Origin of the sequence: Acinetobacter sp. 1294596, from assembly GCF_000582925.1 — a bacterium.
Lineage (GTDB): Bacteria > Pseudomonadota > Gammaproteobacteria > Pseudomonadales > Moraxellaceae > Acinetobacter > Acinetobacter radioresistens.
Genome location: NZ_JFCC01000001.1, coordinates 1 through 57,671, shown reverse-complemented (window position 1 = coordinate 57,671; position 57,671 = coordinate 1). Strand labels below are relative to the sequence as shown.

At 43.3% G+C, this 57,671-nt stretch carries 52 protein-coding genes, 1 rRNA gene and 1 pseudogene; 30 read left to right on the top strand and 24 right to left on the bottom strand.

The window, feature by feature from the left end; all coding sequences use genetic code 11:
• Nucleotides 1–485: 485 nt before the first annotated feature.
• The 5 genes and pseudogenes from rsfS to J502_RS00260 form a co-directional block, all read right to left on the bottom strand.
• A complete protein-coding gene (rsfS, locus tag J502_RS00280; protein ID WP_005016239.1) occupies nt 486–887 on the bottom strand; it encodes a ribosome silencing factor in 402 nt (133 codons plus the stop codon).
• 89 nt (nt 888–976) lie between these two features.
• Nucleotides 977–1,765, bottom strand: coding sequence for a hydroxypyruvate isomerase family protein (locus J502_RS00275; RefSeq protein ID WP_005405815.1), 789 nt, complete (start codon nt 1,763–1,765; stop codon nt 977–979).
• Nucleotides 1,766–1,784: 19 nt separating this feature from the next.
• Nucleotides 1,785–2,651, bottom strand: a complete 867-nt coding sequence (locus tag J502_RS00270) for an NAD(P)-dependent oxidoreductase (protein WP_005405688.1) — start codon at nt 2,649–2,651, stop codon at nt 1,785–1,787.
• 15 nt (nt 2,652–2,666) lie between these two features.
• Nucleotides 2,667–3,454 (bottom strand): annotated as a pseudogene (locus tag J502_RS00265) (crotonase/enoyl-CoA hydratase family protein).
• A gap of 116 nt (nt 3,455–3,570) precedes the next feature.
• Nucleotides 3,571–6,375 carry a GacS-like sensor histidine kinase gene (locus J502_RS00260; RefSeq protein WP_034682679.1) on the bottom strand — a complete coding sequence of 935 codons (2,805 nt, stop codon included), beginning with the start codon at nt 6,373–6,375 and terminating at the stop codon, nt 3,571–3,573.
• Nucleotides 6,376–6,527: 152 nt separating this feature from the next.
• Here J502_RS00260 and cysM point away from each other — a divergent pair, with 152 nt between their 5' ends.
• From cysM to J502_RS00240, 4 genes are read left to right on the top strand one after another with little or no spacing between them, the layout of a single operon-like run.
• Nucleotides 6,528–7,454, top strand: a complete 927-nt coding sequence (gene cysM / locus J502_RS00255; protein ID WP_005016228.1) for a cysteine synthase CysM — start codon at nt 6,528–6,530, stop codon at nt 7,452–7,454.
• 17 nt (nt 7,455–7,471) lie between these two features.
• Nucleotides 7,472–8,290, top strand: coding sequence for a 3'-5' exonuclease (locus J502_RS00250; RefSeq protein ID WP_005016226.1), 819 nt, complete (start codon nt 7,472–7,474; stop codon nt 8,288–8,290).
• A 9-nt stretch (nt 8,291–8,299) separates the two neighbouring features.
• Complete coding sequence (rlmD, locus tag J502_RS00245; protein ID WP_005406011.1) at nt 8,300–9,691, top strand: 23S rRNA (uracil(1939)-C(5))-methyltransferase RlmD; 1,392 nt, start codon at nt 8,300–8,302, stop codon at nt 9,689–9,691.
• A 33-nt stretch (nt 9,692–9,724) separates the two neighbouring features.
• Nucleotides 9,725–12,031 carry a RelA/SpoT family protein gene (locus J502_RS00240; protein ID WP_034671800.1) on the top strand — a complete coding sequence of 769 codons (2,307 nt, stop codon included), beginning with the start codon at nt 9,725–9,727 and terminating at the stop codon, nt 12,029–12,031.
• Between the two features lie 79 nt (nt 12,032–12,110).
• Here the strand turns inward: J502_RS00240 and J502_RS00235 are convergent, their stop codons facing one another.
• Nucleotides 12,111–12,887 carry an SDR family oxidoreductase gene (locus J502_RS00235; protein ID WP_005405835.1) on the bottom strand — a complete coding sequence of 259 codons (777 nt, stop codon included), beginning with the start codon at nt 12,885–12,887 and terminating at the stop codon, nt 12,111–12,113.
• Between the two features lie 136 nt (nt 12,888–13,023).
• On the opposite strand from J502_RS00235, the gene mazG reads away from it, so the two are divergent.
• The 9 genes from mazG to yjgA all read left to right on the top strand — a co-directional run bounded on the left by mazG (nt 13,024) and on the right by yjgA (nt 19,675).
• Nucleotides 13,024–13,785 (top strand): nucleoside triphosphate pyrophosphohydrolase, encoded by a 762-nt coding sequence (gene mazG / locus J502_RS00230; protein ID WP_034682800.1) that lies wholly within the window; start codon nt 13,024–13,026, stop codon nt 13,783–13,785.
• Between the two features lie 16 nt (nt 13,786–13,801).
• Nucleotides 13,802–14,218 carry a ComEA family DNA-binding protein gene (locus J502_RS00225; protein WP_005405914.1) on the top strand — a complete coding sequence of 139 codons (417 nt, stop codon included), beginning with the start codon at nt 13,802–13,804 and terminating at the stop codon, nt 14,216–14,218.
• Nucleotides 14,219–14,353: 135 nt separating this feature from the next.
• Nucleotides 14,354–15,805: a polynucleotide adenylyltransferase PcnB gene (gene pcnB, locus J502_RS00220; protein ID WP_034682677.1), complete on the top strand. Its 1,452-nt coding sequence runs from the start codon at nt 14,354–14,356 to the stop codon at nt 15,803–15,805.
• The gene (gene folK / locus J502_RS00215) at nt 15,802–16,290 is read left to right on the top strand and encodes a 2-amino-4-hydroxy-6-hydroxymethyldihydropteridine diphosphokinase (RefSeq protein ID WP_005406001.1); all 489 of its coding nucleotides are present in this window, start codon (nt 15,802–15,804) and stop codon (nt 16,288–16,290) included. Before pcnB ends, folK begins: the two co-directional genes overlap by 4 nt.
• 37 nt (nt 16,291–16,327) lie before the next feature.
• Nucleotides 16,328–17,137 carry a 3-methyl-2-oxobutanoate hydroxymethyltransferase gene (panB, locus tag J502_RS00210; RefSeq protein WP_005405953.1) on the top strand — a complete coding sequence of 270 codons (810 nt, stop codon included), beginning with the start codon at nt 16,328–16,330 and terminating at the stop codon, nt 17,135–17,137.
• Between the two features lie 3 nt (nt 17,138–17,140).
• Complete coding sequence (gene panC / locus J502_RS00205; protein ID WP_005405744.1) at nt 17,141–17,986, top strand: pantoate--beta-alanine ligase; 846 nt, start codon at nt 17,141–17,143, stop codon at nt 17,984–17,986.
• A 32-nt stretch (nt 17,987–18,018) separates the two neighbouring features.
• Nucleotides 18,019–18,870, top strand: a complete 852-nt coding sequence (gene rapZ / locus J502_RS00200; protein ID WP_005016211.1) for an RNase adapter RapZ — start codon at nt 18,019–18,021, stop codon at nt 18,868–18,870.
• Nucleotides 18,867–19,136, top strand: a complete 270-nt coding sequence (locus J502_RS00195; RefSeq protein WP_005016209.1) for an HPr family phosphocarrier protein — start codon at nt 18,867–18,869, stop codon at nt 19,134–19,136. Before rapZ ends, J502_RS00195 begins: the two co-directional genes overlap by 4 nt.
• Before the next feature lie 2 nt (nt 19,137–19,138).
• Entirely contained in the window at nt 19,139–19,675 is a 537-nt protein-coding gene (gene yjgA, locus J502_RS00190; protein WP_005016207.1) for a ribosome biogenesis factor YjgA, read from the top strand.
• Nucleotides 19,676–19,731: 56 nt separating this feature from the next.
• On the opposite strand, the gene J502_RS00185 is transcribed toward yjgA, so the two are convergent.
• The 3 genes from J502_RS00185 to J502_RS00175 all read right to left on the bottom strand — a co-directional run bounded on the left by J502_RS00185 (nt 19,732) and on the right by J502_RS00175 (nt 22,245).
• Complete coding sequence (locus J502_RS00185; protein ID WP_005405770.1) at nt 19,732–19,983, bottom strand: DUF2789 domain-containing protein; 252 nt, start codon at nt 19,981–19,983, stop codon at nt 19,732–19,734.
• A gap of 119 nt (nt 19,984–20,102) precedes the next feature.
• On the bottom strand, nt 20,103–20,525 hold the full coding sequence (locus J502_RS00180) for a DUF1810 domain-containing protein (RefSeq protein ID WP_005405819.1): 423 nt from the start codon (nt 20,523–20,525) through the stop codon (nt 20,103–20,105).
• A gap of 76 nt (nt 20,526–20,601) precedes the next feature.
• On the bottom strand, nt 20,602–22,245 hold the full coding sequence (locus tag J502_RS00175) for an acyl-CoA synthetase (RefSeq protein ID WP_034682675.1): 1,644 nt from the start codon (nt 22,243–22,245) through the stop codon (nt 20,602–20,604).
• Between the two features lie 391 nt (nt 22,246–22,636).
• Between J502_RS00175 and thrS the strand changes: the two genes are divergently transcribed.
• Together thrS and infC are read left to right on the top strand one after the other, a co-directional pair.
• Nucleotides 22,637–24,559 (top strand): threonine--tRNA ligase, encoded by a 1,923-nt coding sequence (gene thrS / locus J502_RS00170; RefSeq protein ID WP_034682674.1) that lies wholly within the window; start codon nt 22,637–22,639, stop codon nt 24,557–24,559.
• A gap of 5 nt (nt 24,560–24,564) precedes the next feature.
• On the top strand, nt 24,565–25,116 hold the full coding sequence (gene infC, locus J502_RS00165; protein WP_080548202.1) for a translation initiation factor IF-3: 552 nt from the start codon (nt 24,565–24,567) through the stop codon (nt 25,114–25,116).
• Between the two features lie 66 nt (nt 25,117–25,182).
• On the opposite strand, the gene J502_RS00160 is transcribed toward infC, so the two are convergent.
• Nucleotides 25,183–25,659 (bottom strand): Hsp20 family protein, encoded by a 477-nt coding sequence (locus tag J502_RS00160; RefSeq protein WP_005405824.1) that lies wholly within the window; start codon nt 25,657–25,659, stop codon nt 25,183–25,185.
• Nucleotides 25,660–25,986: 327 nt separating this feature from the next.
• On the opposite strand from J502_RS00160, the gene J502_RS00150 reads away from it, so the two are divergent.
• The gene (locus J502_RS00150; protein WP_034682672.1) at nt 25,987–26,604 is read left to right on the top strand and encodes a glutathione S-transferase N-terminal domain-containing protein; all 618 of its coding nucleotides are present in this window, start codon (nt 25,987–25,989) and stop codon (nt 26,602–26,604) included.
• 71 nt (nt 26,605–26,675) lie between these two features.
• Nucleotides 26,676–27,098 (top strand): YqaA family protein, encoded by a 423-nt coding sequence (locus J502_RS00145; RefSeq protein WP_005023519.1) that lies wholly within the window; start codon nt 26,676–26,678, stop codon nt 27,096–27,098.
• A gap of 40 nt (nt 27,099–27,138) precedes the next feature.
• On the opposite strand, the gene J502_RS00140 is transcribed toward J502_RS00145, so the two are convergent.
• A complete protein-coding gene (locus J502_RS00140) occupies nt 27,139–27,867 on the bottom strand; it encodes a TonB family protein (protein WP_034682671.1) in 729 nt (242 codons plus the stop codon).
• 137 nt (nt 27,868–28,004) lie between these two features.
• Nucleotides 28,005–29,267 (bottom strand): MFS transporter, encoded by a 1,263-nt coding sequence (locus J502_RS00135; RefSeq protein WP_005405917.1) that lies wholly within the window; start codon nt 29,265–29,267, stop codon nt 28,005–28,007.
• 237 nt (nt 29,268–29,504) lie between these two features.
• Here J502_RS00135 and rpmI point away from each other — a divergent pair, with 237 nt between their 5' ends.
• The gene (gene rpmI, locus J502_RS00130) at nt 29,505–29,699 is read left to right on the top strand and encodes a 50S ribosomal protein L35 (protein ID WP_001096359.1); all 195 of its coding nucleotides are present in this window, start codon (nt 29,505–29,507) and stop codon (nt 29,697–29,699) included.
• An 11-nt stretch (nt 29,700–29,710) separates the two neighbouring features.
• The gene (rplT, locus tag J502_RS00125) at nt 29,711–30,070 is read left to right on the top strand and encodes a 50S ribosomal protein L20 (protein ID WP_005016178.1); all 360 of its coding nucleotides are present in this window, start codon (nt 29,711–29,713) and stop codon (nt 30,068–30,070) included.
• Nucleotides 30,071–30,448: 378 nt separating this feature from the next.
• Here rplT and J502_RS00115 read toward each other — a convergent pair whose 3' ends face one another.
• The gene (locus J502_RS00115) at nt 30,449–31,486 is read right to left on the bottom strand and encodes a hypothetical protein (protein WP_005406022.1); all 1,038 of its coding nucleotides are present in this window, start codon (nt 31,484–31,486) and stop codon (nt 30,449–30,451) included.
• A 156-nt stretch (nt 31,487–31,642) separates the two neighbouring features.
• On the opposite strand from J502_RS00115, the gene pheS reads away from it, so the two are divergent.
• The 3 genes from pheS to J502_RS00100 are packed head-to-tail and all read left to right on the top strand — an operon-like array spanning nt 31,643 to nt 35,332.
• Nucleotides 31,643–32,623, top strand: coding sequence for a phenylalanine--tRNA ligase subunit alpha (pheS, locus tag J502_RS00110; RefSeq protein ID WP_005016174.1), 981 nt, complete (start codon nt 31,643–31,645; stop codon nt 32,621–32,623).
• Nucleotides 32,624–32,657: 34 nt separating this feature from the next.
• Nucleotides 32,658–35,039 carry a phenylalanine--tRNA ligase subunit beta gene (pheT, locus tag J502_RS00105; RefSeq protein WP_005405735.1) on the top strand — a complete coding sequence of 794 codons (2,382 nt, stop codon included), beginning with the start codon at nt 32,658–32,660 and terminating at the stop codon, nt 35,037–35,039.
• Entirely contained in the window at nt 35,036–35,332 is a 297-nt protein-coding gene (locus tag J502_RS00100) for an integration host factor subunit alpha (protein WP_005016170.1), read from the top strand. Before pheT ends, J502_RS00100 begins: the two co-directional genes overlap by 4 nt.
• A gap of 201 nt (nt 35,333–35,533) precedes the next feature.
• On the opposite strand, the gene J502_RS00095 is transcribed toward J502_RS00100, so the two are convergent.
• The 3 genes from J502_RS00095 to trxA form a co-directional block, all read right to left on the bottom strand.
• Nucleotides 35,534–35,893, bottom strand: coding sequence for a hypothetical protein (locus tag J502_RS00095; protein WP_005016168.1), 360 nt, complete (start codon nt 35,891–35,893; stop codon nt 35,534–35,536).
• A gap of 428 nt (nt 35,894–36,321) precedes the next feature.
• Nucleotides 36,322–37,584, bottom strand: a complete 1,263-nt coding sequence (rho, locus tag J502_RS00090) for a transcription termination factor Rho (RefSeq protein ID WP_005016165.1) — start codon at nt 37,582–37,584, stop codon at nt 36,322–36,324.
• Between the two features lie 333 nt (nt 37,585–37,917).
• Entirely contained in the window at nt 37,918–38,244 is a 327-nt protein-coding gene (trxA, locus tag J502_RS00085) for a thioredoxin (RefSeq protein WP_005016162.1), read from the bottom strand.
• A 264-nt stretch (nt 38,245–38,508) separates the two neighbouring features.
• On the opposite strand from trxA, the gene ppx reads away from it, so the two are divergent.
• Genes ppx through J502_RS00060 form a run of 5 tightly spaced genes read left to right on the top strand, consistent with a single transcriptional unit; the run spans nt 38,509 to nt 43,633 of the window.
• Complete coding sequence (ppx, locus tag J502_RS00080; RefSeq protein WP_005405781.1) at nt 38,509–40,029, top strand: exopolyphosphatase; 1,521 nt, start codon at nt 38,509–38,511, stop codon at nt 40,027–40,029.
• A gap of 35 nt (nt 40,030–40,064) precedes the next feature.
• Entirely contained in the window at nt 40,065–40,889 is an 825-nt protein-coding gene (locus J502_RS00075; RefSeq protein WP_005016159.1) for an acetyl-CoA carboxylase carboxyltransferase subunit alpha, read from the top strand.
• A complete protein-coding gene (gene tilS, locus J502_RS00070) occupies nt 40,826–42,190 on the top strand; it encodes a tRNA lysidine(34) synthetase TilS (RefSeq protein WP_080587401.1) in 1,365 nt (454 codons plus the stop codon). Before J502_RS00075 ends, tilS begins: the two co-directional genes overlap by 64 nt.
• Nucleotides 42,191–42,206: 16 nt before the next feature.
• A complete protein-coding gene (gene proC / locus J502_RS00065; RefSeq protein WP_005405967.1) occupies nt 42,207–43,037 on the top strand; it encodes a pyrroline-5-carboxylate reductase in 831 nt (276 codons plus the stop codon).
• Nucleotides 43,038–43,063: 26 nt separating this feature from the next.
• A complete protein-coding gene (locus J502_RS00060) occupies nt 43,064–43,633 on the top strand; it encodes a YggT family protein (RefSeq protein ID WP_005016149.1) in 570 nt (189 codons plus the stop codon).
• 70 nt (nt 43,634–43,703) lie between these two features.
• Here J502_RS00060 and polA read toward each other — a convergent pair whose 3' ends face one another.
• Nucleotides 43,704–46,463 carry a DNA polymerase I gene (gene polA / locus J502_RS00055; RefSeq protein ID WP_005405990.1) on the bottom strand — a complete coding sequence of 920 codons (2,760 nt, stop codon included), beginning with the start codon at nt 46,461–46,463 and terminating at the stop codon, nt 43,704–43,706.
• A 153-nt stretch (nt 46,464–46,616) separates the two neighbouring features.
• Here polA and J502_RS00050 point away from each other — a divergent pair, with 153 nt between their 5' ends.
• Nucleotides 46,617–49,466, top strand: a complete 2,850-nt coding sequence (locus tag J502_RS00050; RefSeq protein ID WP_034682666.1) for a DUF2339 domain-containing protein — start codon at nt 46,617–46,619, stop codon at nt 49,464–49,466.
• Here J502_RS00050 and J502_RS00045 read toward each other — a convergent pair.
• Entirely contained in the window at nt 49,456–50,379 is a 924-nt protein-coding gene (locus tag J502_RS00045) for a mechanosensitive ion channel family protein (protein ID WP_005023542.1), read from the bottom strand. The genes J502_RS00050 and J502_RS00045 overlap by 11 nt on opposite strands.
• A 9-nt stretch (nt 50,380–50,388) precedes the next feature.
• Nucleotides 50,389–51,210, bottom strand: a complete 822-nt coding sequence (locus J502_RS00040) for a DUF432 domain-containing protein (protein WP_005016140.1) — start codon at nt 51,208–51,210, stop codon at nt 50,389–50,391.
• Nucleotides 51,211–51,313: 103 nt separating this feature from the next.
• Between J502_RS00040 and gspE the strand changes: the two genes are divergently transcribed.
• A complete protein-coding gene (gene gspE, locus J502_RS00035) occupies nt 51,314–52,801 on the top strand; it encodes a type II secretion system ATPase GspE (RefSeq protein ID WP_005016139.1) in 1,488 nt (495 codons plus the stop codon).
• Nucleotides 52,802–52,872: 71 nt separating this feature from the next.
• On the opposite strand, the gene J502_RS00030 is transcribed toward gspE, so the two are convergent.
• From J502_RS00030 to J502_RS00010, 5 genes are all read right to left on the bottom strand, one after another.
• Nucleotides 52,873–53,298 carry an organic hydroperoxide resistance protein gene (locus J502_RS00030; RefSeq protein WP_005016136.1) on the bottom strand — a complete coding sequence of 142 codons (426 nt, stop codon included), beginning with the start codon at nt 53,296–53,298 and terminating at the stop codon, nt 52,873–52,875.
• 97 nt (nt 53,299–53,395) lie between these two features.
• Nucleotides 53,396–54,220 (bottom strand): carbon-nitrogen hydrolase family protein, encoded by an 825-nt coding sequence (locus J502_RS00025; protein ID WP_034679533.1) that lies wholly within the window; start codon nt 54,218–54,220, stop codon nt 53,396–53,398.
• Between the two features lie 23 nt (nt 54,221–54,243).
• Complete coding sequence (gene gigB, locus J502_RS00020) at nt 54,244–54,774, bottom strand: anti-anti-sigma factor GigB (protein WP_005016131.1); 531 nt, start codon at nt 54,772–54,774, stop codon at nt 54,244–54,246.
• Nucleotides 54,775–54,887: 113 nt separating this feature from the next.
• Nucleotides 54,888–55,856: an RsbU family protein phosphatase GigA gene (gigA, locus tag J502_RS00015; protein WP_005016128.1), complete on the bottom strand. Its 969-nt coding sequence runs from the start codon at nt 55,854–55,856 to the stop codon at nt 54,888–54,890.
• A 124-nt stretch (nt 55,857–55,980) separates the two neighbouring features.
• Nucleotides 55,981–56,883: an MlaA family lipoprotein gene (locus J502_RS00010; protein WP_005016125.1), complete on the bottom strand. Its 903-nt coding sequence runs from the start codon at nt 56,881–56,883 to the stop codon at nt 55,981–55,983.
• 549 nt (nt 56,884–57,432) lie between these two features.
• Here J502_RS00010 and J502_RS00005 point away from each other — a divergent pair.
• A 16S ribosomal RNA gene (locus tag J502_RS00005) occupies nt 57,433–57,671 on the top strand; the annotation flags it as partial.

Here is a 57,671-nt window from a genome sequence, read left to right as displayed (position 1 = left end):
AAATTAAAGAAATCATTTATAACCCTTTCTATTATTTATATTGAATCTACTGTCTTATAGACTGGCAGGGTTAAGCCTGCAGGTTTAATTTAAATTGCTATTTCTTTTATAAAAAATATATTAAAGAAAATAATTGATCTGTTTTACGCCTTATATCTTCTATCTTTAATCCGTATACCTTACTTAATAGGAGTAGTAATGCATAGTATATTTGCTCGAAATAAATACTTTTAAAATGGTGGGCAATATGCTGCCTCACCTTTTCATATTGAATGCGGGAGAATAGGGAGTTTTAAATATTGCTATTCAGGAGGATTTAACCGGTTTGAAATTTTATGCATTATTCGACTTAAACTGGTCAAAAAAAACAGATCATATCCAAAAAATAAGTGGCATATCGGTTTTTTAACAGCTTTATATAATGAATTATTAAAAAGGTATTAAATATAAAAAAGCGACCGAAGAGGTCGCTTTTTCAGGGAGTTTTACGCTACAGATTCGGGTGCATTACGCCATAAGCTTTCTAGATCGTAGAACTTACGTGCAGTAGGTAGCATCACATGTACCACTACATATCCTAAATCAATCAGGATCCATTCTGCATCACGTTCGCCTTCAATACCTATAGGGCGGAAACCGGCTTTACGTGCTTCATCAGCAACATTATCAGCCAAAGCTTTTACATGACGTGTTGATGTACCACTTGCGATTACAATTGCATCAGCAACATTACTGATTGAACTGACATCAAGTTCAATAATATCTTTAGCTTTTACATCGGTTAAAGCATTGTGCACAACTTTTAAGCATTCCTGCACACTCTGGCTTTGAGAATTCATGGCGAGATCGTAAGAATTAGACACGCTGGGCGATGGTTCTAAATTCATAAAAAACATATTTTCCAGACTATTATTCAGTATCTAATATAGCGCTTTTATGAACAGATTTCAAATTATCGCGCGTAACATTTTATGTATTAAATCTGATCAGGAAAATATTTATTTTTCCAGTGAAAAGAAGCGTTTGAGTGAGCTCTTGGTTTATACTCTGCAGCAATAAATCCTGAATATTTACTTTGCTTTAACCAAGTGAAAATCTCTGAATAAGAAATCTGGGCCGTATCAGGCTCATGTCGTCCCGGGCAGTCAGCAAACTGAATATGTCCAATTGAAGCAATGTTTTCTTGCAAGGATGCCAACACATCTTCATCCATCATTGCCATATGGTAGCAATCATATTGCATTTTTAAGGCTGGATGGTTGACTGCTTCAAGCATTTCCTGAGCCTGTGCTATGTTTTGTACCAAGAAGCGTGGCATGTCTGTGCCATTGATCATCTCAAAAACTGGCTGAATTCCCTGCTCTGCTGCAAGGTGACAGGCCAGTTTCAAGTTGTGTGCCAAGGTGTTCAGACAAGGCAGTAAATCTGCATCTTCGGGCTGTTTACCGGCCAGTATATTTATACTGGGTACTCTAAGTGCTATGGCATAATCAATGGCCTGTTCAAGAGCACGATGAAAGGCAATTTCCTGCCCCGGGACTCCTGCTAGGCCATTACCGCCTTGCATCAGGTCGCCAGCCGGTACATTGATCAGACATAGACCCAATTTGTATTTGTGCAGCTGTCTGGCAATCTGTTCTATTTCGAGTTCATAAGGAAACTGGATTTCGACATGCTGGAAGCCATGCGCATGAGCAAGTGCAAAACGCTCAATGAGTGGCACTTCAGTAAAGATCATGGACAGATTAACTGCAAGCTTACACATGTTTTCATTCCTTGAACAATTAAGATTTGACCTGCTGAATCACGGTAGCCAGGTCTTTTTCCGCAAAACCATTTTGCTGGTGTGAAGTTAACTGTGTTAAGGCCTGCTTTGCTACAGGTATATCAAGTTTGAACTGTTCTGCCAGCTTAACTGCATTGCCCAGATCTTTTGATAAAGTCTGCACTTTCCATTGTACCGGTTCAAATACATGAGTAGCCATACGCGGAGCAAGAATCTGAAACGGTTTTGAGTCGGCAAAACCACCTGCAAGTGCAGGAGCTAATAGCCGGGTATCAACACCAGCCTGTTCTGCTAGCGCAACTGCTTCGGCAATTAATATACTGTTGGCCGCAACGATGAGCTGGTTGCAGATTTTGGTCGCCTGACCTGTGCCTGTTTCTCCCATACGAGTCACACGTTGTGACAAAACATTGTAGACTAAGGTGAGGTCCTGAATTTTTTCAGCATTTCCACCAGCGAAAATCACTAGTGTTCCCTGTTCGGCTCCTGCTGTACCCCCTGATACGGGAGAGTCAATCCAGTTGACATGTTGCCGTCGGGCTGCCTGTGCCAGTTCCAGGGTTTTATCTACTGATAGACTGGAAAAATCTACAATGGTCTGGCCGGGTTTTAAATAGGGCTGGATCTGGTTGAAAACTTGCTGGACAGCCTGATCATCTGCCAGACAAGTCAGAATAATTTTATAACGTCCCAGTTGCTCCAGATCTAATGCTTTTGCACCTGTGTCAAGCAGGGGGGCGCAAGCAGAAGCTGTCCGGTTCCAGACTGCGACCTGAAAGCCGGCATGAATCAGGCGTGCAGCCATGCGGCTTCCCATCAGTCCCATGCCTAAAAATGCTATTGGAGTGTCACGGTTAAAACTCATCAGTCTCGCTCTCTATTATTTGTATTGACGCGGCAGATATTCAATTTCAGGACGTTTATCTTTTTGACGGGCAAGACGTGTGTTTTTTGCTAGTAATAACTTGAATTGCCAGATTTTTTCTAGCCGTAATGACTGTTTTGGCTGATGTTGCATTGCTTCCAGAACCCGTTTTGCAGCCAGTAAAGCATCAGGTGAGCGTTGCAGCATTTCTTGTGCCAAAGCTTGAGCCCGTACTAGAGGCTGTTCATCCAAATGAGTTACTAAACCAATTTCTTTGGCATATTGAGCTTTGAAAATCCGTGCGGTCAGTGTTAATTCCTTAGCCAGATCTATACCCACCAGACCTTTTAAAGAACGTGACAGACCCATATCAGGAACTAGGCCCCAGCGACTTTCCATGATCGACATCTTTGTTTCAGGGTGGGCAATGCGAATATCGGCAGCCAGTGCAAGCTGCATTCCAGCACCAAAACAGAAACCTTCGAGGGCTGCAATTACCGGAACTGGCAGGTTTTGCCAGACAGAAAGGCTTTCTGGAAAAGGCTTTGACCGGGTTTGAGCAGCTCCCAAACAGCATAGGCCCGGTTTTTAGGATTATTGAGGTCACCCAGATCAATACCCGCGCTAAATACATTGGCCTCACCTGTTAGAATAACACAGCGGATGGAACGATCTTTTTCTATAGTTTTGGCTGTACTGACCAGTTCACGTAACAAAGCAAAACTCATTGCATTACGTTTCTCTGGCCGGTTCAGATAGACTATCGCTATCCCATTATTTTTTTCTATACGCAGTAGTGCCATTTTTCTAACTCTTATTTTCTCTCTTGAGGCTGAGCATACCATTGCATGACCTCAGATGCATGACAGCCGAGTCACGTAAATGAGCTGTGTCTTGCATTTAAGTCAATTTATTTGCTTTAAGAAGCATCCAGAATGTGCCGGGCAGCAGTCTCAACTTCATGAATGATTGCTGTTAGTTCATCAAAACGGTTTAAGGTTTCCTGAATAAAAGCTTCATCTGCCTTACGGCGTTCTTTGCGCAAGGTAGAGACAAACTGTTCAAAACTTCCGCTGGTCTCCTGTAACTTGGGCGTACCTACATAACGGGTGGCGCCATATAGACGGTGCAGTACATGTTCAAGCTGGGGAAAATCTTCCAGCTCAATCAATTGCTGCATTTCAGCCAGTTCAGCCGGAAAACTGTCCACCAATATCTTAAGCAGATCATGGGCCAGGTCTTCCTTGTTCGCTGCCAGTTGAAGGCTTTGTTGCCAGTCCAGAACTTCAGGGTCTAGAGCATCAAGTAAAATACCGCTTTCAATTGCGGGAGGCTGATTAAACTGATTATTGGTCCACTGCGTCAGGATATGAATCAGCTGATCAATTTGAATGGGTTTGGTGACATAGTCATCCATCCCTACTTTCAGCAGTTTATTTTTTTCATCGGCTAAAGCATGAGCAGTCAGGGCGATAATCGGTAGATGGACTTCTCCCTCTAGCGTTGACTCCAGTGAGCGGATAGCCCGGGTGGTGTCAATTCCCGACATTACCGGCATCTGGATATCCATAAAGATCAGGTCAAATAGTTTTTCTTTGCGCTCAATCTGATGATGCAGGATATCTAGTGCTTCCTGCCCACTGAGCGCTTTGGTGGTTGTAACGTTAAGCTCGCCTAGTAATGCCTCAAGTACAATCAGATTTGGTAAGTGATCATCGACAGCCAATATATGCAAGCCACGGCCATTAAAACTTTCAAGGCTATCCTGTTCAAATACTGGCTGGTTGCTGAGTAGCTGAATTAATGCGGTACGGCTAAGAGGCTGATACAGAGGACGTGCACGATATTCAGTAAGAATATTCGGCTCAAGCACCATCTGGTATCCATAAACAGCAAGATGTCCCGAATAGCGGCTACGAATTTCTTTTAGTAATGCTTCACTGTCACCACTATGGTCTACAATGAGCCAGGTATTCTCACTCTGGTCTTTTAGCTGGTTCAGGCGGCTGAACAGATCCAGAATTGACTGTGTCTCAGTATGTTTAACCTGATAATTTTCCAGATAATGACGCAATACGTTAGCAGTAGCTGGATGGGCCAAGAAGGATAAAACATGAATATGTTCGAAATTCGGATGTTGCTGTTCATGCTCATCTTCTACGCCAAACATGGCGGTAAACCAGAATGTTGAGCCCTTTTCTGTAGGTGCACGCTCCTGATTATCTTCAAATCCGATTTGTCCCTGCATCAGGTGTACTAACTGTTTAGAGATTGCAAGCCCTAGACCTGTTCCTCCAAACTGGCGTGTTACCGAAGTATCACCCTGTGAGAAAGACTCAAACAGTTTTTTGCGATCAGTACCGCTCAGACCAATGCCGCTATCCTGCACACTGAAATGTAAGAGACATTGTTCCATACCATCTTGTTCCATCCGCGCCCGGACAATAATCTCACCATCTGGGGTGAATTTGATTGCATTGGAAATCAAATTGGTCAGAATCTGCTTGAAGCGCAGTACATCACCTACAATATATTGCGGAACATCATCACCATAATAAAATGCCATATCGATCTGTTTTTGTGCGGCAAGGGGTGACAGCATATCCATTACATCAAAAATAGCTTCCTCAAGATCAAATGGTGCAGTTTCAAGCTCAAGCTTACCGGCATCAATTTTAGAAAAATCCAGTACATCGTTAATCAGGGCCAGCAGGTGAGCAGAAGATTTACGGATAGTCTGCAAATACAGGTTCTGCTCATTGCTAAGATTATCCTGCCTTAGCATCAAGTGAATAAAACCGTCAATACTGTTTAGCGGGGTACGTAATTCATGCGAGATATTGGCTAGAAATACTGACTTGGCCTGATTTGCAGAAATTGCCTGATCGCGTGCCTGGCGATAAGTAATATTCTGAACCTCTAAGGTGTCCAATGTCCGGCGCAGGTCATCTTCAGTCTGTTCGGTATGTTCTTTTAGCTCCAGAAAGCTAAAATGTAGGCGTTTCACTACATTGGCAATATCGCGCTGTAAGAGTCTCAGCTCGCCAGTACTATTAATAATAATGTGCTGGTCTAAAGTATCGACATTTAACCGCTGTAGCTGCATGCGGATCTCATACATCGGCGCAATCCAGCGCCGTGAATAAAAATTCAGGCACAGTAACAGCAATAATAAGGTTAAAAGCCCGGTAGCGATCAACACTATCATGACCCGGTAACGCGCAATTTCCAATGGCTGGTTGTCCATTTCAATAACCAGCCAGACTTTATTGGCTGGATCAGAAGATATCTGCAAGCCATAAAGATGATTGTGATGATAGGAAACAGGTCCAAAAAAGATAGAGTTTTGTGGAGGCTTTATTTGGGATGGCTCGCTTTGGAAGCCTATATCTAAATAGCTTTTACCATTTTTATCAATAATCATGGCACCTTGCAGGTGCTGCTCAATAAACATGTACTGTAGAATGTTACGTGCTTGAGTGTAACGGTCGGGGTTTTGACTAAGCAAATAAAACAACTGCTGGGCTACATGCTCATAGCGAGTCAGAATTGCAGTGGCTGTATGGCGCTGCTGGGCCTTAGCCGCATTCGAAATTTCAGTTAAAACCAGTGCCGCGCCAACACATGCAAGAACCATAATGGGGACAAAAATCAAGGCAATAAGCTGCCCATAGGCATGATTTAAATGTAGGCGCTTGGATAGTTTCTTATTCAGATTCGACATGGCTTGAGCTGTTCATTCCCCATGCAGGCATATTAGCATGCTTTATATAAAACTGGCCGTGCATTAAGCGGTTTTAAGAAAACCACGTTAAATGAGTGCAGGCGCAAGCATTTTTTCATACAATACTGATCACCTCGATATAGGTGCATACAATGACAACGATGACCCCTGACTTTACCGCGGATGAATTTCTGCTGGACTATTATGTTGGAAAAACTCCACTGGTACGTTTACAGCGCTTGGCTAGCCACACTCGAGCGACTGTACTGGCCAAGCTTGAAGGAAATAATCCAGCTGGCTCGGTAAAAGACCGCCCTGCTTATAATATGATTATGCAGGCTGAAAGGCGTGGACAGATCAAACCGGGTGATACGCTCATTGAAGCCACAAGTGGAAATACCGGTATAGCGCTAGCAATGGTAGCGGCTATGCGTGGTTATAAAATGAAGCTGATCATGCCGAGCAATATGAGTCAGGAACGTAAAGATGCCATGCTGGCTTATGGTGCTGAGCTGATTGAGGTGACACCACAGCAGGGAATGGAAGGTGCCCGTGACCTCGCGCTGCAAATGGAGCAGGACGGTAAAGGTTTGGTGCTTAACCAGTTTGGAAATCCGGACAATGTAGAGGCCCATTATCTCACCACAGGACCAGAAATCTGGAAACAGACGGGGGGTAAAATCACCCATTTTGTTAGCTCTATGGGTACGACCGGTACCATTATGGGGGTATCAAAATATCTTAAAGAGCAGAACCCGGATATCCAGATTGTGGGCTTGCAGCCATCTGAGGGTTCAAGTATTGCAGGTATTCGCCGTTGGCCCGAACAATATCTTCCTACAATTTTTGACCGTAGCCGTATTGACCGCACGATCGACATTCCACAGATTGAGGCTGAACGCACTATGCGCAGATTGGCTCGGGAAGAGGGAATCAGTGCCGGTACTTCATCAGGTGGAGCGGTCTGGGCTTCTTTACAGCTTGCAGAAGAAAATCCGGATGCCGTCATCGTCTGTATAATTTGTGATCGTGGTGACCGTTATCTGTCTACCGGTTTGTTTTCAGCTGAAGATAAATAATTATTCAAGAGAATTACATGCGCTTACCTGTCCTGATTTTTGATATCGAAACACTGACCGACTTGAAGGCAGGTGCGCACCTGTACAATCTGGATTTACCGGATGATGAGCTTGAACAGGCTTTGATTAAGCTGCGTCGTCAAGAAGCAGGGACTGATTTTCAGCGCCTGCCTTTACACGAGATTGTCTGTATTTCAGGCCTCTGGGTTGATGAACATGGCATGCGGCTATTTTCTTTTAGTCAGGAGCAGTATGCTGAGGCAGAAATTCTCAGAAAGTTTCTTTCCATTTTTGAAAAGCGCCATCCCACTCTGGTGAGCTGGAACGGGTCACAGTTTGACTTACCCGTTATTTTATTTCGCACCATGTATCATGGTCTTTCTGCTCCGAGCCTGTTTGATCAGGGCGAAATTGATATTCAGAAGCGCTATAATAATTACCAGAACCGTTATCATCACCGTCATGTCGACCTAATGGACGTGATGGCCATGTTTAATGGCCGCAATTTTCAGAAACTTGATGACGCTGCACAATTGCTGGGTTATCCGGGCAAGCGTGCAGAAGGTTACCGAGTGCCTGAGCAGGTACAGCATGGTGAATGGCTAGAGCTAAGCCAACACTGTGAAGGAGATGTGCTAAATACTTGGCTGATCTATCTGCGTTGGCTACTGTTGAAAGGTCAATTGCTTGCAGAGGATCATCGTTTCTGGATTCAATCCACAATTGCGTATTTAAGCCAGCAGCCACAACAAGCGGATTTTGTTCGCCTGTGGCAAGACAGTTCGCAGCATACCGAATTTACTTCACATTATATTTTTCCTACAGTTAGAGATTAGGTTATTTCCTTGAGACACAAAGCTAAACCGCGTTCGGCTCAACCTGCGCATTATGTATTTAAGGTTGAGGCGTTTTCCCATGAAGGACGGGGTATTGCTCACTATGGAAATGAGCCGGGACATCCGGTAGAAAAGCAGGGTAAAAAGGTTTTTATTACCGGTGCCTTGCCAGGAGAAACTGTTCAGGCCCGAATCACTCATCACACCAAAAGATTGGAAGAAGCAGACAGTGTTCAATTACTGAGTGAGCCATCCTCATATCGTATTGAACCCGTCTGTCCGCATTTTGGTCTATGTGGAGGATGCAGTCTTCAACATATGCACCCAGATGAACAGATCCGTTTCAAGCAAGACGTCCTGGCTTCACATCTTAAGCATTTTGCTGCCATTGAACCTGAAGAGTGGCTACCCGCTTTACGTTCGACTCGAGAAGACTACCGTCGTAAAGCCCGTATAGGGGTGCGATTTTTAGCTAAAGAGCAAAAGCTGAAATTTGGTTTTCGTGAGCGTCAAACTAATCATCTGGTCTCTATTCAGACTTGCAAGGTACTGGACCGAGCTATGGCTGGCCACTTAAATGAGCTACAATTGTTACTCGAAAGTCTAACAGCCAAAGCAGCCATTGGGCATATAGAATTGGCCATGGGTGATCACGATATTGCTTTGGTCATTCGTAATATAGAGAAATTACCTCAAGTCGATGTCAACCAATTAACACAATATGCGTTAAGCAGGCAGTGGCAACTGTATTTGCAGCCTGCTGGACCAGAGAGTTTGTATCGGGTAGATCAGCCGGATGCATCAAAGTATTTGCATTATCGTCTGGAAGAGTTCGATATCGATTTTGCTTTTTCTCCACTAGATTTTACTCAGGTTAACTCTACAGTGAACTCGCAAATGGTCAGTCTGGCATGTAATTTGCTAAATCTACAGCCAGGTGAGCGTGTACTTGACCTGTTTTGTGGATTAGGAAACTTTTCTTTACCTCTGGCTCGCTGTGTAGGTGAGTCCGGTCAAGTAATTGCTGTAGAGGGAAGTGAAGACATGGTTAAACGCGGTACTGAAAATGCCCGTAGCAATAAATTATTGAACGTGCGTTTCTATTCACAAGATTTAACAAAAGATTTTTCTTCTCATTCTTGGGCAAAGCAGGGTTTTGATGCATTATTAATTGATCCTCCGCGGGCAGGAGCAGAAGAAGTAATGCATTATCTTCCTAATTTTAATGCGAAAAGAATCGTTTATGTTTCATGTAATCCAGCAACTCTGGCAAGAGATGCAGGTATTTTGGTAGAGCATGGGTATCGGTTAAAAAAAGCTGGTGTGATGGATATGTTTACTCATACCGGGCACGTAGAATCAATTGTGTTATTTGAAAAAATTAACAAGATAAACGATTAAAAAACATGAGTTACATGTGTATAGGAGAAGGGTATGGTCACAGTACGTGAGCAGCTTCCTGGACGACTAACCGAGTTGTCTGATGAAGCGACTGTCGAGCATGCCGAAGAAGCACAGCTGGATTTAGTCTCATGGCTAGACCGCGTGCGTGATATTCTAGGTGGGGCAGAGCTGAAGCAGCTAGAAGAAGTCGCTCAGCTAACATTAGAAAAAGAGCTGGAAACCAACGTCAATCACCGATCCAACACCTTTTATACCGGTGTGGAAATGGCAGATATTCTGGCGCATCTGCATGTAGATGAAGATACGCTCTCAGCGGCTATGCTGTACCGCAGTGTACGTGAAGGGATTACCAGTCTTGAACTGGTGCAGGAACGATTTGGTGAGAATGTCTATAACCTGGTCAAGGGCACCTTGGCCATGGGTAAACTCTCTGAACTGATTGAAAAGAATAAACGTCTCGAAGATCATTTTAATAATAATCAGCGCGAGCATTTGACCGGCATTTATAAAATGCTGATTTCAGTCACTGAAGATGTGCGTGTGGTGTTAATCAAGCTGGCTGAACGTACGTATGCCTTGCGTGAACTGGCTAAGTCTTCTAAAGAGCGTCAGGAGCGGGTAGCAAGGGAAATTCTGACGATTTACTCGCCACTGGCGCACCGTTTGGGCATTGCACAGCTTAAGTGGGAGCTTGAGGATCTGGCATTTCGCTACTTGGCTCCTGAGCGTTATAAAGAAATTGCATCTTTACTCAATGAAAAACGTCTGGAACGTGAACATTATATTCAATTTGTCATCGATAAACTGAAAAATGAACTGGCTGATTACGGGATCGAGGCAGAGATTACCGGCCGTGCCAAACATATTTATTCAATTTACCGTAAAATGAAAAGCAAGAGCTTAAGTTTTGATCAGCTCTATGATATTCGTGCTTTGCGGGTACTCGTGCACAGCGTACCAGAGTGTTATCATGCTCTCGGGATTGTGCATCAAATCTGGCGACATATACCGCATCAGTTCGATGACTATATTACCAACCCTAAAGGCAATGGTTACCGCTCCTTGCATACCGCAGTAATTGCAGAAAATAAGTCTCTAGAGGTTCAAATCCGGACTTATGACATGCATGAAGAAGCTGAGCTTGGTGTATGTTCACATTTTAACTATAAGGAAGGTTCTAAAACCACTGACCATTCCTTTAATCATCGCTTGCATTCTTTACGGGCGGTTCTTGAGCATTATCAGGAACGTAATGAAAGTAGTGGCTATCAGCAGAGTGATGAAACCGAAAATTTTGAGCATATTCAAGAATTCGAGGATTTTGAGAAAATCTATGTCTTTAGCCGTGATGGTGACATTAAAGAATTACCACGGGGTTCGACCGTACTTGATTTTGCCTATCATGTACATACTGAAGTCGGGAACAAATGCTATGCCGCACGGGTCAACCAGCGTTATGTCCCTTTAACCTATAGCCTGAAAACAGGTGAGCAGGTAGAAATTCTTACCAAAAAAGACCGGGAACCGAACCGGGACTGGCTGGGGAATTCGCTAGGTTATATTCGCACCGCGCGAGCACGCGATAAGTTGCGTCACTGGTTCAGACAGCAGGACCGGAGCAAAAATCTTGAAGTGGGGCGTGACCTGCTGAATAAAGAGTTATCGCGTCTGGCAATTCATCCAAAGAGTATTGATTTAAGTGATTATTGCAATCATTTTAACGTTAAAAGTGGTGATGATATTCTGATTGGGCTAGTGAATGGAGACCTGAGCCTGCATGCCCTGATTAATCAGGTGAACCGGCACATGCATCTGGATCAGGACGAGCCTGAGCTGGTACTCAAACCGACACTGAATCCACGTGCCAGTCATACTTTATCGGCGCATGGTATCCTGATCGACGGGCTGGACAATGTCGAGTTGCATATTGCCCAATGCTGTCAGCCAGTACATGGTGAAAGTATTGCGGGCTATATTACCTTAAACCGAGGAGTCAGCATTCATAAGGTGGGATGCCCGGATTATATGCGTATGATCAGTCAAGAGCCTGAGCGTGCAGTTGAAGCAGACTGGGAAATGCAGCCTACTCGTGGCCAGAGTGTGCAGATTGTGGTAGAAGCCTATGACCGTCGTGGTCTGCTTAAAGATCTGACTCAGGTCATTTTTGCAGACCAGATCAATATCCGGCAGGTCAATACTATCTCTGAAGCTGATGGTATTGCCAATATGAAGTTGTTAATTGAGGTTAAAGGGCTGGCACAATTATCACGTTTGCTTGCCCGTTTGGAGCAGCAACCAGGAATTATCAGCGCACGCCGTCTGGTTCAGGGTAATTAGATCTAAAATTTCTGAAAAAATATGCTTCCATTGAGAAGCATATTTTTATTTTAATCGGTAGAAGTAGAAATTTTTTAATCTATTTTTTCCGGCTTAAAGCTAAATTGGTCAGGCGGTTTATAAATTGCGGGCTGATTTGTGAAAGCTGAAAAAGAAATTTGGTTTTTAGGCCAACTGGCTGATGTGTAGGAGTCAAAAAATTAGTTTTCATATTGGCAAGCTGATAAATTTTTTGGGCAACATCTTCTGGTTTCAACGAAATACCCATATTCTGGATGGTGCCGGCATCCATATCTTTTACCATAGCAGTCTGTACAAATAATGGCATAACATCTAAAACACGAATTCCAAATTTTTGCCACTCTACATCAAGCCCTTCGGTAATACCGCGTACTGCAAACTTGCTGGCTGAATAGGAAACCAGGTCAGCCTGTCCATAAATAGCTGAGGCAGAAGAGAGATTGATCACGCGTGCAAAAGTGGCTGTTTTTAAGTAAGGTAGAGCTGCATGACAACCATTTATTACACCCTTAATGTTAATGTCAACTGTACGGTGATGGGCAGAAATTGGTGTATTTTCAAAAGCACCAGAGTATAAAACTCCTGCATTATTAACCAGAATATTGAGCTCTCCAGCCCAGCTAACAAAGTCGTCTAATGCCATGTTCCATTGATGATAGTCAGAAACATCCAGTTGCCCTGCCATTGCATTGGGTCCAAGGGCTTGTGCCAATTGCTGTGCTTGTGCGTAGTTAATATCATAAAGACCAACTTTGTAACCCTTCTGGTAGAAGAGCCGTGCAATTGCGGCACCAATTCCTTGAGCTGCACCACTGATCAATATACTGTGTGTCATACTTATTCTCTTTATTGATATTTTAATTATTAACAATCAGCCTGACTGTTATTGCAGGCCTATCTTAACAAAAGCCACATGATTTGGCACAGGTGAATGTAAAGCAGAACAAAAGATGAAAAACTCAGAGCAGTCAATTAAAGAGCTATTGGCGATTATGCAGGAGCTCCGGCAAAAATGTCCATGGGATCGCGAACAAACACCTTTAAGCCTGACACGCTATGCAATTGAAGAAGCCTATGAGGTCGAAGCCGTAGTACGTGAAGGCGATATAAGCGAAATCCGTGATGAACTGGGAGATCTGCTGCTACAGGTAGTATTCCAGGCGCAGATGTACAGTGAACAAGGTGCATTTGATTTTCAGGATGTGGTCCAGGCGATTTCTCAGAAACTTGTGCGTCGTCATCCCCATGTGTTTAAGGCTGAACAATCTGATCGTCTAACTCAAGAAGATGTCAGCCAGCTCTGGCAGCAGATTAAGCAGCAGGAAAAACAAGGTAAGCCTGCTGCCCGGCTAAATGAAATCAAGCATGGCCCAGCATTAGTTCAGGCCGAACAAATACAGAAGAATGTGGCAAAAATCGGTTTTGATTTTCCGGATGTAAACAGTGCTTATAGGAAGCTTGAAGAGGAGTTACTCGAACTGAAAGAGGCGATATATCATCAAAATTCCGATGAAATTATGGATGAGTTTGGCGATTGTCTATTTTCACTGATCAATGTAGGCCGTAAACTTCATGTTTCCAGTGAGATGGCTTTACTTTCAACCATCCATAAATTTAGAACCCGTTTTGCTTTTATCGAGGATCAGGCCATACAGCAACAGCGAACTTTAGAACAGCTGAGTCTGGAAGAAATGGATCAACTCTGGGAGCAAGCTAAACAACAATTAAAATGAAGAGCTCTATATCGTGATGAAAAACAGCAATAAATTTTTCCGGTTAAAAGAAATATTATCTCTAATGTTGGGTTTGCTGGGGTGTCTCTGGCTAGTAAGTGCTGGTCAGGTACAGGCACAACAGTTTGATGATTCTTATTTGAAATGGAAAAACCAGCAATTGGATCATGACCGCCGCCTATTGCAGCAAACTGGTTCAATGACGATATCATCGGGACAAGCAGCCCAGATCAGTACAGAAAAAGTGAGTCTGAACCGTGGTACTGCTGATCAGTTGCAGCAGGCACTGAGTGGCGTGGGCGAAAAGAAAGCTCAGGCAATTGTGGAATATCGTAACAAAAATGGAAAATTCAATAGCATCGAAGATTTGCAGAAGGTCAAAGGCATTGGGCCCAAGCTATTTGAAAAAAATAAATCGCGTCTGACATTGTAAGTTGTTACGCTAGTTGATATAAGAACTCAACAAACAATAGGGCAATATTGAGATTCAAATTGCCCTTTAATCATGTTGGAGCTATGATTACAGCATCTTAGCAAATTTACGTCCTGACGTAGGAGACAGCGTCTTTTGCAAACTTTGCGCGCGTCAAAATGTGGTTTATCAACCACTCAATTACCTTCTTCTATTTTAGATGTTATCGAAAGTTTAACCAAGGCCGGTTATGAAGCTTATATCGTTGGTGGCGGTGTAAGAGACCTGATGCTGGGGTTAAACCCTAAAGATTTCGATGCTGTAACCAATGCAACTCCTTCACAGATCAAGGATGTATTTGGGCGTCGCTGCCGTATTATTGGCCGCCGTTTTGAATTGGCTCATGTGTATTCTGGCCGTGAACTGATTGAAGTGGCAACTTTTCGTGCTCCTCCTAAAAAAGCTGTGACCAGTGCCTCAGGCATGATCCTGCGTGATAATAACGGGGGCAGTATCGAACAAGACTTTCCCCGCCGTGATTTTTCTATTAACGCCCTGTATTATCAGCCGCATAAAGGTATTGTGCTTGATTTTTGTGATGCGGTTCAGGATATCAAAAATAAAACCTTGCGTTTGCTTGGTGATCCGGTACAGCGTTTTGAAGAAGATCCAGTACGGATGCTACGCACTTTGCGTTTTGCAGCTAAACTGAATTTCAATATTGATCCAGCTATTCTGAAAATTTTTACAGCCGAGCTGGCACAACTGCTCCGTGATGTGTCTCCGCACCGTTTGTATGACGAATCACAAAAGCTGTTTACTATGGGGCATCTGGCACGTGTGCTACCGATGCTTATTGATTTTGATATCTGGAAGCAGTTATTTGCAGATATCCGCCCGAATATTACTGCCTTTATAGAGTTGGCTGCGAAAAATACTGATCATCGTATTCAGATCGGTAAAACTATTAATCCAGCATTCTTCTATGCTGTACTACTTTGGGAGCCCTTCCTGGAGCGCTATGAGTTTTATAGCGGTAAGGGTATTGTCGCTGCTGAGGCGCGTGCTCAGGCTGGGCTGGATGTACTTAAGCGTCAAGCCACACGTACTGTTATTCCACGTTTTGCAGAAACCTTTATTCGTGAAGTCTGGGAAATGCAGAGCCGGTTGCTAAATCCGAAACCTCAGCAAATTGAAGCCTTGGCCAGCCATGCGCGTTTCCGTGCCGGCTTTGACTTTTTATTATTGCGTGAGAAGGCAGGGGACCCAACGACTCAGGGAATGGGGCAATGGTGGGATGCTTACCAGAATATGGGAGCTGATGAAAAAGAAAAAACTATTAGTCAGTATAACCGGCAGCGTGCCAAGAATCGCCGTAAACAGAACGAAGATGTACTGGATGAAGTAAAGCACCTGGAAATTGAACCCTTAGTCGATATCCCCGAACCGCGTAGCCGACGTGCTAGAAAAGCACGTAAGCCGGAGGTTGATCATGAAGCGGTTAAAGCAGCAGAATCTGTGGGAGACTTCAATAGTAATCATCCGATTATGAAGCGCAAACGGGTAAAGCGTGACCTCAGTCAAGTGGTATTTGGACCAACACAATGAGTACCATTGCTTATATTGGCCTGGGCAGCAATCTCGGTGACTCACGCCAGATTTTAACTCAAGCTGTATCAAGGCTTAGTACCTTGGGGCCGGTAAAAGTTTCCAGGTTATATCAGAGTCCGCCTATGGGGCCTCAAGACCAGCCGCATTATTATAATGCCGTAGCACAGCTTGAAACCGTGCTTGAGCCTTTGCCTCTATTAGATCAGTTGCAAGCTTTTGAGCAGGAAGCCGGGCGGGTGCGTCTACGCCGGTGGGGCGAGCGGACACTAGATCTGGATCTTTTGCTTTATGGTCAGCAGTCTATACAACATGAACGGCTGAATGTGCCACATATTGGACTGCTGGAGCGGGATTTTGTTGTTATTCCACTGCTTGATCTGGATGCGAGTCTCAGCGTAAATGGACAGCTACTTCAACAACTGGATTTGGTCCAGCAATCAGAACTTACTGTTTTGGCCGATGAACAATGGGCCAGCATTTAATCTATATATTTAAGATACTGTGCAAGAGGATATCTTCATGATTAGTCTGAGTGATTTAAGACAGTTCAAAGCTCAGGGGCGTAAATTTTCTTGCCTGACTTGCTATGATTCCAGTATGGCAAAAGCCATGGAGCTTGCTGAAATTGATTCTATTCTGATTGGTGATTCACTGGGAATGACAATTCAGGGTCATGACTCAACATTACCGGTACTGGTTGAAGATATGGCTTATCATACTGCTGCAGTGCGTCGTGGTAATCAGCATGCCATGATTATGACTGATCTTCCTTTTATGAGTTACGCTACTCTGGAAGATGCGCTCAAAAATGCTCGCATCGTAATGCAGGCCGGTGCTCAGATGGTCAAAATTGAAGGTGGGGCATGGTTATCTGAAACGGTACAGAATCTGACCCGTAATGGTATTCCGGTTTGTGTACATCTTGGTCTAACGCCGCAGTCTGTTCATGTTCTGGGTGGTTACAAGCTACAGGCAAAAAGTCGTGAAGCCGCTGATCAGCTAATTGCTGACTGTAGAGCAGTAGTTGAAGCAGGGGCAGCGGTATTATTACTTGAATGTGTGCCTGCCCAGCTGGGTAAAGAAATTACTGAACTGTTTCCGCATACTCCAGTGATCGGTATTGGTGCTGGTGCAGAGACGGATGGCCAAGTACTGGTCGTACAGGATATGTTGGGACTGTCTTTTGGGCGTGTAGCACGCTTTGTGCGTAATTTTATGAAAGAGCAAAGTGGTGAAACTGCAATTCTGGATGCTTTCAAGGCCTACCATCAGGCAGTACAGAATCAGTCTTTTCCAGCTAGAGAACATACTTTCCAGGTTGAGTTGTAATTTATGAAAACTGAAGTTACCATTCAAGGATTAAGTGCCTCTCTAAATCCTGCTCGTACAGCGCGTAAAATTATCGGTTTTGTACCGACTATGGGAAATTTACACGAAGGTCATCTGAATTTAGTGCGTGAGGCACGTAAATTATGTGATGTTGTTGTCGTCAGTATTTTCGTAAATCCGATCCAGTTTGGGCCGAATGAAGATTTCGAAAATTATCCGCGTACCCTGGAGCAGGATAGTCACCTGCTGGCAGATGCTGGCTGCGATATAATTTTTGCACCAAGTGTAGAGCAAATGTATGGTTCACAACCTCGTCTGACCAATATTAGCGTAGGTAAAATTACGGATGATCTGTGTGGGAAATCACGTCCGGGTCACTTCGATGGTGTAGCTGTAGTCGTAACCAAGCTGTTCAATATAGTACAGCCGAATTATGCATTTTTTGGCCAGAAAGATTATCAGCAATTGGCAGTCATTCGCCAGCTGGTACGTGATTTGAATTTGCCTCTCGAGGTCATTGGAGTACCAATTACCCGAGCTGCAGATGGACTGGCTTTGAGTTCACGTAATGGTTATCTGAGTACTGAAGAACGTCAGCTTGCTCCGTCAATTTATGAAAGTTTAAAAAATGCTGAACTCGAGTTACAGCAGGGCCAAGCTTTGTCACAAGTGTTAGATCATGTGAAAAGTCAATTGACACAGGCGGGTCTGGTTGTGGAGTATGTAGAGGCGCGCACGCCTGAGCTCCAGGCTGTACATGAGTTTAATCAGAGTCTTGTATTGTTTGTAGCGGCCAAGCTTGGGAATACACGTCTGATTGACAACTTGCAGGTCAATTATTCTCACTGAAGCATAAAGATATAATAAGGACAGTTATTGCCATGAAGCGTATTTTGATCGTGACAGGACAATCCGGTTCAGGAAAATCATCTGCATTGCAGGTTCTTGAAGATTTGGGTTATTACTGTATCGACAACCTGCCATTGGCATTGCTGACAGAAATTGTTTTAAAATTAGATCGTGAAAATAATCTTGAGCAGCTGGCACTTGGTGTAGATGTACGTAGTACCCGGGCCGATTTACAAGAATTTGATCAGGTTTTTGAGCAGTTACAACAGCATGGATCAGTTGATGTCATTTATCTGACTACACAGGATCAGGAACTGATTGCGCGATTTAGTGCTTCACGACGTCCGCATCCTTTGGCGAGCCGGTTTAAGAGCCTGAATGAATGTATTCAGGAAGAGAAACAGCTGCTCATGCCTATTCAATTTCGTGCCACTGTACATATTGATACGACTGATAAAAGTGTACATGACCTGAAACACACCTTGCTTTCAAAATTGGGCCAAGCTAACCGTTTAATCCTGATTTTACAGTCATTCGGTTATAAGCATGGTATTCCATTAGATGCAGATTATGTATTTGATGTAAGGCATTTGCCCAACCCGCATTGGGACCTGGAATTACGCAAGTATTCGGGACTGGATGAGCCGGTAAGAAAATTCCTTGAATCAAGTGATCAACCCAATGAGATGTTCTTGGATATTTACCACTTTCTCAACAAGTGGCTCCCGGCCTTTGCCAAAGGCCATCGTCATTATATGACAGTATCGATCGGATGTACGGGTGGGCAACATCGTTCAGTTTATATCGTGGATAGACTAAAAAAATCGCTTGAGGCACAATGGTCTATTCAGGTCTTACATAGAGAAATGAAGCACTGGTCATGATTGATACAACAGTTGACGTAATTAACAAACTAGGTTTACATGCGCGTGCATCAGGTAAGTTGATTGAGGTTACGACCAAGTTTCGTTCTTCAATTCAGATCGGTAAAAATGATAAACTGATTGATGCAAAAAATATTATGTCCTTACTCATGCTTGGTGCAGGTAAGGGTACCACTTTGCGAATTGTGATTGACGGTCCGGATGAAGAAAAAGCTTTATCGGAAATTCAGGCATTATTTGCAGCAAAATTTTATGAGGCTGAATAACTGTGGCGCGTCGTCCAACACGTTTTACTGAAGAAGACTTTGAAGTTTTAGAGGGACGTGCAAGTAAAACTGAACAAAAAAAAGCAGTTCAGCGCATGGCTGCTTTAGGTGCACAACTGGCAGAGCTGCCACGTAAGCAAATTGAGAAGCTGCCGGTAGAAGAGCGTTTAATAGACGCTTTACTGGAAGTTGAATCAATAACTTCACATGAAGCCCGTCGGCGTCAATTCCAGCGGATCGGCAAGCTGCTGCGTAATGAAGATGAAACCATGATTCTTTCTTACCTGACGCCACAGCAAGGTGCAAAAAAACAGGCACAGCTCATGCGTTGGGTAGACCGTATTATTGACCAAGGTGATCCGGTTATTAATGAGTTTGTAAAACTTTATAATGCTGCTGAACGCCATACTTTACGTCAACATCTGCTGCGAATTCAGCGTGATGTTGCCAAGCAGGTAAGTGAAGAAGAATTGCTTGAATCTAAAAACAAACTGGTCAACTATATCCAGCAGGTTGCTTTAATCTCGGATCAGAGATAACACAGTTAAGCAAAAGCGGCATGTATGCCGCTTTTTTATTGTAATCACTGAATGCATTATAATTTTTTAACTGAATCTTCATGCAGTGATTCATTGAGCTGGTCAATGACAATGGCCCAGTCATCGTCTGACTTCATGTGTTCCCGAATAAACTGGCTTTGTGCGGTGGTCCAGAAATCAGCTTCACTGATATAGACAGGAGCTGCCAGTTGATGCTGTTCAATAAATTGAGCAATAGCTGCTTCAGAAGAATCAAGCCCGAGCTGCTGAAATAAATGGGTCATGCGCGTAGTAGTTTTACTGCTCACTGCTATTCTCCTTATGTAAATAGGATTTTTTATAGTATTTAAGATAATGAAATAAATAAATTTTAATAATTTATCTAACTTGCTATGTATATAACTATATAAAGATTTATAACTTTACTTCAAGAATGAGATAAAAGCTGCAACGTTCGCTGATCTTCAGCGCCCTGAAAATATTTGTCTAGCAAAATTTGAAATAAAGGATTTTTGTGCTTACTGGCTCTCTTGAACAGTGTTAAAGAGGATTTTAATTTCATGTCATCAGGCGAGCCGAAAATTATATGAATATCTGTTTCAGATAAGACAGCTAGAACTTGGCAGAGTTCCAGATAACGCTGGCCCAAAATTGGATGACGCAGGAAAGCTTGGGCTTCTTCCAGATTATTGATACCGTAATAGGTCGCGGCATGGCTATGCCCTAATCCTTTAAGCTGTGGAAAGATAAACCACATCCAGTGGCTGCGCTTATGCGCGGCTCTAAGCTCATCCAGTGCTTGATTATAATATTGTGCCTGAGCTTGTATAAAACGGTTTAAATCTGCCATTTTACTTACTCCTATTTTTAATGGCAGCCAGCAGTTAGGCTGGCTGGTATGGAGTACGTATTTAGGACTAGCTATTTTAGCCAAATTCACCTACTGAACGCTCCTTGGCCCATTCACGTAAAATAAATTTTTGCAATTTTCCGGTGGAGGTCTTTGGAATATCAGTGATGATGATCTCTTTAGGCACCTTGAAGCGGGCTAGTCCCTGTTTACAGTGTTCAGTAAGTTCTTCCGCAGAAATACTCACACCCTCTTTTAACTCCACAAAGGCACAGGGTACTTCCTGCCAGCGTGGGTCCGGTTTGGCAACTACTGCAGCAGTTAGCACTGCCGGATGCTGATAAAGCACCTCTTCAACCTCAAGTGATGAAATATTTTCTCCGCCCGAAATAATTACATCCTTAGCACGATCAGTAATCTTGGCGTAGCCATCAGGCTGGCATACGGCGAGATCACCGGTATGGAACCAGCCCCCTTTAAACGCCTCTGCTGTTGCTTCCGGATTTTTTAAATAACCCTTCATGACAATATTACCGCGGAACATGATTTCCCCCATGCTCTGTCCATCATTTGGCACAGGTAGCATGGTTTCTGGGTCAAGTACCTTCATACCATCTTGAAGCGGATATGGAACACCTTGACGTGAATGTAATTGTGCCTGCTCCTGTATGGTCAGGTCACTCCAGCCTGCCTGTGATGCACAAAGTGCAGATGGACCATAAGTTTCTGTCAATCCGTAGACATGCGTAACATTGATACCAATATTACGCATGCCTTCAATAATTGCAGCAGGTGGCGCAGCACCAGCCACCATGACTTCAACGCGATGATCAAAATAAGTTCGTTTCTCTGCTGGTGTATTGATCAGCATGGAAAGCACTATTGGAGCTCCACAGAAATAATCCACCTTATGCTCGGCAATCAGTTTAAAGATCAGTTCTGGGTCAACTTTGCGCAGGCAGACATTGGTCCCACCATTTGCTGCCATGGTCCAGGCAAAACCCCAGCCATTACAGTGAAATAAGGGCAGGGTCCATAAATACGTTGCACGTGGCGTCATGCCACAGGCAATGATATTACTTGCAGCATTGATATACGCACCGCGATGATGATAAACCACTCCCTTGGGGTTGCCGGTAGTGCCTGAGGTATAGTTCAGACTAATAGCATCCCATTCATCTTGCGGTAGATGCCATTCAAAATCAGCATTGCCTTCAGTCAGCCAGTCTTCATATTCAATTTCACCAATCGGTGCATTAAAGCAGTTTTCATATTCGGCATCATCCACATCTATGACATAAATATCTTGTGAAACCAGTGCCAGCGCTTCTTTTGCTAAAGTAGAAAACTCAGGGTCGACCAGTAAAACTTTACTCTCTGCATGTTCGAGCATAAAGGCTAAAGTTTTGGCATCCAGGCGGGTATTTAAGGTGTTCAGAACTGCCCCTGCCATTGGTACAGCAAAATGTGCCTCAATCATCGCAGGCACATTTGGCAAAAGCACCGATACAGTATCGTTTTTCTGGATACCCAGCTTTTGCAGCTGATCGGCAAACTGCCGACAGCGCTGATAGGTTTCCCGCCAGCTAATCTGGCGTGAACCATGAATAATCGCTGCCTGATGAGGGTAGATATATGCCGCACGTTCTAGATAACGTAGAGGGGAAAGTGCCACGAAATTTGCAGGGGTGCGCGGTAATTCATCATAAGCACTCACCATTTTTATAACTCCCTTTCATCATTGTTTTATTCTTTCAGTTTATGAAAAGATAGGTCTTTCAGGTCCGGACTTCATTTATGCTTTAGTCTTAGTTTCTGTTTAATCAATATATAAATCAAATATTTAATTTTGATTCTAAAACTAAGATATTATTCTTTCAAATTATGGTGAAAGCTGTTTTGTAGGTTCAGTTCATTATGTACAATAAACTAAATCACTCACAATACAGGATTTTATCGTTTTTGCTGTTTCTTCATAAAGCCAAGACGTGTAAAATTCTTAACGAAATTTGTTCTATCCACCGTTTTTATATTTTTGAGGTTTTCCTCGATCATAATCTCGCGGTGAAATGCCCTATGGTACGGGGCATCACTCCTTAAGGATTCATTTTATGCCAATTATCACGTTGCCAAACGGCGATCAAAAACAGTTTGATCAAGCTGTTTCTGTTATGGACGTTGCCCAAAGCATTGGACCCGGGCTTGCAAAAAATACAGTTGCCGGTCGTGTAAACGGTCAACTGGTTGATGCTTCTGACCTCATTACAGAAGATGCAACCTTGCAAATCATTACCCCGAAAGATGAAGAAGGCGTCGAGATTATCCGTCATTCTTGCGCACATTTAGTGGGTCATGCAGTTAAGCAGCTGTTTCCAGAAGCAAAAATGGTGATTGGTCCGGTCATTGAAGAAGGTTTCTACTACGACATCTGGATGCCACGTCCGTTTACTCTGGATGATATGGCAGCGATTGAAGAGCGTATGAAAAAGCTCATCGATCAGGATTATGATGTCATCAAGAAAATGACCCCCCGTGATGAAGTAGTTGCTGAATTTACTGCACGCGGAGAAGAGTATAAATTACGTCTGATTGCAGACATGCCAGAAGAAACCCAGATGGGGCTGTATTATCATCAGGACTATCTGGATATGTGCCGTGGACCACATGTACCTAATACCAAATTTTTGAAATCATTCAAATTGACTAAAATCTCTGGTGCTTACTGGCGTGGAGATGCCAAGAATGAACAGCTGCAACGTATCTATGGTACTGCATGGGCAGACAAAAAGCAGCTTGCGGCTTATATCAAGCGTATTGAAGAAGCTGAAAAGCGTGATCACCGTAAAATCGGTAAAGCGCTCGATCTGTTCCATATGCAGGAAGAGGCACCAGGCATGGTGTTCTGGCACCCGAATGGCTGGACTATTTACCAGGTTCTTGAGCAGTACATGCGTAAAGTACAGCAGGATAATGGCTATCTAGAAATCAAGACTCCACAGATCGTAGACTTTACACTCTGGGAAAAATCGGGTCATGCGGCTAACTATGCCGACAATATGTTTACGACCCACTCTGAAAGCCGTAACTATGCCGTAAAGCCAATGAACTGCCCATGTCATGTTCAGGTGTTTAATCAGGGCCTGAAATCTTATCGTGCCCTGCCGATCCGTCTGGCCGAATTTGGTTCGTGCCACCGTAACGAGCCGTCTGGTTCACTTCATGGTATTATGCGTGTTCGCGGCTTTACTCAAGATGACGCACATATCTTCTGTACCAAAGAGCAGATCGGGCCTGAAGTTGCAGACTTTATCAAATTGACCCTGGACGTTTATAAAGATTTCGGTTTTGAAGATGTGCAGATGAAGCTGTCTACACGTCCAGAAAAACGTGTAGGTGATGATGCACTTTGGGACATGGCTGAAAAATCTCTGGCAGATGCACTGGATGCGGCAGGTTTGGAATGGGAACTACAGCCAGGTGAAGGTGCATTCTATGGTCCGAAGATTGAATTCTCACTGAAAGACTGCTTAGGCCGTGTCTGGCAATGTGGTACAATCCAGTGTGACTTTAATTTGCCAGAACGTTTAGATGCTTCATTTGTGACTGAAGATAATGAACGCGATCAGCCGGTTATGTTACATCGTGCAATTCTTGGCAGTTTTGAACGTTTTATTGGTATACTTATTGAACATTATGCGGGCTTTATGCCACCTTGGCTTGCGCCAGTTCAAGCATGTGTCATGAACATTACCGATTCTCAGGCACAGGCCTGCGAGCAGGTAGTGGCCAAACTCAAGGAAAACGGAATTCGTGCAATTTCTGACTTGAGAAATGAGAAAATCGGCTTTAAGATTCGTGAACGTACACTTGAGCGCATTCCTTACTTGCTGGTTCTAGGTGATCGGGAAGTAGAGGAAGGTACGGTCAACGTGCGTACCCGCTCAGGAAAAAATTTAGGTACTATGTCTATTGATGCCTTCAATGACCTAGTGAAAGTAGCCGTAGCCGAACGCGGCCGGTATATTGTGGAGTAATAAAGATTAAACAGCCTGACCGTAACCAGCAACAAGGTGCTAAGAGTAACCGTCCTGCCATTAATGACGAGATCCGTGCGAAAGAAGTACGCCTCGTTGCTGCGGATGGTGAACAAAAAGGAATCGTTTCACTTGCTGAAGCGTTGCGTGCTGCAGAAGAATCAGATCTTGACCTGGTCGAGATCGTTGCTAATGCAGAACCGCCTGTTTGTAAAATCATGGATTACAACAAGCACTTGTTTGACCTAAAGCAAAAGCAAAAAGATGCAAAGAAAAAACAGCATCAGGTGCAAGTCAAAGAGATCAAGTTGCGTCCAGCTACTGATGTTGGTGATTACCAAGTTAAATTGCGTGCAATTATCAAGTTCTTGGAAGAAGGAAATAAAGTAAAGATTACTTTACGTTTCCGTGGCCGTGAAATGGCTCACCAGCAACTTGGTTTGGCTCAATTGCAAAAGATTGAAGCAGATGTCGCTGAAATTGGTGTAGTTGAACAGGCACCAAAAATGGAAGGCCGTCAAATGGGTATGTTACTTGGACCGAAAAAGAAAAAGTAATTATCTCATATCAAAAAGCACCGCGAATGCGGTGCTTTTTTATTGAAGAGTTAAAAATCTAACCCTTTATTCTTGAGAAGCAGGAATCTCATAGACTTTGCCAGCTTCACTTTCATTAGCTTTACGGCCAATTGCAATCTGGCGTGGCAGTTTCTCTTCAGGCACAATTCGCTGCAATTCGATGATCAATAAGCCATCTTCATAATCAGCTTGTTGTACTTCAATATGCTCGTCCAGACGTAATGAAAGCTTGAAGGAACGACGTGCAATCCCTTTATGCAGGTACTCAACACTATTATCGCCTGTTTCATTGTCTGGCTTGCCGGTAATAGTCAGAACCCGGTTTTCCAGATTAATCGCCAATTCCTGCTGTTTAAAACCGGCAGTTGCCACCACAATACGGTACTGATTATCGCCCAGCTTTTCAATATTGTAAGGTGGATAGTTCGGTGCCTCACTTTGCATGGCGTAGTCGAATAAATCATTTAAACGGTCAAAACCAATACTACGACGGAAGAGTGGACTAAGGCTTACGCTACTCATTGATATAACCTCCTGATGAGTTCAGCAAAGTTGTATAAACAAGAACTACTGTTACGCTTGGCATCAACAGTAATTACCAGCAATATCTGGAAGATCATTGCTGTACTAGATATATCGGTATGCCAGTAAAAAAAATCAAGAGAGATTTTTTAAAAAATTCTCAAATCTCTTGCTATGAGAATTTGTGCACTTTAAATAGGGTTATTTCAGTCATAAATTTCAAAGTTTTAATGGTGCAGTCACAGAAGTTATTTATAAAACTGTGTTATAAAGACAGATATAAAGCGTTTGTTCATGACAATAACTATAGCAGTGAAAGGATAAAAAATGATTGATCTATATTATTGGGCTACGCCAAATGGCCATAAAATTACGATTGCCCTTGAAGAAATGGAGCTGGATTATCAGATTTTTCCGATCAATATTATGGAAAATGACCAGTTTCAGCCAGACTTTCTGAAAATTTCTCCTAACAATAAAATTCCGGCAATTGTTGATCAGGATGGGCCACGTGGTGAACCTATTTCTGTTTTTGAATCAGGCGCAATTTTGCAATATCTGGGCCGCAAAACAGGCCTTTTCTATTCACAGGATGAGCAGGAACGGGTAGAGGTTGAACAATGGTTAATGTGGCAAATGGGCGGACTTGGCCCGATGCTTGGGAAAAATCACCATTTTAGCCGTTTTGCGCCGGAAAAAATTCCATATGCCATAGAGCGCTATCTAAATGAAACAAAGCGCTTGTATAACGTATTAAACAAACAGCTCATCGGCCAAAAATTTGTAGCTGGGGAATACTCTATTGCAGATATGGCAATTTTACCCTGGATTTTACGCTATGAATGGCAGGGAATTCAGTTAGAAGACTATCCATATGTGAAAGAATATGTAGAGCGCCTGACAGCACGTCCTGCCATACAGCGGGCTTTATCTATTCAGCTTTAATTTATTGTAGAGTAGATAACCCAGCCATAGAGACAGTTTATACTTCAGTCCTTATCTGGGACTGATCTTCAATGGCATACCTTCTACTGTTTATATCTGCATTTGGTGCAGCGACTCTATTGCCCTTGCAGTCTGAGGCAGTATTACTTGGTTTGCTGGCGCAACAACATTATTCAGCTCTATTGCTATTAATGGTTGCCAGTGCCGGAAACATTTTAGGTTCATGTATAAATTGGTGGCTGGGAATTCATATTGAACACTATAAGCATAAGAAGTGGTTTCCGGTATCTGAAGCCAAGATACAAAAAGCACAGAACTTTTATTATAAATATGGATATTGGTCACTGTTACTTAGCTGGTTACCAGTCATAGGTGATCCGATTACCCTAATTGCGGGGCTGTTAAAAGAAAATTTTTTAAGATTTCTGTTGATGGTGACCGTGGCCAAAACAGGACGTTATCTTTTTATTTATTTAGCTTATATTTTATTTTAATACAGGAAGTAGAATAGCTACTCCCTGTATTTCTGGAAATTTACTGGCATTCTTCCAGCTTAAAATGAATCTGGTCTTTAAAGTGTGACTTTTTATAAATCCAGAATTTACGCGGAGCAGAAATTTGTACCTGTGAAACCGCCTGTATTACTGCCTGGTCAAGTGCGTAGGTTCCTGAACCCTGCTGTATTTTTACTTTTTTGATATTACCCTGTTTATTGCTTTTAAAACTAAATTTAATGCTACGATCATAACCATTCAACTGGTCGCGATTAATTTCCAGTTGAGGCTGATTTAGATACTGGAAAGGAACTTTTTTATTCTGTTGCTGAGCCCGCCAGTTTTCTGAATTAAAATTATAAAGACAGTCCTGATCGGCATTGTCGTCTAATTTCAGGCTAAAAGCCTGATAGCCAATCACTGGCAAAGCTGTGTCATTTTCAATATAGGCTTTGACTTGAGCTTGTTGCACAGCATTCAGCAGGATGTCATCAAGAGTTTTAATACCCGTACTTTCCTGAATTGCAGCTTTATTAACCTTACCTGTTTCATCTGCATAAATACGAATGATGGCGTGGCGATCTTGGCCCTTTAAATCCTCATCTTTATAAACTGGCTGAGGAAAACGGACCCATTGAATGCGTGTTGTTAAATGTGCAGGTAATGCAGAACTGGTTTGTGGAGTAAGCTTCATGGTTGCTGGTGCCGCAGCATAACTTATACTTGGCGGCAGGCCCATTAGAAATAGAACAGGAAGAGCATATTTCATAAGTTTATTCATTTCATTATTAGATAAAGTGAGCCATTGCCCGTTCGGCCAGCTCTGGCGGCTAAGTATTATCTGTTTCTATCCAGATGACAATATAAAAGAAGTCTGAAAAGGCCTAGGCGCCCCAAGCCAAATATCTATTTGAATTGATTATCTGAACTCTGGGTTATATCTATACCAAATAGATCTTTAGTTTTGGCCCAACTTACTACGACTACAGCCATGGTTATGCAGCCGCCAAATACTGTCGCCATAACTGTACCCATATATTTGGCCGCCAGACCTGATTCAAATGCGCCCAGTTCATTTGAAGATGAAACAAACATTCCATTTACGGCAGCTACACGGCCCCGCATATTTTCAGGAGGAAAAATCTGTAAAATAGTCTGTCGGATAACTACAGAAATACTGTCACAAGCTCCAGTCATGGCAAGAGCGAAAAGTGAAAGCCACACATGATCTGAAAAGGCAAACAGCAGGGTAAATATACCAAAACCAGCAACTGCCAGTAACATGTTGCGCCAGGCATGCTGAGTGGGAGGGAATTTGGTTAAAGCTATCATGGTAACCAAGGCGCCAATTGAAGGAGCAGCACGCAAGTAGCCTAGGCCTTCGGGTCCGACCTTCAAAATATCTTCTGCAAAAATGGGCAGCAGTGCGATGACACCGCCGAACAGGACTGAAACAAGGTCCAGAGAAATGGCCCACAGTACAATTTTGGTTTTCCAGATAAAGCGAAAACCCTCACCCAGTGAATTCAGTACTCGATGCTCTTCCATCACAGGAAAATTACGTTTTTGAAGCAGATTAATAAGCATAAAACATAGGGCAAGTAATATTGAAACAGCAATCAGGCTGGTTTCGCGGCCAAGAAAGGCTAACATAAAACCACCTAGCATCGGGCCTAAAATCACACCACTTTGCCAGCCAATGGTGGTCCATGTTGCGCCATTGGCATAGATGGCTTTGGGAATCAGAAAAGGTTTTAGGGAGGTCGCAGAAGGGTTGTAAAAACCGCGAATGGTGCCTAGTCCAAAAATAACTGCATAGATTCCCCAAGAAAGACTGTTAATTGTGATCGAATCTATTGCATAGGCATGAAAGAGCCACCATAAGATAAGCGGCAAGGGGGCTGCAAAAAACAGGCAAACTTTCATAATCGTCTGCTTGTTAAAACGGTCAGCAAAATAGCCACCCCATAAGGAAAGTGCAATAAATGGTATGGCTTCTGCCAGTCCAATCAGCCCCAATGTGAGAGGATCTTTGGTAATTTGATAAAGAGAATAGGCAACAATAATTTCTTGAATCAGAATGGCAAGAGTGAGACAAAACTGGTTGAGTGTAATAATCGAGAAGTCTCGATACCGCAAGGCGGCAAAAGCATCATGCTGGTTAGACATATAAGAGGGTTCTACATATTTTTGTAGTGATTATACTCCTGAATAAAAGCTGAAATTTCCATCATTTCTAAATTATTCAAGAAATATATCTTCTGTATTGAAGCCCGATTAAAATCATGAAAATCCGATTAATTGCTTTTGTTTTAGGCAGAGTTGCTATAAAATGTCGCCTTCCTTACCTGCAGGTCGTTATTGCAATGGTGCAGACGAGCCGAACAGGTGCTTAAAGAGGTTGTTATGGCAAAGTTAAAAACTCGCCGTGGTGCAGCTAAACGTTTCAAAGCGACTGCAAACGGTTTCAAGCGTAAACAAGCGTTCAAACGCCACATTTTGACCAAAAAATCTGCTAAGCGTATCCGTCAATTGCGCGGCTGTGTAATGGTTCACGTAAGTGACGTTGCTTCAGTTCGTCGTATGTGCCCATACATCTAAGGAGATTATAAATGGCTCGTGTAAAACGTGGTGTACAGGCTCATCGCCGTCACAAAAAAATTCTTGCTCGTGCTAAAGGTTACTATGGCGCTCGTTCACGCGTTTACCGCGTAGCGTTCCAAGCAGTAATCAAAGCTGGTCAATACGCTTACCGTGACCGTCGTCAGAAGAAACGTCAGTTCCGTTCTTTATGGATTGCACGTATCAATGCTGGTGCGCGTCAAAACGGTCTGTCTTACAGCCGTATGATTTCTGGTCTGAAAAAAGCTCAGGTAATCATCGACCGTCGCGTACTTGCTGACATCGCTATGCATGATGCAGTTGCTTTTGCTGCTTTAGCTGAAAAAGCTAAAGGTGCGTTAGCTGCTTAATCATCTTCGATGATCTAAAAAAGACTGCTTTTGCAGTCTTTTTTATTATCTTTAAAAACATCTGGTCGTAAGTAAAGTAAGCCTTTAAATTGTTGAAAATAGTTAAAATATTTTATTTATTACTATAAGGCCCAAAATTATTCTTCCAGCACTAATTTTTATCATGAGCGGGAGCAACTCGCTTATAAATCTTGTATAAAACTTTAAATTTTTATTTTGACTGATAATAATGATGAGTAAATCTAAAAATAGAAACTGATTTAATTCATAAATTGTACCAAGTTTCTCCAAGCTTATTATTAGAGTTCTGACATTGCGTTCATACTGGGTCATAGACTCAATATGAACACAACTTTGGGTTAGAAAAATATTTAGCAGTTACAATCCAAAATAATAGGCGACGACACAAATTACGATTGTTAAAAGAAGCAATTTAATCACATTTCCCATGCCGGCTTTATGTGTACCTGCTGGTACTTTTTCTTTACGTACGGGTTGTGCCAAGGTAGCTGCCGGACTATCTAGTGGGGTTGCTGCCGGCTCTACATAAGTCAACTGTGCAGATTTATAGTGATTGGCAACTTTAACGATCAACTTGCTGAGCAGGTCATCAATTTTTTGAGAAAAATGTCTCAGGTTAATCTGTTCTTCAGGCGTTAAAGTCGTACCCTGCTCATCAAAAGGATGTTTACGCTTATACTCGACAAATTCTGACAGTGCAGTTACCCGGTGTAATAGTTCATGTGCAATATCGGCAGAATAGTCAGTTGGAATTAAGGCCAAATATTGTAATGATATACTGTCAGACGCTACTTGGGATGCTGGCTCACTGACACCGTAATATGGTAGGTGGCGGTTTGCAGGCTCTACATAACCTTGGGCAAATTGGGTTCTGAAAAGTTCCTGTTCAATGAACTGGTGTATTTCATCCCAATTGGCATCTTGCAGGTCAATATCAACCAGTTTGGATAAACGCCCTGGTAACTCATAGCTCCAGAATGTTTCATGACGCATATCCAGACGTTGTCCAGCAGGTGCTTCAAAATCGTTTTCAGCAATATACCATTCAGCCAGTTCCTTTCCGAAAATCCATGCTGTCTTTTTTTGATGCTCATGACTGACAATAAAATGAGCAAATGGCAACAGCTCAACATTTGCATTCGGGTTTTTCTCATCAATCAATAAATTTGAACTATGCAGACTTAAACGGTAAACCCCACGTTTCTTTAAACCCTCCAGCCAGATTTGAAAATGCTGGGCTAGCAAGTGCTGTGTATGCAAGTTGCGAAAACTGAAGATATGTTGCTGAAAAATAGAATGATGTAGCCAGCGGCTAAAGGGCAGGTCATGGCTTAAATATTCATTGCCATAAGTAACGAGACTTAATTGTTGTTTCCAGATTTGATCGAGTGCCATTAGGGTTGATCTCATTGTCATTCACCTTATCTTATACTTTTTATAAATCATCCTGCCAATCTAATTTTCCTGCCTGATGGCTTCATCAATCCGGATAAAAACTGTTAGAATGCAGAGTTTTATTATATTTCCAACTTTGATGCTTTGAGAGTTAATATGTCACTGGAAGCCCTGACCACTGAAGCGCTGGCTGCAATTGCAGCGGCTCAAGACCTTGCTACACTCGACCAAGTACGCGTTCAATTTACGGGTAAAAAAAGCCAGCTAGCAGAACAGTCCAAGGCACTGGGCAAAATGGACCCTGAAGAACGTAAGATTCAGGGCGCTGCCATTCATGCCGTACGTGAAGCGATTAATACTGCGCTAACAGAACGTCAGAAAGAATTACAGCAGGCTGCATTACAACAAAAACTTGCCAGTGAGACCATTGATATTACTTTGCCGGGCCGTGGCCAGCGCATGGGCAGTATCCATCCGGTGACTCAGGTGCAAGAGCGCATCTGTCAGTTCTTTACTAAAGCCGGTTTTACTATTGCAACCGGACCAGAAGTTGAAGATGACTATCATAACTTTGAAGCATTGAATATTCCTGGCCACCATCCGGCACGTGCCATGCATGATACTTTCTATTTTGATGCCAAGCATTTATTGCGTACCCATACTTCGGGTGTACAAATTCGCACTATGGAAACGTCTGAGCCACCTATTCGTATTGTATGCCCGGGCCGCGTTTACCGTTGTGATTCAGACCAGACCCATTCACCAATGTTTCACCAGATTGAAGGATTATATGTCGCAGAAAATACCAGCTTTGCAGAACTTAAAGGCCTGCTGATTAACCTGCTTAATGAGTTCTTTGAAAAGGACTTGAAGGTCCGTTTCCGCCCTTCATATTTCCCGTTTACTGAGCCTAGTGCGGAAGTGGATATTATGGATGAACGTGGCCGCTGGCTGGAAGTGCTGGGCTGCGGTATGGTACATCCGAACGTACTGCAAGCTGCTGGTATAGACCCTGAAAAATATAAAGGCTTCGCATTTGGTCTGGGAGTAGAGCGCTTCGCTATGCTGCGTTATGGCATCAATGACCTGCGGATGTTCTACCAGAATGATGTGCGTTTCTTGCGCCAATTTGCTTAAGACAAGATTTGAAAATTTGTAAGGTTTAATCGATATGAAAATTAGCGAAAATTGGTTACGTAGCTGGGTAAATCCGGCCATCGATAGTGAAACGCTGTCAAATCAACTGACAATGCTCGGTCTTGAAGTCGATGATATGTCACCGGCAGCAAAACCTTTTACCGGAGTTGTCGTGGGTGAAGTTCTAAGTGTAGAGCAGCATCCTGATGCAGACCGTCTGCGTGTAACGACTGTTAATATTGGTTCGGATGAACCTTTACAGATTGTATGCGGTGCACCTAATGTGCGTGCAGGTATGAAAGCAGCAGTCGCAACAATTGGGGCAGTTTTGCCTGGTGATTTCAAAATTAAAAAAGGCAAACTTCGTGGTGTTGAATCTCAGGGAATGCTCTGTGGTGCCTCTGAAATTGATCTTGAAGATAAACTTGATGGACTGCTTGAGCTGCCAGATGATGCACCGATTGGTATGAACGTCCGTGAATATCTTAATCTTGACGATCATGTCATTGATATCAGTATTACACCTAACCGTGGTGACTGCTTCAGCATTCGCGGTATTGCCCGTGAAATTGGAGTAATTAACCAGTTGGCAGTTACTGCACCTGAAGTTGCAGACGTTGCAGCCACTATTGCCGATGAAAAGAAAGTGATTGTGGACACTGCTGGCTGTCCACGTTACCTGGGCCGGGTTATTAAACATGTAAATACCAAAGCAGCTACTCCACTCTGGATGGAGCAGGCTCTGGCCCGTTCCGGAATTCGTCAGCATAGTATTCTGGTCGATATTACCAACTATGTATTAATGGAGCTAGGCCAACCATTACATGCTTTTGACGCTGGCAATGTACAAGGTGCGGTACATGTCCGTCAGGCAAACCCGCAAGAAAAACTGGTCTTGCTCAATGAGCAGGAAGTTACACTTTCTGAGGATATAATGGTCATAGCTGATGATGAAAAAGCATTAGCAATTGCCGGAATTATGGGAGGCCTGTCTTCTGCAGTTTCTGATGAAACTACGGAAATCTTCCTTGAGTCTGCATTCTTTGCACCACTTGCTATTGCTGGACGTGCCCGCCGTTTCGGACTGCATACGGATGCTTCACAGCGCTATGAACGTGGCGTGGATTTTGAGTTGCCAATACTGGCCATGAACCGCGCATCTCAATTGATTCAGGAACTGGCAGGTGGTGACTTCGGTCCAATTACAGTGGTGGAACAGTCTGAGCTTTTACCAACACGTGATGCCATTGAGCTGAAACAGACACAGGTTGACCAATTACTAGGTTATCAGCTTGATGGAGAGTTTATTACAGACGCTTTAACGCGTTTAGGCTGCCGGGTTGAAATACGAGCTGAAGGACACTGGATAGTTGTGCCACCTTCACATCGTTATGACTTGGCCATATATCAAGACCTGATCGAAGAAGTCGCTCGAATAGATGGTTATGACAACATCCAGATCAGTCTACCGGTCATTGATGTCAAACTGGCAAAATATCAGGATCAGCTTGAGCTTGGTCAATTACGTCAGACTATCGCAACCTTGGGATACCAGGAAGCCATCAGCTTCAGTTTTGCTGATGCTAAACTTGAAAAGCAGCTTAATCCACAGGTACATCCATTAATGTTGGCAAATCCGATCTCAAGTGATCTCGCTGCCATGCGAAGTACTTTATTATCGAGCCTGATTCCATGTGTACAATATAACCTGAACCGTCAGCAAAACCGTGTGCGCCTGTTTGAACTGGGTTTGCGCTTTGACTATCAGAATGCAACTGATATCTCTGGTCTTCAGCAAATTCCAACTCTGGCACTTATTGCAGTTGGATCCCGTGTACCTGAATCTTGGCATGCTAAAACTCAAGTGATGGATTTCTTTGATTTAAAGGGTGATGTAGAAGCAATTTTGGCAGCAGGCCGGATTAAGGTCGAGTATGTTCCTTCAGAACGATCATGGTTACATCCTGGTCAGTCAGCCGAAATTCTGGTGGATGGAAAAACCGTGGGTTATCTGGGACGTTTGCATCCTTCACTAGAAGATGAGCTTGATTTAGGTATCACTTGGGTTGCCGAACTGGATCAAAAGGCTGTTTTGCAATCTTATGTATCTAATTTTACAGAATTATCACGTTTTCCATCGGTTCGACGTGATATTGCGCTTTTAATTAGTGATAAGATAAATGTTAGTGAAATTCAGCAGTTAATCGAACAAACAGGCAGTGAGCTGCTTCACTCAGCTTGGCTGTTTGATGTGTATACGGGTCAAGGTGTTGAAGAGGGCAAACGCTCACTAGCATTTGCGCTGTTGTGGCAACACCCAACACGTACGCTTGAAGATGCTGAAATTAAATCAGGTATGGATAAAATTATTGAAGTGTTGGAAAACACTTATCAAGCGACATTGAGGGCCTCATGACAGCATTAACTAAAGCAGAAATGGCCGATCATCTTAGTGAGCTTACGAGCCTGAACCGCCGTGAAGCGAAACAAATGGTTGAGTTATTTTTTGATGAGATTAGTCAAGCTTTGATTGCCGGTGAACAGGTAAAACTCTCCGGTTTTGGTAACTTTGAGTTACGCGATAAGCGCCAGCGCCCAGGTCGTAACCCAAAAACAGGTGAAGAAATTCCAATTTCAGCACGTCGTGTAGTGACTTTCCGAGCAGGACAGAAATTTAGACAACGTGTGGGGAATGAGCAGGTCGATTGACCTGCTTTTTTTTAATTATTTTTAGGTCGGCTCTGGATTGTAAGACACTGGAGCAGAAATTTTTAAAAACTATAGAAGAAGAGAGGAAAGCCTGAAAGATAATAAAAATGTTAGATAGAAAGATAACTTATAATTTTTTAAAGATTTAGACAATAAAAAAGAGAGCCAAAGGCTCTCTTTTTTGACAAATAATCGTATAGATTATTGAGCAGCTTTTTCAGTAGCTGGAGCGTCAGTAGCTGTAGCATTAGTTGCATTAGCATCAGCAGCTGGAGCTTTAGTTGCAGCGTCAGCAGCATCAGTAGCAGCGCCAGCAGCATCAGTAGCAGCGTCAGCAGCTTGGTCAGCAGCTTGAGCAGCATCAGTAGCAGCTTGTTCAGCAGCAGGAGCAGCTTCTACAGCAGCAGCGTCAGCAGCAGTTTCTGCTTCGTTTGCAGCAGCAGTAGCTTCAGTAGCAGCAGCGTTTGCATCAGCAGCAGCATCTTCAGTTTTTTTAGCACAACCAACGAAAGCTAGGGTAGTAGCAACTGCAGCAGCAATAGCGATTTTCTTGAATAACATGGCATCACTCTCATAAAAAAGTTGAGATTAAAAAAAACCTGAGCCAGCCTGTTTTGTGCTTTTATTATTCCTAACGTTAGATAGGTAACAACGCATGGAGCAGACTAACTGGGCTGTAAATATGCTATCACTGCCATTTTTTAATTACTACTGCCTAACCTTAAAAAAAGATCAAAAAATGCAAAAAAACGTCTGATTTTTAACAGAAAATAACAATGGAAAATGAAGAATACATTGGACAAGTACTAAATAAATGCTTAAAAGTTATAGGTTTTTTTAAATGAAGGCTTTATTAATCAAAAGCTTGTAATCAAATTAAACATGAAGTTAAGTCGTTTGTATCAATATGTAAAACTTGTCAACTAAAATATAAAGACCATCGTTATAGATGGCCTTTATATTATGAGTACTTACTTTACAGTTCTTGCTTATTGCTTGCGTTTCATCTGATCAAAGAAATCATCATTGGTCTTGGTTTCTTTCATACGGTCAAGCAGGAATTCCATAGCTGCCAGTTCATCCATAGGATGAAGAAGTTTGCGCAGAATCCAGACTTTGCGCAGATTTTCTTCACTCATCAGGCGCTCTTCACGACGCGTTCCTGATTTCTTGATATTCATGGCAGGGAAAACACGCTTTTCTGCAATACGGCGGTCTAGGGTAATTTCTTGGTTACCTGTACCTTTAAATTCCTCATAGATGACGTCATCCATTTTGCTGCCAGTTTCAATCAGGGCAGTTGAGATGATCGTCAAAGAGCCGCCTTCTTCGATATTACGTGCAGCACCGAAGAAACGTTTAGGACGTTCTAAAGCATGTGCATCTAAACCACCAGTCAGTACTTTGCCTGATGATGGAATTACCGTGTTATAAGCACGGGCCAGACGGGTAATCGAGTCAAGCAGGATTACCACATCTTTTTTATGTTCAACCAGACGTTTAGCTTTTTCAATAACCATTTCAGCTACCTGAACATGGCGAGCAGGTGATTCATCAAAGGTAGATGCTACTACTTCACCACGAACCGTCCGCTCCATTTCAGTTACTTCTTCTGGACGTTCATCGATGAGCAGCACGATCAGAAAAACTTCCGGGTTGTTACGAACAATTGACTGAGCAATATTCTGCAGCAACATGGTCTTACCGGCTTTTGGTGGCGCTACAATAATTGAACGCTGACCTTTACCAATCGGAGCAACCAGGTCAACCACACGTGCTGTCAAGTCTTCCGTTGTACCATTACCAAGTTCCATTACCAGCTGTTCGGTTGGAAAGAGTGGGGTCAGGTTTTCAAAGAGAATCTTGTTACGTGAGTTTTCAGGTGTGTCATAGTTAATCTGGTTAACTTTAAGCAGGGCAAAATAACGTTCACCCTCCTTTGGCGGGCGAATAGTACCTGTAATGGTATCACCCGTACGTAAATTAAAACGGCGAATTTGGGATGGACTGACATAGATATCGTCTGGGCCTGCGAGATACGAACCCGCAGCTGAACGTAAGAAGCCAAAACCGTCAGAGAGAATTTCAAGTACACCATCACCAAAAATTTCTTCGCCATTCATAGCATGACGTTTCAAGATGGCAAAAATAATATCTTGCTTGCGGTTACGAGCCATTCCTTCAAGGCCCATAAACTCAGCAATTTTAATAAGTTCGCCAATCGGTTTTTTCTTGAGTTCGGTTAAGTTCATAGATGGTCAGATAGGTCTAAAAAGGGACATATGAAGTGGAAGTTAAGAAGAAGCAAAAGTCGGCCGCATGCAATATGAGTAAGTCCGTCGTAATTGCACAATAACAAACTCAGATGACTGATTAGTTGTATCGAAGAGAAATGTATAAAACACTTTCTGTTGCCGAGCGGCGATCTTATGTTTTGTATCTTTTAAGAAAGTGGAGAGCGAGAATTGCTCCAACGTTTCTTGAGCATGAAATATAAGTCAGAACAGGAGGTTTGTCAATTTAAGCATGAAAAAAATACGCTATTTTATAACAGCGTATTTTTATAACGGATGTTTAAAACCAGATTAGATATTTTCGTCAATAAATGCAGCCAGTTTCGAGCGTGGAGCAGCACCTACCTGCTGACCTACAACTTCGCCATTCTTAAACATCAACAGTGCTGGAATATTACGGATATTGTATTTTACAGCCGTATCTTCGCATGAAGTCACGTCAACTTTAACGATTTTGACCTTGCCTTCGTATTCACGTGATAAATCTTCAAGTACAGGAGCAATTGCCTTACATGGGGCACACCATCCTGCCCAGAAATCTACCAGCACTGGAGTTTCAGCGTCCAGAACATCTGCCTGGAAGTTTTCATCAGTTGTATTAACAATATTAGCAGACATGGGTATGACTCCAAAAGTATTTTAAAGATAGCATTGTAATTTTGCGAATATTACACAGCCATCAGGTTCAATGAAAGAGTTAAAGTTATTTTTCCTCTTATCTGTTGTTTTGTCTAATGGAAGCTCGCGATACTGACAATCGTGATACACAATCATTAAGTAAAACAAAAAATATAAACTCGAGTAAATGTTGAGTAAACGTCTTTTAAATTCATAGCATGTGAATTACTCTAAGCGACAATTCGGTGAAGGTATGTGTAAAGAATGTCTGATTTTTTGATCGATGAAGAATTGCTTGCTGCCATAGACATGGGGTCAAACAGTTTTCATCTTGCAATTGCCAGAGTTGATCATGGGGAAGTCAAAAAAGTTGCCTCAATGTCAGAAAAAGTTCAACTGGCAGCCGGCCTTGATGAAAATAAAAACTTGACTGAAGCTGCACAACAGCGGGGTTTAGCCTGCCTTGCCCGTTTTGTGGCGCGTTTGGGTTCAGTACAACCTACCCGCATGCGAATTGTAGCAACCAATGCCTTACGTCAAGCGAAAAACGGGCATGAATTTATTCAAAAAGCTGCCGAAATCTTGCCAAAGCCGATTGAAATCATTGCAGGGCGTGAAGAAGCCCGTCTGATTTATCTGGGAGTTTCACATACTATTGCTAATGGTGGCCGCCGGCTAGTCGTCGATATTGGTGGCGGTTCAACTGAGCTGATTATTGGTGAAGAGTTTGAACCCTTGCATACTGAATCCTTACAGATGGGTTGTGTGGCCTATACCAAAGCTTATTTTGCTGACGGCTCTATTTCCGTAAAAGCTTTTGATAAAGCCGTGGTTGCTGCACGTAAAGAGCTCTCTGCAATAGCTAACACCTATAAAACTGAAGGATGGGATACTGTCGTAGGCTCAAGTGGAACCATTAAGGCCTGCCGTCAGATTATGGTTAATATGGGGTTGAGTGACGAGCAGGAAAAAGTTACCCGTGAAGGTCTATATAAATTAAAAGATAAACTGCTTAAGTTTAAGCATGCTTCTGAAATTGATTTCGAAGGTTTAAAAGATGACCGGCGTGCTGTTTTACCTGCCGGGATTGCCATCTTGTATGCTGTTTTTGAAGTCCTGGAGCTAGATAAACTGGTGTATTCAGATGGTGCACTTCGTGAAGGGGTGATGTATGACCTGTTGGGACGTTTTAAGCATGAAGATATTCGGGACCGTAGTGTACAGGCATTGATGGGACGCTATAACGCTGATCCGAAACAGGCAGAGCGTGTAGTAAAAACAGCCCAGCAACTATTTGATGGCGTGGCAGAATCATTAAATCTGACTTGTGATGACCGTGATCTGCTACGTCGTGCCGCCTATGTGCATGAAATTGGTCTTGCAATCAGTCATGGTGGATATCATCGTCATGGTGCCTATTTACTTCAACATTCTGATATTCCGGGATTCTCCCAGATTGATCAAAATCATCTATCTCGGCTGGTGGGCTTTCATCGCCGCAAGCTGCGTCATGAAGCAAAAATTGAAGTAACGCGGGCAGGAGGCGAAAAACTGGCCTATCTTTGCCTGTTATTACGTTTAGCAATTTTAATCAATCATAGTCGCAGTGATCAGGTGCTTCCTGCCATTGAACTGTCTGTAGTAAATGATCAACAATGGCAACTCAGTGTTTCGGGTGATGCCAAACAATGGCCTCTGCTGATTGCAGATTTGCAGGATGAGCAAGTGCAGTTCAAGCATTGGGATATTGAGTTGAATATTCAGTCGGAAAAATTTATCAATTGACTCAATTTTGTTAATTCAGGAATAATACTCGGCCTATGAAGAACAAAGCTGCTCAATCTAAAGCATGGAAAACAGTTCAAATTGCACGTCACCCGGAACGTCCGCAATTTCTGGATTATGTGGGCGAAATTTTTACAGAGTTCGATGCGTTGCATGGTGATCGCGTTTTTGGCGATGATGGCGCGATGATCGGCGGATTGGCTCGTTTCGATGGTCAGCCGGTGATGGTGGTAGGACAGCACCGCGGTCGTAGCACTCGTGAAAAATTGCAACATAATTTCGGGATGTGCAATCCTGAAGGCTATCGCAAGTCACAACGTCTACTCGATATGGCAGAGCGATTCAATCTGCCAGTATTTACGTTTATTGACACTATGGGCGCATACCCGGGTGTAGGGGCTGAAGAGCGGGGACAGGCTGAAGCTATTGCCAGTAGTCTTGCCCAGCTTTCAAGCCTGAAAGTTCCGGTTATTGCAACGGTACTGGGTGAAGGTGGTTCTGGCGGTGCGCTGGGGATCGGGGTTGCAGACCGCGTGATTATGCTGTCACACAGTATTTATTCGGTAATCTCGCCAGAAGGATGTGCCTCTATTTTATGGAAAACTGCTGAAAAGGCAGAACAGGCCAGTGAAGCGTTATCATTAACAGCAGATAAACTTCAGGCACTGGGTATTGTAGAATATGTCGTCGATGAAGGTGAGGGAGCACATTTACATCCCGAACTGGTTATGGACCGTCTTCAAGAAGTGCTTAAACAGGCACTTGATGAATTGAAAGGAATGGATGCTAGCGAACGATGCGAGGCACGTTACCAACGTTTAATGAAGTTTGGCAGCGAGAATTCAGGTCTGGTTGCTTAAAACAGCTTGAGCAATTTCCACCAGAAACTTCTTTCCTGATTGGATGTAGTGGGGGCATGGATTCCATGCTCCTATTATATTTTATGGCGGCAGTTTGCCCCGGACGGATCAGGGCTATCTATGTTGATCACCAGTTACAGGCTCAGAGTAGGGACTGGGGTGTTCATGTGCAAGCTGAATGTATGAAGCTTGATGTTCCATGCATTGTGCAGCCTGTACATGTAAATGCAGGTAATCTTGAACGTCAGGCCCGTGAAGCGCGCTATCAGGCTTATCATCAGCATATTAAATCTGGCGAAGTACTTGTTCTTGCCCATCATCAGCAGGATCAGGCTGAAACCGTATTGTTAAGATTGTTTTCTGGCACGGGTATTTCTGGACTCTCTGCTATGAAACAGCTAAATCAGCGTCATGAAATGCCAATCTGGCGTCCGATGCTGTCCCTCTCCCGTGAGCAGATTTGCCAATGGACTGAACAATTAAACATCAGTTTTATTGATGATCCTTCAAATAATAATACTCATTACGACCGTGCCTGGTGCCGAACAATGCTCTGGCCGCTCTTAGCTTCCCGCTTTTCTAAAATGCAGCAGGCAGTCTCCCGCACAGCTTCATTAATGCAGGATGCCGATGAGATTCTGCAGGAAGTATTACAAGAGGATTTAAAAAATTGTGGCAATGCACAGCAGCTTGATCTCGCAAGATTAAAACTACTTTCAAAACCCCGACAGCGACAACTGCTTTCAGCATGGATGAAAGGTGAAGGTATATATCGGCCAGCTTTTGAAATGGTTGAGCGGATTCAGCATGAAGTTATTGCTGCCAAAGCCGATGCACAGGCGGCGCTACACTGGAACAAGTATTATTATGTTCGTTATCATGGGCAGCTTCACCGGTTACAGACAGATGAATATCTGGCTGAGAAAAACAGTCAGCTCATTTTTGAAAAAAGTCTTTTTCCCGAACTTTCTCATGTTTACCAAACTGCTTCTGGCCATTATCAGATTCAACCGCAAGCAGTCGGTTTATCAGCAGATTTATTGAAGCAGAATCTTGTATTAACATCGCGGCAAGGTGGGGAAAGAATTCATCTTTATGGCCGGGTAGGTGCATGGCCGCTCAAAAAGGCTATTCAGGAAGCGCAAATTTTTCCTTGGCAGCGTCATCAGATTCAAATATTAAGCCGAGATAATGTTATGCTTGGGGTTTTTACGCCCAAAGGGTTTTGGTTGGCGCAATCTCCATATTGTGAGCGAGGTGGCTGGCAACCGGTATTAATCACTCAGCAACAACAAATGTAAATGATGAGCATTAAACATGAGCACAGCTTTAAATTGCAATATCTGTTTTATTGGTGGTGGCAATATGGCACAAGCCTTAATTGGTGGCCTGTTAGCACGTGGGTTGCCTGCTACCCGTATTACAGTAGCTGATCCGGTTGAACAGATTCGTTCATTGCTTCAGGAAAAAGATATTCATGTGACTGAAGACAATATTGCAGCTATTCATGATGCCGATGTGGTCGTTCTGGCTGTTAAACCACAGGTATTGGCTAAGGTATTGCAACCTTTAAAAGGTCTATTTGCTGGAAAACTGCTTATTTCAATTGTAGCAGGTGCTCAGATTGCAACTATCGCTGAGCTGGTCGAGAGTGATCAGGTGGTACGGGTAATGCCGAATACACCGGCACTGGTACAGACTGGCGCACACGGATTGTATGCCAGCCCTGCTGTGCAGCAGGCGGACCGTGATCTGGCTAGTCAGATTCTGGCATCGACCGGTTTGACCTTGTGGGTTAATACCGAAGAACAGATTGATGCTGTTACTGCGGTCTCTGGGTCTGGCCCGGCATATTTTTTCTATATGATGGAAAGTATGATACAGGCGGGTAAAAATCTTGGTCTGGATGAGAAAGTAGCCACCGCACTGACTTTACAAACAGCTTTAGGTGCTGCACAAATGGCAATTACCAGCTCCAGCTCACCGTCTGAGTTACGTAAAAATGTAACCTCACCGAATGGCACGACACAGGCTGCACTGGAAATGTTTGATCGTGCACAGATTTCCCAAAATATTCAGGCTGCACTTGCTGCAGCGAAAAAACGCAGCCAGGAACTCGCACAAGAGCTGAGTGAAAGCACTAAATAATTTGATTTGATTAGGAAAGTTAAAGTATGGGTGCAAATTCTGCGCTAATTTTTGGCATTATCATTAACGTAGCGATTTTGCTCGTCTTCTTCCGTTTCTTGGTCCAGTTGGCTGCGGTGAATCCTTACAACCCGGTAGTAATGTCTACGGTCAAGGCAACCAAGATTGTTGATGTGTTCGGCCGTATCCTGCCAACACTCGGTAAAGGCCGTGTAAATCTGGCAGCTCTGGTTCTGATCGTGGTGTTATATCTGCTCAAGATTTTCGGCCTGATGTATCTGTCTGGTGTTATGCCAAACAGCCCTGTACATCTGGTGATCTTGACTTTTGTGACCATGATTCAGGATTTATTACGTTTCTGTCGCTATCTGATTTTTGCAACGATCATCTTAAGCTGGGTGGTGATGTTTACCCAGTCGCGTGGGCCTTATATTGAAGTCATTCAAGATCTGGCTGAACCTTTATTGGCACCGTTTCGCCGCTTGATGCCTAATATGGGGATGATTGACCTGTCTCCAATTCTGGCATTCCTGGCGCTCTATATTGCCGAGATTTTGATGAATGAAGTTGCCCGGATTTTGTTAGTGGGTTTATAAAGCGCTAAAATAAAAAAGGACCGTTAGGTCCTTTTTTATTTTCTGGTGATTAAGTAAAGCAAGTGGTAGCTTAGTGTGCTTCTTCCCAGTTACAGCCTTTACCTACTTCTACCAGTAAAGGTACAGAGATTTCGACTACCGACTCCATAACCTCAGCCAGTTGAGGGGCCAACTCATCTGCAATATTTTCATCAACCTCGAATACCAGTTCATCATGAACCTGAAGTAATAAACGTGCCTGATCTTTCGGCAAGATTTTATCTACCGCAATCATGGCCAGTTTAATAATATCTGCTGCGCTTCCCTGTAACGGTGCGTTAATTGCAGCACGTTCAGCTGCTTTACGTACCATCATGTTACGGGCATCAATATCTGGTGTGTATAAACGGCGACCAAATAGCGTGTCTACAAAGCCCTGTTCCAAAGCCAGTTGACGGGTACGTTGCATATACTCATAAATTCCCGGGTAACGGTGAAAATACTGTTTGATATAATCCTGCGATTCCTGACGGGTAAAACCAAGCTGACGAATCAGACCGAACTCAGACATGCCATACAGTAATCCAAAGTTTACAGCTTTAGCTTGGCGGCGCTGGTCATTGGTGACGTCTTCAAGGGCGATACCCAAAACTTCAGCTGCTGTACGGCGATGAACATCCTGACCGTGGCGGAAAGCATCTAGCAGGGCATCATCTTGCGAGAAATGGGCCATTAGACGCAATTCGATTTGCGAATAGTCAGCAGCCAGCAAGACACGACCAGCCGGAGCAATAAAGGCTTTACGAATCTGTCGGCCAATTTCTCCGCGAATTGGAATATTCTGTAAGTTCGGATCAGATGACGAAAGTCGCCCGGTTGCAGTAAGTGCCTGATGGTAGCTGGTATGTACCCGATGGGTAGAGTTATTGGACTGCTTGACCAGAGCATCTGTATAGGTGCTCTTCAATTTAGCAAGACTGCGGTGTTCCAGAATTACAGCAGCAATCGGATGTTCAATTTTTTCCAGAATACTTTCGCTGGTACTGAACTGGCCTGTGGCAGTCTTTTTACCACCTTTAATGCCGAGCTTTTCAAAAAGCACTTCACCTACCTGTTTCGGAGAAGCAATATTGAACGTTTCACCAGCCATTTCCATTGCTTGCTGTTCTAGCTCTTGCATGGTTTTGGCAAACTCTACGCTGAGCTGGTCCAGAAAGCCGTGGTCTAGACGTATACCATCTTCTTCCATACCCGTCAGAATACGGGCAACCGGCATTTCAATATTATATAAAATATTGCAAAGTTCCGGATGAGCTTTTAATTTTTCAGCCAGTACTTCATAGAGGCGATAAGTAACGTGAGCATCTTCGGCTGCATAAGGTGAAGCCACTTCCAGCTCAATCTGGTTAAAACTCTTCTGCTTGGCACCTTTCCCCGCAACCTGCTCAAAGGTAGTGGTCAGGTGACTTAAATATAGGCGCGCGACATCATCCATACCATGACGGGTAGCCACCGAGTTCAGCACGTAAGAGGCCAGCATGGTGTCAAAAAACCAGCCCTTGAGTTCAATTCCATGATTGGCAAAAATATGGGCATCATATTTAAGGTGATGGCCAATTTTTTCAACCTGATCATTTTCCAGAATAGGCTTGATTTGAGCCAGAACCTGTTCACGGTTCAGCTGCTCAGGTGCACCTGCATAGTCATGTGCCAGAGGAACGTAATATGCATCTTTTGCATCAAAGGCGACAGAGAAGCCGACCATTTCTGCTACACGGTAGTCCAGACTTGTTGTTTCAGTATCAATAGCAAAACGGGTTTCGCTAGACATACGCTGAAATAGCAGTTCCCAGTCTGCTTGGGTCAGCACGGTATGATAAGTTGCTTCGCCCAGCCGGTCTTCTTCACTGCTCAAAGTAGCATGTTCATCTGGTATGTCTTTATTTGCAGGTAAAGCCGTAGCTTGAGCTGAAGCCTGTTTATAAGTAGTGTTATTTGGATTATGGGGGTGATCTAGGGATTGTAGCTGATTACGGAACTCAAGTTCGGTATACAGATTGCGCAAGGTTTCTACATGTGGATCTGCCAGTTTTAGATCCTCCCAGCTTATATTCAAGTCAAGATCACATACAATGGTAGCCAGCTGATGGTCAATGGTTATACCTTCGAGATTGTCCTTAATACTCTGGCCGACTCTACCCTTAATATGTTCTACATTTTCTAGGATGCCTCCGAGTGAACCGTATTCATTGAGTAGTTTAGCAGCAGTTTTTGCCCCTACACCTGGTACACCCATAATACCATCTGAGGCATCACCCATCAGGGTCAGGTAGTCAATAATCTGGTGAGGCCATACTCCAAACTTCTCAAAGACTCCCTGAATATCCATCGGTTTGTCTTTAAAACTGTCTTCCAGTGTCACTTTATCTGTGACCAGCTGTGCCATATCCTTGTCACCAGTAGAGATCAGGACCTGATGGCCGGCAGCTTCAGCGCGTTTTGCCAGTGTTCCAATAATGTCATCAGCTTCGGCACCCGGCAGGGAATAAAGGGGAATACCTAAAGCCCGGATCAGGGCATGCAGATAAGGAATCTGCTGGGAGAGTTCACTTGGCATGCTTGGGCGGTCACCTTTATAAAGTGGCGACAGCTCATGGCGGAAAGTAGGCTCGGGTGTATCAAAAATTACAGCCATATGGGTGGGCTGGATGCGGCGCATCAGTTTTTGTATTGCAGAAATCGCGCCACGGATTGCATTGGTATGTAACCCGGTTGAAGTGGTTAATTGAGGCAGCGCATGAAATGCCCGGAATAAAAAATAGGACCCGTCAACCAAGACAAATGGTGGCATTGAATACTTCCTTACAAACGAATGGCTTTATTCTACGTGAATTTTCTCTGCAATGCAGAATATGAATTTTGCAGCAGTTTGTATGCAAATTCTTTTATCTGATAAGAGATCGGTTAAGATAGCCAAAATTGGACAGGAATACTCAATTTGCCCATGTATAACAAAGATAAGCAGGGATATTTCATTTTTCTTCTGATCATACTTGTCGTTATTTTTTCTGGCTCTGCAGTTGTTAATTTTGAGCTTGGCATGGTCGGCGCCAGTTTATTTTTCAGCATATTACTCATCCAGCTGGTTTCAAATATGCAACAGCGTTTGCAGCAGCTAGAACAGCGGGCGAAATTTATACAGCCAGCAGCCGATCTGGTTTGGCAAAAAGCAGGAATGTATGCAAGTGTGCTGTTTGGGGCAGTGATTTATTTAAGTGACTGGCGCAGTATGCTCTGGCTTGCAATTATAATTTTTATCATTTGTCTGATTCATTTGCTTAACCGGTTGCAACAACGTTTGGCTAATCTGGAGCAGCATCATTCACTGGCTGAACCTTCTTTACTTCCGTTACCCGCCCGGCAACTGCAAAGCAGGCAAGAAGCAGAAATACTTTCCGAACAGATTTTCCCTTCAGGGCCAGCTCATACCGGATCTTCTGTTACCGAACCAGATAGAGTGCCAGCAGTAGCACCAGACCCGGCTGCTGCAAGCTGGTGGCAGCCTGCCATTAACTGGATGGTACATGGCAATCCAATCTTGCGAGTCGCTGTGGCAGTGCTGATGATCGGAGTCATATTATTACTCCGCTTTGCCAGTGAACACTGGCAACTCAGCTTGGGTTTTCGCTTAGGGTTTATTGCTTGTATTGGTGGTGCTATTACATTTTTTGGCTATACCCTGCAAAAGAGAAATCTTTTATTTGCTGTTGCATTACAGGGGGTAGGACTCGCTGTTATTTTCCTGACACTGGTATTTGCCCATCATTATGGAGTTATTGCCAGCCTGTCTATAGCCAGTATGCTCTTTGCAGCACTGTTGATAGTGACCAGTTATTTGAGCCTCAAACAGCATGCTGTTTATCTGGCTATACTAGCTTTAGGAATGGCCTATGCGGCGCCCCTGGTCATTCCACAGTATCATCCGGATACAGTGTTTTTACTGGGCTATTATTTATTAATTAATCTGGCAGTGGCTGTAGTTAATTTTGTTCAGTCCTGGAAAATTCTTAATCACATTGCATTCTTTGTCACCATGCTGTTAGGTGGCAGTGTCATCGTCATATATAGCGAAGCAAAACAGTATCTCATCCTTGATCTCATCATCTGGCTGCATATTCTGCTCTTTATCTGGCTAAGCATTCGCTACAGCCAGTTAATTGCACGTAAACACGCATTAAGTTTAAGACAATTGCTTAGTCATCCTGAGCAAGAACAGGGCCGTTTACAGCCATTGCTTGATGTGAGCCTGATCTTTAGTGTACCCGTGCTGGGTTTTTCCCTGCATGCCTGGTTGATGCGCGATAATACATTGGCTTTGACTCTAGGTGCTGCCTTGCTGGCGCTCATCTATGCCGGATTGACACTCTGGATTCGTCAGCGACAGCAGGAGTTATCTTTACTCGCTAAAAGTTTTTTTATTTTATCGGTTGCTTTTATTGCACTAATTTTTCCGCTGGCCCAAGGGGCACACTGGAGCACCATTGGCTGGGTCGTACAAGGCGCCGCTCTAATTGTCTGGGGCGTAACTGAACGCTACCGATTTAGCCGTTATATTGGGGTAGCATTACTTTTGCTAAGTTCAGTGACCCTGTTTTATCAAATCTGGAGCCAAAGCCAGTTTCCGGTTTTAAGTACAGCAATTTATGCGTTTGCCCAGCTGATATCAGTATATTACCTGTTACAGCATGAGTCCTCTGAAGAAAAGTATTTTAGTAGCAGTGTATTAAGCTGTATTTTACTGGCTTTAGGTCTTTATGCGGGAGCCGCCGCCGCTGTACACAGTCTTGGCCTGCAAGGGCAGGGTTTAAGCCAATATCTGGCTATGGCAGCTCTTTTATCTACAGCATTTACAGCATTTATGCACTGGAAAACCCAAGTAAATTGGTTGCTGGTACAGTTATTTATCAATACGCTATTTTTATTATTTTTAGGTGCTGCGATCTGGCAGGAAAATTTGTGGACTAATCTGGCATGGAGTACATCGGGGTCTCAATATTCGTTCCTGTTTGCTTCGGCCGTTACTGCTTTTATAACATTATGGGCAAAACCTGAACATAACAGTCAATCAGTAAAAGAATTTTGGGCTGCGGTTAGCTGGTTATTGTTGGCTGTTACTGGTTTGGCTATTTTGCCAACAACGCCACTTCTGGCACTGGGCTTAATTCCTGCATTGTATGGCGCTTGGGCAATTTACTCAAAAATATCTTTTCTGATGCATTCTATTACAGTGTGGTGTTTAAGTCTGTTGTGGCTGACTGGCCTGAGCATTGATGTTCAGGTTGCTGAGTATGCCTACTGGACAGTAATTCTTAATCCTGCCGATCTGCTTTCGATTGGAGTAATGGCTGGTTTACTCTGGGCGATTTATCAATATCGATTCCATGATAAAAATCTGGAATGGACATTCAAGATTGGTTCGATTCTGGTGAGCTTGCTGGTTATGAGCAGTATCATGGTACGTGGCTTACATCATTACCTTGGTACGCCACTTTGGGGAACAGCAATTTGGAGTAATGGGACAGTTCAGCTCAGTTTAACCCTGTTGTGGGTTATCCTTGCTTTTATCCTGATGACGCTGGCCAGTCGCCGCTTGTTGCGACAGATCTGGTTTATCGGTGCAGCCTTACTGGCTATTGTAGTGGCAAAACTGGTCTTTCTGGATCTATCGCAAAGTGGCACTATTACCCGGGTGTTCTCGTTTATTGGGGCCGGAATCGTGATGCTGATTATTGCTTACCTGGCACCTCTGCCACCTGCCATACAACAGTCGACAGATGATGAGCCTAAAGTTTAGGCTCACGCTTTATTTCTCTGGCATTGGCATATGTATCAATATCTTCATTAGCCAATGCAGCAGTGAGAGGGGGGCGGTCAACAAAGCCCATTTTGGGAACAGGAATTTCAATCTGATTATCGACAAAGCCATTACGGATCAATTCCTGCATTTCATCACGGACCTGCAGATAATTTTCCCGGCTACACCATACGGCGAACAATAGTTCAATTGATGATTCTCGAAATGCCGTTACTGTCACTGCCGGTTTAGGTTCGTCCAAAACCAGAGGATACTTATTGGCAACTTCCAGCAGAACTTCCCGTACTTTAATAATATCTTCATGGAAATTAATCGCGAGGGTAATGGGGATACGCCGTATGGGAAATTTTGACAGATTCATAACCGGTGCCCGAATCAGCTGTTCATTCGGCAAACGCACATAAACATTATCGAGGGTGAGCAATTTGACCGAAAGCAGATCAATTGACAGAACCTCGCCTTCAATTACATGGCCACGGATGAGAGTAATCTGGATGGTATCACCAACCTCAAAGGAGCCTTCACCAATCAGGAACAGACCGCTGATCAGGTTGGTTGCAGAGGTCTGCGAAGCAAAACCTAAAGCTACTGTTAAAATACCGGCGGCGCCAAGAAAAACGCTAAGTTTGAAACCGGCTTCCTTTAAACTGGCAATTACAAAAAGCAGAAAGATAAAATAAAAAATACCGCGGCGCCAGACGAGGCGCTGATGAGCATTAAAGCGTAAACCTACCGTACGGATAAAAGTATTGGAAATTACCCGAGCAATCAAGAAACCAATCAGGCAAAGTACCAGTCCTACCAAGATTTCACTTAAACGGTCCAGATTAATATTGGTAAAGATTCCTTTGAGGCTTTGGGTCACTTCTTTTGGAATATTTGTATCAGCCATGACCACCTCTTAGAAGAATGAATCAAACATGTTAAATAGTGCTCCACCTGGAGAGCGCGGGGGATGAATATACTGAACCTCGCCAGCCAGAGGCGGGGTCTGGTTTTCAATTCTTACCCGCGGAGGACGGTCCAGTCCTTCATGCAGAACTTTAATCTGTGAAGTCCATAAACGGCCAGTTTTTTCGCTATAAAACAAAGGCAAGGCAGGTACAGGCACATTCATGCGGTCAAAACGCAGCTGCTGATTGCTGGTATTATGAAAATGGATAGGGGTTACGGCGCGAAAAGCACGCGGTTTAAGCTGGCTTAGTTCAGTACGGCCATCCACTGCAGTGGCATAGCACATTTCACCGGTACGCTGGTCTGGGCCAAACCAGGTATCTTTAGAAAGAATGACCGGTAAATCGAATAAAGGATCTCTCTGACTTTCTACAAAACCGGCAATCCATAAGGGAGTGCTGATATAAAGCGTACCGCGTTGCCCTGCTGGGATGTAAATCGGATTGACCGGTTTAATTACGACAGAGCGGTCAGCCAGACGAGGCATAAGCTGGAATTTGCTATGTGTTTTTTTAAACATATAACGTTCAATCTCAACCGGCTGTGGAAAGATAAAATCTGGTTCTTCAATGATACGCCATTCCTGCTCATCATCATGCTGAAACTGTGGTCGATGATATTCAAGTTGCCACTCGCGCTGACTGCGAGTCAGACGAAAAAATAATGAACCGAACTGCCAGGCTTTATTCTGGTTCATATCAAATTGCTGTTCACCCCACCACTTAATAGTAGAAGATTCAGGCTCGAAATTTTCATTGTAATTTGTCAAGACCAGTTATTCCTTTCATCACATCTTTAGCAAAAAACAGACTTCACGCTGTCATATGCATAGAGTACACTCAAAACCAATTTTTCTATTATTATAAGTTGTGATGCAAATACTTAAACAACTACAAATACCTTACAGTTTTGCAAAACGTCATGGCGTCATCTTGCGTTATGAAGGGGACCAAGTCTATATCATGCGTCGTGAAGACACGACTCCTCTTGCTTTGCAGGAGGCTCGTCGGCTACTGGGCCGCCCGGTACATTACCAGTTATGCAGTGCGCAAGAGTTCAATAGTTTATTAGGATCCAGTTATGCCGGTGATACCGGTGAATCACAGCAGGTAGCTGCAGGGCTCGAAGACCATCCGGACTTGCTGAGCCTGGCAGATCAGGTACCTGAAGCAGAAGACCTGATGGATCAGGAAGATGATGCACCCATCGTTCGTCTGATTAATGCCTTGCTGTCTGAGGCAATTCGTGTCGGTGCATCCGATATCCATATTGAATCTTTTGAGAAAAAACTTTCAGTTCGTCTGCGGGTCGATGGACAGTTACGAGAAATCGTTCAGCCACGGCGGGAGCTTGCACCTTTGCTGGTGTCCCGGATTAAAGTAATGGCCCGTCTAGATATCGCCGAAAAACGTATTCCACAAGATGGCCGTATTTCACTTCGTCTTGCCGGACGCGAAGTTGATGTTCGTGTTTCGACCTTACCTTCTTCGCATGGTGAGCGCGTTGTTATGCGTCTGCTCGACAAACAGGCGGGTCGTCTTAATATGACGCATCTCGGCCTGATTGCAGAAGATTATGAACGGTTAAAAACTTTGGTGCACCGACCCCACGGTATTATTCTGGTGACCGGTCCAACCGGTTCTGGTAAAACCACGACTTTATATGCGGCTTTGTCTGATCTGAATGATGGTAGCCGTAATATCCTGACAGCCGAAGATCCTATTGAATACCAACTTGAAGGAATTGGCCAGACCCAGGTTAACACCAAAGTAGATATGACTTTTGCGCGGGCTTTAAAAGCTATGCTGCGTCAGGACCCAGATGTGGTTATGGTCGGGGAAATTCGTGATCTGGAAACAGCTGAAATCGCAGTGCAGGCCTCTTTGACTGGCCACCTTGTACTTTCTACACTCCATACCAATACAGCCATTGGTGCAGTAACACGTCTAAAAGATATGGGCATTGAACCTTTTTTACTTTCAAGTTCTTTAATTGGTGTGGTGGCTCAGCGTCTGGTACGTACTTTATGCGCACACTGTGTCGATTGGCGTGAGGCTGACAGTTTTGAGCAGCATATCTTTAACTCTTTTGAACAGATAGAACCGGTTCGTTTACCTGTACCTAAGGGCTGCGAATACTGTGCCCATACCGGCTTTACTGGACGTACAGCTATTTATGAGATTGTTCCGATTGATGAGCAGATGCGCCGTCTGATTCATGGGAATGCAGCAGAGTATGAGCTGGAAAATTTTGCCCGCAGACATGCAGGTTCAATTCGCGAAGACGGCTTGCGTAAAGTATTGCAGGGTAAAACAACTTTAGAAGAAGTGCTTCGCGTTACCAATGAAGCAGCCGAATAAGTCATTTTATAAGAATATTAATCAGGGCATTATAAAATTCTGTTTTTGAATTTTATAATGCCATTTTACTTTTAAGTCGTAATTTTTAAATCAACATTAATATTATTGCGAGTCGCGTTTGAATATGGACAGACAATATGAGCAGCTTCAACCAGTTTTTCCGCTTCAGTCTGGTCCATTCCTTCTAAATGAATATTGAGTGTGACTTCAATACCAAAACCGGTCGGTATCGGCCCAATTCCTACTTCGCCGTCAATATAAGCATCTTTAGGCATGCTATATTTATCACGGCCCGCAACAAATTTCATTGCACCCAAGAAGCAGGCAGAATAGCCAGCCGCAAATAATTGTTCAGGGTTAGTGCCACCACCAGGACCGCCCATTTCCTTTGGTACAGCCAGTTTTACATCTAAAATCTCGTCAGATGAGGTTGCGCGACCATCACGGCCACCTGTTGCTTTTGCATGTGCACGATAAACTACTTTTTCTAAAGCCATTTTATTACCTATAAGCGAATAGTTGTAGTGTTATCGTGGCGTATTAAAGACCAGAATAAATTGGTTTTTTTGTAAAAAAATCTAAAACCAAATTAAATCAGAACGTGACCAGTTTTCGATGTTGCATGAGAGGCATAGAGTTACGTACAAACTGCTGTTCTTGCAGGTCAAAAGGAACGGTAATCAGGCCCGGACCTTCATTGTTAACCATAGCCAGCAGCTGGCCGCGTGAGTCTGCTGCGGCTGCATGTCCCCAAGTCTGGCGCTTTTCACCATGCCAACCCTGCTGCGCTGCACCTAAAACCTGACATTGGCTATCCATTGCGCGAGCTTGTAAAAGTAACTGCCAGTGTAGCTGGCCTGTAGTGTAAGTAAAAGCAGCTGGCGCAGTTAAAATATTGGCACCACGCTGACGTAGGGTTAAAGCCAGCTCTGGAAAGCGAAGGTCATAACACACCATAAGCCCGATTTGGCCAAATGGTGTATGAATGACTACAGGCTTGTCACCAGGTTCAAATACTTTAGATTCCTGGTAACCACCTACAGCATCCCCAACCTGAACATCAAAAAGATGAATTTTGTCATAACGTCCTTCGGTTTTTTCCGGACTGATACATAAACTGGTCGTACGTACCCGACCATCTTTTATGGTAGAGCCATCAGGACGAAACGGGCAGGGCAATGTACCTGCAATGATCCAAAGATTATAATGATGTGCCAGCTGCTCTAGCCGGCGCTGAATATGTTCAAACTGTTCAGCCGTTTCACGCTGCTTACCTGCTGCAAAACAGACAAAATTTTCCGGAAATACAATAAGCTCGGCACCTTCAGCCTTACTCTGCTGCATCAAACGTTCAATCTCAATGAAGTTATCTTCAATCAGATTTTGGGAATTCATTTGAACAACAGAAAGTAATGGCATCAGTTACTCCGTTTGTTTAGGCTTCAGGTCGAAGGCGCATTTTTACGTTCAGATACCTGATCCAGTGTATCCTGTTCTTTTTGCAACTGTTTTACCAGAGGTTCAAACATATTCTGGTTATTCTGGTTGAGTTTCATTAAAGTTCGGTGAGCATCGAGTACAGTCGTCAACATAGCACCATGAGTTACATGCTCTTCAACAAGTGTACGTGTGCAAACGTTTGGATCACCGCAGTAATTTAAAATTACAAAAACCTGCCCCAGCCCCATACTGTTGGCCAGAGTCGTAATATCGGAATTGGTAGAGAGCATGACAGCCTGAATATTATGGGTCTGCTTAAGTTTTAAGCCCAGCTTCGCCAAAATACCTAATACAGTACTGTCAATAAAAGTAGTCTGGGTCAAATCGACGATTGCACCCACGACACCTGCTTGTTGCTCAATTTTACCAAGTAGTTTGTCTAGACTTATACAAGATTGGGCTCGCACTTCACCAATAAGTTTGAAAATATGCGTTCCATTCAAGCTTGCATATTCAACATGACCTGTTGACATATAAATGCCATTTGCAGAGAAGGATATGAAAATTATCACATAGGGGGGCTACAGACTCAAGTGGCCGATAGTCATCATAGCTATAGCTAAAGAGTATTATATTGATAAATCAGTTAATTCTTTCGACATAGACTTAAGATAGCAATGTCATCTGCAACATGACTCGGAGGCTCAAATGACTGTTTTTCCAGATGTTGGACCAGTTGTTCAAACTGTTCATTCAAACGCCCATCAAAGGGTTCAAGGGCGCCATCTGAACAGATAATGAACCGTGCATGCTGGTTCAGATAACATTCAAACTCTTCAACTTCTAGATCATCTGTCAAGCCTAATGGAAAGCTGCTCGTACTTAAAATTTTCGGTGGTTTATGTGGTTCAAACAAAATAGCGGGCGGATAATGTCCCGCGCTGGACCAGCGGAGTTGATGGGTTTCGAGGTTTAAAATTCCGGCAATCATGGTGATATGCTTTTCAATATTTTCTTGCATCAGCATACCGTTTAGTTTCTTGATCAGTTCACAGGGTGTTTTAGAGCGTCCATGAAAGGCAGCCATCCATGAGGTTAACAAGCTGCTGGTTACCCCATGGCCTGAAACATCTGCTAAATAGAAAATAATTTCTTTATCATTCAGCTTCCAGTAGTCATACCAGTCACCGGACAAATAGGCTGAAGGTTGAAAAAAAGTTTCTATTTCATAATCTTTTAAGGCTAAAGGATTAGGTAAAAGACGTTTTTGCAGTTCTGCGGCTGAGGGCAGATCACGACTATCCTGATTACGTTTATACTGTGCATCTATTTTTAACAACGCCTGATCAGGCTGATCCGGTAGATCATTCCAAATCCAGCCAGCTAACGCTCCCTGTTCCCAAGCTTTGGCAAGTGCAGCCCCCTCATGCTGAAAAGCAATAACTACAGTAGGTAAATTCCACTGATAAACCAGGAAATCTTCTACATCTGCAATTGCAATAATTGTCGGGTCGTATAAATCGATATCCTCAATATGAATCATTTGCAGATTCGGAAGCGCATGTAAAGCCCGATCCAAATAAGGAATAGGGCGAGTGGGCTGAATAAAATACATAAGAGGCGTTGATTTACCTGTTTTAAACAAATTTTAAGTTCATCATAATAGATATACTAATTATATAAATCAAAGTGTTGCTAGAGTAACTAGAAAGGATCTAGCAAAACTATTTATCAATTAGTTAATCCGAGATAATTTCAGGATTCGCATTTTCATCTGCTTCATCATCAATAAAAGTGATTTCAGCATCAGTGCCTTTTTTCTGGGCAATCTCATAGTTTTTACGCTGTAAATAAATATCACGGATGGCCGCATAACGGTCGCCCTGTAAGACATCTTCAACATCAAGTAGCTGGGAACGAATATCGATACCACGTAGCATCTGGTCCCCCCAGTAAAGACCCTCGTGATCTTCAAAAATATATTTTTGTGGTCGCGCCTGACTGTCTACTACGCGACCTACAGTATCACGAAAAGTACTCGGACCTAAAACAGGTAATACCAGATAAGGCCCGGACGGCACTCCCCAGTAACCCAAAGTTGTACCAAAGTTCTCGTCTTCACTCTCTAAACCTACACGTCTCGCTGGATCAGCGAAACCTAAACTCGATAGGGTATTTACTGTAAAACGACCGAGAGTTTTTGCTGCGCGGGCCGGACGTCCTTGCATAAGCTGGTTTACTGCGTTCCAGGGTTCACCTAAATTCTTGCGGAAATTGCGGTAGGTTCCCCGCACATCAGTAGGTATCTTTTCTACATATTGCACAGCAACTGGTCGGATAATAGTGCGATCAAGTGCATCGTTTAATTCATAGATCTGACGATTCAGAGGTTGTAAAGGATCTTTGACCTCCTCAGGCTGTGCTGCATTAGCATTTACCTTTAAGTCTTGACGGGTAACATTCTTGAGCTGCTTTAAAGCTTCTAAACGAGAAGGATGAGACGGATGGTCCGGATCAATCACCTCAGCATCAGGAACCTGTTCTGTTGAAGCCGAAACAGGCTGAGCAATCTCCTGAGCGAAACTAGAAGAAGCAAAACCGGCAGCCAGTAAGCTTGCCCATAAAAAATGAAAGTGAGGCATAAAAATTCCTAAAACTTCTACAAGCAGTCAAATGGTCCACAAATTTGATGAGAACTTATTTAAACAGTTCCTTGAATCACACTATTAAAGCAAATTTGTTTGAAATATGGTGAAAAAAAGATGTTTTGTTTAAGAATTATCCAGATGAACGATATTTTATAAAATACCGCTTGCGTTAGGAAATAAATGGCCTATAATGCACATCCATCGGCGGTGATGAAGATTAAAACTTCTGATAAAACAGTAACTTAGTTAAATATAGTTAAGTCGGGTTTTGTTAGATAGGTTTAAAATAATCTGAATTACCAGTTGACTTTATGAAAAGAAAGCGTAATATAGCCGACCTAGCTTGCTGCTGACGAAGCAGTAAGAAGATCATTAAGAGAATATGAAGAACAACTTGTGTGGATTTTTACTGATTGATCGATCGAAATAATTTTCATTGATTGAATGGTAGAAATTTCTCGAAGTTTATTTGAGTAAATTTTTAGTCAGAAGATTAATGAGCCAGAATTGGTACCTTGTCTATAAATAAGGTACAAATGATTTTAACTGAAGAGTTTGATCATGGCTCAGATTGAACGCTGGCGGCAGGCTTAACACATGCAAGTCGAGCGGATGAAGGTAGCTTGCTACTGGATTCAGCGGCGGACGGGTGAGTAATGCTTAGGAATCTGCCTATTAGTGGGGGACAACGTTCCGAAAGGAGCGCTAATACCGCATACGTCCTACGGGAGAAAGCAGGGGACCTTCGGGCCTTGCGCTAATAGATGAGCCTAAGTCGGATT

Excerpts from the sequence above, each read along its gene's own strand:
- rsfS (WP_005016239.1), bottom strand. The coding sequence starts at position 887 with ATGAATTTAGAACCATCGCCCAGCGTGTCTAATTCTTACGATCTCGCC.
- J502_RS00275 (WP_005405815.1), bottom strand. The coding sequence starts at position 1,765 with ATGTGTAAGCTTGCAGTTAATCTGTCCATGATCTTTACTGAAGTGCCA.
- J502_RS00270 (WP_005405688.1), bottom strand. The coding sequence starts at position 2,651 with ATGAGTTTTAACCGTGACACTCCAATAGCATTTTTAGGCATGGGACTG.
- J502_RS00260 (WP_034682679.1), bottom strand. The coding sequence starts at position 6,375 with ATGTCGAATCTGAATAAGAAACTATCCAAGCGCCTACATTTAAATCAT.
- cysM (WP_005016228.1), top strand. The coding sequence starts at position 6,528 with ATGACAACGATGACCCCTGACTTTACCGCGGATGAATTTCTGCTGGAC.
- J502_RS00250 (WP_005016226.1), top strand. The coding sequence starts at position 7,472 with ATGCGCTTACCTGTCCTGATTTTTGATATCGAAACACTGACCGACTTG.
- J502_RS00240 (WP_034671800.1), top strand. The coding sequence starts at position 9,725 with ATGGTCACAGTACGTGAGCAGCTTCCTGGACGACTAACCGAGTTGTCT.
- J502_RS00235 (WP_005405835.1), bottom strand. The coding sequence starts at position 12,887 with ATGACACACAGTATATTGATCAGTGGTGCAGCTCAAGGAATTGGTGCC.
- J502_RS00225 (WP_005405914.1), top strand. The coding sequence starts at position 13,802 with ATGAAAAACAGCAATAAATTTTTCCGGTTAAAAGAAATATTATCTCTA.
- folK (WP_005406001.1), top strand. The coding sequence starts at position 15,802 with ATGAGTACCATTGCTTATATTGGCCTGGGCAGCAATCTCGGTGACTCA.
- panB (WP_005405953.1), top strand. The coding sequence starts at position 16,328 with ATGATTAGTCTGAGTGATTTAAGACAGTTCAAAGCTCAGGGGCGTAAA.
- panC (WP_005405744.1), top strand. The coding sequence starts at position 17,141 with ATGAAAACTGAAGTTACCATTCAAGGATTAAGTGCCTCTCTAAATCCT.
- rapZ (WP_005016211.1), top strand. The coding sequence starts at position 18,019 with ATGAAGCGTATTTTGATCGTGACAGGACAATCCGGTTCAGGAAAATCA.
- J502_RS00195 (WP_005016209.1), top strand. The coding sequence starts at position 18,867 with ATGATTGATACAACAGTTGACGTAATTAACAAACTAGGTTTACATGCG.
- J502_RS00180 (WP_005405819.1), bottom strand. The coding sequence starts at position 20,525 with ATGGCAGATTTAAACCGTTTTATACAAGCTCAGGCACAATATTATAAT.
- J502_RS00175 (WP_034682675.1), bottom strand. The coding sequence starts at position 22,245 with ATGGTGAGTGCTTATGATGAATTACCGCGCACCCCTGCAAATTTCGTG.
- thrS (WP_034682674.1), top strand. The coding sequence starts at position 22,637 with ATGCCAATTATCACGTTGCCAAACGGCGATCAAAAACAGTTTGATCAA.
- J502_RS00160 (WP_005405824.1), bottom strand. The coding sequence starts at position 25,659 with ATGAGTAGCGTAAGCCTTAGTCCACTCTTCCGTCGTAGTATTGGTTTT.
- J502_RS00150 (WP_034682672.1), top strand. The coding sequence starts at position 25,987 with ATGATTGATCTATATTATTGGGCTACGCCAAATGGCCATAAAATTACG.
- J502_RS00145 (WP_005023519.1), top strand. The coding sequence starts at position 26,676 with ATGGCATACCTTCTACTGTTTATATCTGCATTTGGTGCAGCGACTCTA.
- J502_RS00140 (WP_034682671.1), bottom strand. The coding sequence starts at position 27,867 with ATGAAATATGCTCTTCCTGTTCTATTTCTAATGGGCCTGCCGCCAAGT.
- J502_RS00135 (WP_005405917.1), bottom strand. The coding sequence starts at position 29,267 with ATGTCTAACCAGCATGATGCTTTTGCCGCCTTGCGGTATCGAGACTTC.
- rpmI (WP_001096359.1), top strand. The coding sequence starts at position 29,505 with ATGGCAAAGTTAAAAACTCGCCGTGGTGCAGCTAAACGTTTCAAAGCG.
- rplT (WP_005016178.1), top strand. The coding sequence starts at position 29,711 with ATGGCTCGTGTAAAACGTGGTGTACAGGCTCATCGCCGTCACAAAAAA.
- J502_RS00115 (WP_005406022.1), bottom strand. The coding sequence starts at position 31,486 with ATGGCACTCGATCAAATCTGGAAACAACAATTAAGTCTCGTTACTTAT.
- pheS (WP_005016174.1), top strand. The coding sequence starts at position 31,643 with ATGTCACTGGAAGCCCTGACCACTGAAGCGCTGGCTGCAATTGCAGCG.
- pheT (WP_005405735.1), top strand. The coding sequence starts at position 32,658 with ATGAAAATTAGCGAAAATTGGTTACGTAGCTGGGTAAATCCGGCCATC.
- J502_RS00100 (WP_005016170.1), top strand. The coding sequence starts at position 35,036 with ATGACAGCATTAACTAAAGCAGAAATGGCCGATCATCTTAGTGAGCTT.
- J502_RS00095 (WP_005016168.1), bottom strand. The coding sequence starts at position 35,893 with ATGTTATTCAAGAAAATCGCTATTGCTGCTGCAGTTGCTACTACCCTA.
- rho (WP_005016165.1), bottom strand. The coding sequence starts at position 37,584 with ATGAACTTAACCGAACTCAAGAAAAAACCGATTGGCGAACTTATTAAA.
- trxA (WP_005016162.1), bottom strand. The coding sequence starts at position 38,244 with ATGTCTGCTAATATTGTTAATACAACTGATGAAAACTTCCAGGCAGAT.
- ppx (WP_005405781.1), top strand. The coding sequence starts at position 38,509 with ATGTCTGATTTTTTGATCGATGAAGAATTGCTTGCTGCCATAGACATG.
- J502_RS00075 (WP_005016159.1), top strand. The coding sequence starts at position 40,065 with ATGAAGAACAAAGCTGCTCAATCTAAAGCATGGAAAACAGTTCAAATT.
- tilS (WP_080587401.1), top strand. The coding sequence starts at position 40,826 with ATGCGAGGCACGTTACCAACGTTTAATGAAGTTTGGCAGCGAGAATTC.
- proC (WP_005405967.1), top strand. The coding sequence starts at position 42,207 with ATGAGCACAGCTTTAAATTGCAATATCTGTTTTATTGGTGGTGGCAAT.
- J502_RS00060 (WP_005016149.1), top strand. The coding sequence starts at position 43,064 with ATGGGTGCAAATTCTGCGCTAATTTTTGGCATTATCATTAACGTAGCG.
- polA (WP_005405990.1), bottom strand. The coding sequence starts at position 46,463 with ATGCCACCATTTGTCTTGGTTGACGGGTCCTATTTTTTATTCCGGGCA.
- J502_RS00050 (WP_034682666.1), top strand. The coding sequence starts at position 46,617 with ATGTATAACAAAGATAAGCAGGGATATTTCATTTTTCTTCTGATCATA.
- J502_RS00045 (WP_005023542.1), bottom strand. The coding sequence starts at position 50,379 with ATGGCTGATACAAATATTCCAAAAGAAGTGACCCAAAGCCTCAAAGGA.
- gspE (WP_005016139.1), top strand. The coding sequence starts at position 51,314 with ATGCAAATACTTAAACAACTACAAATACCTTACAGTTTTGCAAAACGT.
- J502_RS00030 (WP_005016136.1), bottom strand. The coding sequence starts at position 53,298 with ATGGCTTTAGAAAAAGTAGTTTATCGTGCACATGCAAAAGCAACAGGT.
- J502_RS00025 (WP_034679533.1), bottom strand. The coding sequence starts at position 54,220 with ATGCCATTACTTTCTGTTGTTCAAATGAATTCCCAAAATCTGATTGAA.
- gigB (WP_005016131.1), bottom strand. The coding sequence starts at position 54,774 with ATGTCAACAGGTCATGTTGAATATGCAAGCTTGAATGGAACGCATATT.
- gigA (WP_005016128.1), bottom strand. The coding sequence starts at position 55,856 with ATGTATTTTATTCAGCCCACTCGCCCTATTCCTTATTTGGATCGGGCT.
- J502_RS00010 (WP_005016125.1), bottom strand. The coding sequence starts at position 56,883 with ATGCCTCACTTTCATTTTTTATGGGCAAGCTTACTGGCTGCCGGTTTT.